This is a genomic window from Nocardioides sp. Root140 (assembly GCF_001426745.1).
Lineage (GTDB): Bacteria > Actinomycetota > Actinomycetes > Propionibacteriales > Nocardioidaceae > Nocardioides.
Window position 1 is genome coordinate 509746 of sequence record NZ_LMFI01000001.1, and the last position, 56177, is coordinate 565922.

General features: G+C 69.2%; 59 protein-coding genes and 1 riboswitch (2 of these 60 only partly in view). Of the genes, 37 read left to right on the forward strand and 22 right to left on the reverse strand.

Annotated features, from left to right (window positions below; genetic code table 11):
• Positions 1-1246, forward strand: the 3' portion of a protein-coding gene (locus ASD30_RS02490; RefSeq protein ID WP_056676468.1) for an MMPL family transporter. The gene continues 914 nt to the left of window position 1, outside the view; the window shows 1246 of its 2160 coding nt (coding positions 915-2160); its start codon lies beyond the left edge, outside the window; the stop codon is at positions 1244-1246.
• A gap of 155 nt (positions 1247-1401) precedes the next feature.
• Positions 1402-3522 carry an MMPL family transporter gene (locus ASD30_RS02495; RefSeq protein ID WP_056679145.1) on the forward strand — a complete coding sequence of 707 codons (2121 nt, stop codon included), beginning with the start codon at positions 1402-1404 and terminating at the stop codon, positions 3520-3522.
• Here the strand turns inward: ASD30_RS02495 and ASD30_RS02500 are convergent.
• Complete coding sequence (locus ASD30_RS02500) at positions 3517-5628, reverse strand: molybdopterin-dependent oxidoreductase (RefSeq protein ID WP_056676469.1); 2112 nt, start codon at positions 5626-5628, stop codon at positions 3517-3519. The two genes, ASD30_RS02495 and ASD30_RS02500, sit on opposite strands and share 6 nt — an antisense overlap.
• Positions 5629-5698: 70 nt before the next feature.
• Here ASD30_RS02500 and ASD30_RS02505 point away from each other — a divergent pair, with 70 nt between their 5' ends.
• The 5 genes from ASD30_RS02505 to ASD30_RS02525 all read left to right on the forward strand — a co-directional run bounded on the left by ASD30_RS02505 (position 5699) and on the right by ASD30_RS02525 (position 11612).
• Entirely contained in the window at positions 5699-5953 is a 255-nt protein-coding gene (locus ASD30_RS02505) for a hypothetical protein (protein ID WP_056676472.1), read from the forward strand.
• 32 nt (positions 5954-5985) lie between these two features.
• Positions 5986-7185 (forward strand): sulfite oxidase, encoded by a 1200-nt coding sequence (locus tag ASD30_RS02510; RefSeq protein ID WP_056676475.1) that lies wholly within the window; start codon positions 5986-5988, stop codon positions 7183-7185.
• 157 nt (positions 7186-7342) lie between these two features.
• Positions 7343-7618 (forward strand): 30S ribosomal protein S15, encoded by a 276-nt coding sequence (rpsO, locus tag ASD30_RS02515; RefSeq protein WP_056676478.1) that lies wholly within the window; start codon positions 7343-7345, stop codon positions 7616-7618.
• A 344-nt stretch (positions 7619-7962) separates the two neighbouring features.
• On the forward strand, positions 7963-10218 hold the full coding sequence (locus ASD30_RS02520; RefSeq protein ID WP_056679148.1) for a polyribonucleotide nucleotidyltransferase: 2256 nt from the start codon (positions 7963-7965) through the stop codon (positions 10216-10218).
• Between the two features lie 2 nt (positions 10219-10220).
• Positions 10221-11612, forward strand: a complete 1392-nt coding sequence (locus ASD30_RS02525; RefSeq protein WP_056676481.1) for a M16 family metallopeptidase — start codon at positions 10221-10223, stop codon at positions 11610-11612.
• Here the strand turns inward: ASD30_RS02525 and ASD30_RS02530 are convergent.
• From ASD30_RS02530 to ASD30_RS02540, 3 genes are all read right to left on the reverse strand, one after another.
• Positions 11602-12135 carry a hypothetical protein gene (locus ASD30_RS02530; RefSeq protein WP_056676484.1) on the reverse strand — a complete coding sequence of 178 codons (534 nt, stop codon included), beginning with the start codon at positions 12133-12135 and terminating at the stop codon, positions 11602-11604. The two genes, ASD30_RS02525 and ASD30_RS02530, sit on opposite strands and share 11 nt — an antisense overlap.
• Complete coding sequence (locus tag ASD30_RS02535) at positions 12135-12719, reverse strand: hypothetical protein (protein WP_056676486.1); 585 nt, start codon at positions 12717-12719, stop codon at positions 12135-12137. Before ASD30_RS02535 ends, ASD30_RS02530 begins: the two co-directional genes overlap by 1 nt.
• A gap of 84 nt (positions 12720-12803) precedes the next feature.
• Positions 12804-13319, reverse strand: a complete 516-nt coding sequence (locus ASD30_RS02540) for a class I SAM-dependent methyltransferase (protein ID WP_056676488.1) — start codon at positions 13317-13319, stop codon at positions 12804-12806.
• Positions 13320-13414: 95 nt separating this feature from the next.
• Between ASD30_RS02540 and dapB the strand changes: the two genes are divergently transcribed.
• Both dapB and ASD30_RS02550 read left to right on the forward strand, forming a co-directional pair.
• Positions 13415-14158, forward strand: coding sequence for a 4-hydroxy-tetrahydrodipicolinate reductase (gene dapB, locus ASD30_RS02545; RefSeq protein ID WP_200950054.1), 744 nt, complete (start codon positions 13415-13417; stop codon positions 14156-14158).
• A gap of 199 nt (positions 14159-14357) precedes the next feature.
• Positions 14358-15950, forward strand: a complete 1593-nt coding sequence (locus ASD30_RS02550) for a M4 family metallopeptidase (RefSeq protein WP_235532481.1) — start codon at positions 14358-14360, stop codon at positions 15948-15950.
• Positions 15951-16054: 104 nt separating this feature from the next.
• Here ASD30_RS02550 and ASD30_RS02555 read toward each other — a convergent pair whose 3' ends face one another.
• Positions 16055-16600, reverse strand: a complete 546-nt coding sequence (locus ASD30_RS02555; protein ID WP_056676496.1) for a GNAT family N-acetyltransferase — start codon at positions 16598-16600, stop codon at positions 16055-16057.
• Positions 16601-16706: 106 nt separating this feature from the next.
• Here ASD30_RS02555 and paaA point away from each other — a divergent pair, with 106 nt between their 5' ends.
• Genes paaA through paaE form a run of 5 tightly spaced genes read left to right on the forward strand, consistent with a single transcriptional unit; the run spans position 16707 to position 20299 of the window.
• A complete protein-coding gene (paaA, locus tag ASD30_RS02560) occupies positions 16707-17708 on the forward strand; it encodes a 1,2-phenylacetyl-CoA epoxidase subunit PaaA (RefSeq protein ID WP_235530023.1) in 1002 nt (333 codons plus the stop codon).
• Positions 17705-17986: a 1,2-phenylacetyl-CoA epoxidase subunit PaaB gene (gene paaB / locus ASD30_RS02565; RefSeq protein WP_056676499.1), complete on the forward strand. Its 282-nt coding sequence runs from the start codon at positions 17705-17707 to the stop codon at positions 17984-17986. Before paaA ends, paaB begins: the two co-directional genes overlap by 4 nt.
• Complete coding sequence (paaC, locus tag ASD30_RS02570) at positions 17983-18726, forward strand: 1,2-phenylacetyl-CoA epoxidase subunit PaaC (RefSeq protein WP_056676502.1); 744 nt, start codon at positions 17983-17985, stop codon at positions 18724-18726. The genes paaB and paaC overlap by 4 nt, the downstream gene beginning before the upstream one ends.
• Complete coding sequence (gene paaD, locus ASD30_RS02575) at positions 18723-19241, forward strand: 1,2-phenylacetyl-CoA epoxidase subunit PaaD (RefSeq protein ID WP_235530024.1); 519 nt, start codon at positions 18723-18725, stop codon at positions 19239-19241. The genes paaC and paaD overlap by 4 nt, the downstream gene beginning before the upstream one ends.
• The gene (gene paaE, locus ASD30_RS02580) at positions 19241-20299 is read left to right on the forward strand and encodes a 1,2-phenylacetyl-CoA epoxidase subunit PaaE (RefSeq protein ID WP_056676504.1); all 1059 of its coding nucleotides are present in this window, start codon (positions 19241-19243) and stop codon (positions 20297-20299) included. The genes paaD and paaE overlap by 1 nt, the downstream gene beginning before the upstream one ends.
• Here the strand turns inward: paaE and ASD30_RS02585 are convergent.
• Both ASD30_RS02585 and ASD30_RS02590 read right to left on the reverse strand, forming a co-directional pair.
• Complete coding sequence (locus ASD30_RS02585; RefSeq protein ID WP_056676507.1) at positions 20287-21129, reverse strand: hypothetical protein; 843 nt, start codon at positions 21127-21129, stop codon at positions 20287-20289. The two genes, paaE and ASD30_RS02585, sit on opposite strands and share 13 nt — an antisense overlap.
• 7 nt (positions 21130-21136) lie before the next feature.
• The gene (locus ASD30_RS02590; RefSeq protein WP_056676510.1) at positions 21137-21727 is read right to left on the reverse strand and encodes a DUF3043 domain-containing protein; all 591 of its coding nucleotides are present in this window, start codon (positions 21725-21727) and stop codon (positions 21137-21139) included.
• Between the two features lie 162 nt (positions 21728-21889).
• Between ASD30_RS02590 and ASD30_RS02595 the strand changes: the two genes are divergently transcribed.
• The 6 genes from ASD30_RS02595 (at position 21890) to ASD30_RS02620 (ending at position 26714) form a co-directional block, all read left to right on the forward strand.
• The gene (locus ASD30_RS02595) at positions 21890-22675 is read left to right on the forward strand and encodes a PspA/IM30 family protein (protein ID WP_056676513.1); all 786 of its coding nucleotides are present in this window, start codon (positions 21890-21892) and stop codon (positions 22673-22675) included.
• Positions 22672-22950 carry a PspA-associated protein PspAA gene (gene pspAA / locus ASD30_RS02600; RefSeq protein ID WP_056676517.1) on the forward strand — a complete coding sequence of 93 codons (279 nt, stop codon included), beginning with the start codon at positions 22672-22674 and terminating at the stop codon, positions 22948-22950. The genes ASD30_RS02595 and pspAA overlap by 4 nt, the downstream gene beginning before the upstream one ends.
• Before the next feature lie 10 nt (positions 22951-22960).
• Positions 22961-23896, forward strand: a complete 936-nt coding sequence (gene htpX / locus ASD30_RS02605) for a zinc metalloprotease HtpX (protein WP_082563511.1) — start codon at positions 22961-22963, stop codon at positions 23894-23896.
• Between the two features lies 1 nt (position 23897).
• Positions 23898-24494 carry a PspA-associated protein PspAB gene (gene pspAB, locus ASD30_RS02610; RefSeq protein WP_056676519.1) on the forward strand — a complete coding sequence of 199 codons (597 nt, stop codon included), beginning with the start codon at positions 23898-23900 and terminating at the stop codon, positions 24492-24494.
• Between the two features lie 164 nt (positions 24495-24658).
• Positions 24659-25147 carry an NfeD family protein gene (locus ASD30_RS02615; protein ID WP_057294609.1) on the forward strand — a complete coding sequence of 163 codons (489 nt, stop codon included), beginning with the start codon at positions 24659-24661 and terminating at the stop codon, positions 25145-25147.
• A gap of 34 nt (positions 25148-25181) precedes the next feature.
• A complete protein-coding gene (locus ASD30_RS02620; RefSeq protein ID WP_056676525.1) occupies positions 25182-26714 on the forward strand; it encodes a flotillin family protein in 1533 nt (510 codons plus the stop codon).
• A gap of 75 nt (positions 26715-26789) precedes the next feature.
• Here ASD30_RS02620 and ASD30_RS02625 read toward each other — a convergent pair whose 3' ends face one another.
• The 3 genes from ASD30_RS02625 to ASD30_RS02635 are packed head-to-tail and all read right to left on the reverse strand — an operon-like array spanning position 26790 to position 29266.
• Entirely contained in the window at positions 26790-27137 is a 348-nt protein-coding gene (locus tag ASD30_RS02625) for a zinc ribbon domain-containing protein YjdM (RefSeq protein WP_056676530.1), read from the reverse strand.
• A gap of 7 nt (positions 27138-27144) precedes the next feature.
• Complete coding sequence (gene nadA, locus ASD30_RS02630) at positions 27145-28317, reverse strand: quinolinate synthase NadA (protein WP_056676532.1); 1173 nt, start codon at positions 28315-28317, stop codon at positions 27145-27147.
• A 49-nt stretch (positions 28318-28366) separates the two neighbouring features.
• The gene (locus ASD30_RS02635; RefSeq protein WP_056676535.1) at positions 28367-29266 is read right to left on the reverse strand and encodes a GNAT family N-acetyltransferase; all 900 of its coding nucleotides are present in this window, start codon (positions 29264-29266) and stop codon (positions 28367-28369) included.
• Positions 29267-29365: 99 nt separating this feature from the next.
• Between ASD30_RS02635 and ASD30_RS02640 the strand changes: the two genes are divergently transcribed.
• Positions 29366-30451, forward strand: coding sequence for a glycerate kinase family protein (locus ASD30_RS02640; RefSeq protein WP_056676538.1), 1086 nt, complete (start codon positions 29366-29368; stop codon positions 30449-30451).
• A 24-nt stretch (positions 30452-30475) separates the two neighbouring features.
• Here the strand turns inward: ASD30_RS02640 and ASD30_RS02645 are convergent, their stop codons facing one another.
• A complete protein-coding gene (locus ASD30_RS02645) occupies positions 30476-31270 on the reverse strand; it encodes a hypothetical protein (protein WP_056676541.1) in 795 nt (264 codons plus the stop codon).
• 158 nt (positions 31271-31428) lie between these two features.
• Between ASD30_RS02645 and ASD30_RS02650 the strand changes: the two genes are divergently transcribed.
• Positions 31429-31791, forward strand: a complete 363-nt coding sequence (locus tag ASD30_RS02650) for a HesB/IscA family protein (RefSeq protein ID WP_056676544.1) — start codon at positions 31429-31431, stop codon at positions 31789-31791.
• Between the two features lie 182 nt (positions 31792-31973).
• On the opposite strand, the gene ASD30_RS26355 is transcribed toward ASD30_RS02650, so the two are convergent.
• Positions 31974-32192 (reverse strand): hypothetical protein, encoded by a 219-nt coding sequence (locus ASD30_RS26355; protein WP_156393493.1) that lies wholly within the window; start codon positions 32190-32192, stop codon positions 31974-31976.
• Between the two features lie 64 nt (positions 32193-32256).
• Between ASD30_RS26355 and ASD30_RS02655 the strand changes: the two genes are divergently transcribed.
• Positions 32257-33243: a carbohydrate kinase family protein gene (locus tag ASD30_RS02655; protein WP_056679159.1), complete on the forward strand. Its 987-nt coding sequence runs from the start codon at positions 32257-32259 to the stop codon at positions 33241-33243.
• A gap of 40 nt (positions 33244-33283) precedes the next feature.
• Here the strand turns inward: ASD30_RS02655 and ASD30_RS02660 are convergent, their stop codons facing one another.
• Together ASD30_RS02660 and ASD30_RS02665 are read right to left on the reverse strand one after the other, a co-directional pair.
• Positions 33284-33532: a sulfurtransferase TusA family protein gene (locus ASD30_RS02660; RefSeq protein ID WP_082563512.1), complete on the reverse strand. Its 249-nt coding sequence runs from the start codon at positions 33530-33532 to the stop codon at positions 33284-33286.
• Positions 33529-34647 carry a cysteine desulfurase family protein gene (locus tag ASD30_RS02665; protein ID WP_056676547.1) on the reverse strand — a complete coding sequence of 373 codons (1119 nt, stop codon included), beginning with the start codon at positions 34645-34647 and terminating at the stop codon, positions 33529-33531. Before ASD30_RS02665 ends, ASD30_RS02660 begins: the two co-directional genes overlap by 4 nt.
• Before the next feature lie 122 nt (positions 34648-34769).
• Here ASD30_RS02665 and ctaC point away from each other — a divergent pair, with 122 nt between their 5' ends.
• The 5 genes from ctaC (at position 34770) to ASD30_RS02690 (ending at position 40255) form a co-directional block, all read left to right on the forward strand.
• Entirely contained in the window at positions 34770-35657 is an 888-nt protein-coding gene (gene ctaC, locus ASD30_RS02670) for an aa3-type cytochrome oxidase subunit II (protein ID WP_235532482.1), read from the forward strand.
• Positions 35654-37402 (forward strand): aa3-type cytochrome oxidase subunit I, encoded by a 1749-nt coding sequence (gene ctaD, locus ASD30_RS02675; RefSeq protein ID WP_056676552.1) that lies wholly within the window; start codon positions 35654-35656, stop codon positions 37400-37402. The genes ctaC and ctaD overlap by 4 nt, the downstream gene beginning before the upstream one ends.
• Positions 37402-37800, forward strand: coding sequence for a cytochrome c oxidase subunit 4 (locus ASD30_RS02680; RefSeq protein WP_056676555.1), 399 nt, complete (start codon positions 37402-37404; stop codon positions 37798-37800). The genes ctaD and ASD30_RS02680 overlap by 1 nt, the downstream gene beginning before the upstream one ends.
• 118 nt (positions 37801-37918) lie before the next feature.
• On the forward strand, positions 37919-39151 hold the full coding sequence (locus ASD30_RS02685; RefSeq protein WP_056676558.1) for a L,D-transpeptidase: 1233 nt from the start codon (positions 37919-37921) through the stop codon (positions 39149-39151).
• A 165-nt stretch (positions 39152-39316) separates the two neighbouring features.
• On the forward strand, positions 39317-40255 hold the full coding sequence (locus tag ASD30_RS02690; RefSeq protein WP_056676561.1) for a hypothetical protein: 939 nt from the start codon (positions 39317-39319) through the stop codon (positions 40253-40255).
• A 42-nt stretch (positions 40256-40297) separates the two neighbouring features.
• On the opposite strand, the gene ASD30_RS02695 is transcribed toward ASD30_RS02690, so the two are convergent.
• From ASD30_RS02695 to ctaE, 5 genes are all read right to left on the reverse strand, one after another.
• Complete coding sequence (locus ASD30_RS02695; protein WP_056676565.1) at positions 40298-41323, reverse strand: LLM class flavin-dependent oxidoreductase; 1026 nt, start codon at positions 41321-41323, stop codon at positions 40298-40300.
• A gap of 188 nt (positions 41324-41511) precedes the next feature.
• Positions 41512-43275, reverse strand: a complete 1764-nt coding sequence (gene qcrB, locus ASD30_RS02700; protein WP_056676567.1) for a cytochrome bc1 complex cytochrome b subunit — start codon at positions 43273-43275, stop codon at positions 41512-41514.
• Complete coding sequence (gene qcrA, locus ASD30_RS02705; RefSeq protein ID WP_056676570.1) at positions 43272-44354, reverse strand: cytochrome bc1 complex Rieske iron-sulfur subunit; 1083 nt, start codon at positions 44352-44354, stop codon at positions 43272-43274. Before qcrA ends, qcrB begins: the two co-directional genes overlap by 4 nt.
• Positions 44351-45244 (reverse strand): cytochrome bc1 complex diheme cytochrome c subunit, encoded by an 894-nt coding sequence (qcrC, locus tag ASD30_RS02710; protein WP_442938208.1) that lies wholly within the window; start codon positions 45242-45244, stop codon positions 44351-44353. Before qcrC ends, qcrA begins: the two co-directional genes overlap by 4 nt.
• Positions 45245-45275: 31 nt before the next feature.
• On the reverse strand, positions 45276-45923 hold the full coding sequence (gene ctaE, locus ASD30_RS02715) for an aa3-type cytochrome oxidase subunit III (protein ID WP_056676573.1): 648 nt from the start codon (positions 45921-45923) through the stop codon (positions 45276-45278).
• Between the two features lie 65 nt (positions 45924-45988).
• Here ctaE and ASD30_RS02720 point away from each other — a divergent pair, with 65 nt between their 5' ends.
• From ASD30_RS02720 to ASD30_RS02735, 4 genes are read left to right on the forward strand one after another with little or no spacing between them, the layout of a single operon-like run.
• Positions 45989-46966, forward strand: a complete 978-nt coding sequence (locus ASD30_RS02720; protein ID WP_235530027.1) for a cytochrome c oxidase assembly protein — start codon at positions 45989-45991, stop codon at positions 46964-46966.
• Positions 46967-46976: 10 nt separating this feature from the next.
• Complete coding sequence (locus ASD30_RS02725; protein WP_056676578.1) at positions 46977-47387, forward strand: Rv3143 family two-component system response regulator; 411 nt, start codon at positions 46977-46979, stop codon at positions 47385-47387.
• A complete protein-coding gene (trpD, locus tag ASD30_RS02730) occupies positions 47384-48418 on the forward strand; it encodes an anthranilate phosphoribosyltransferase (RefSeq protein WP_056676581.1) in 1035 nt (344 codons plus the stop codon). Before ASD30_RS02725 ends, trpD begins: the two co-directional genes overlap by 4 nt.
• 48 nt (positions 48419-48466) lie before the next feature.
• Positions 48467-48976 carry an OsmC family protein gene (locus tag ASD30_RS02735; protein ID WP_056676583.1) on the forward strand — a complete coding sequence of 170 codons (510 nt, stop codon included), beginning with the start codon at positions 48467-48469 and terminating at the stop codon, positions 48974-48976.
• 4 nt (positions 48977-48980) lie between these two features.
• Here ASD30_RS02735 and ASD30_RS02740 read toward each other — a convergent pair whose 3' ends face one another.
• The 3 genes from ASD30_RS02740 to ASD30_RS02750 form a co-directional block, all read right to left on the reverse strand.
• Positions 48981-49601: a YgjV family protein gene (locus ASD30_RS02740; protein WP_056676588.1), complete on the reverse strand. Its 621-nt coding sequence runs from the start codon at positions 49599-49601 to the stop codon at positions 48981-48983.
• A 64-nt stretch (positions 49602-49665) separates the two neighbouring features.
• A complete protein-coding gene (locus tag ASD30_RS02745; protein WP_056676591.1) occupies positions 49666-49944 on the reverse strand; it encodes an Lrp/AsnC family transcriptional regulator in 279 nt (92 codons plus the stop codon).
• Positions 49945-50003: 59 nt separating this feature from the next.
• Positions 50004-51785 (reverse strand): DEDD exonuclease domain-containing protein, encoded by a 1782-nt coding sequence (locus ASD30_RS02750; protein WP_056676595.1) that lies wholly within the window; start codon positions 51783-51785, stop codon positions 50004-50006.
• Between the two features lie 91 nt (positions 51786-51876).
• Here ASD30_RS02750 and ASD30_RS02755 point away from each other — a divergent pair, with 91 nt between their 5' ends.
• The 5 genes from ASD30_RS02755 to ASD30_RS02775 form a co-directional block, all read left to right on the forward strand.
• The gene (locus tag ASD30_RS02755; RefSeq protein WP_056676597.1) at positions 51877-52137 is read left to right on the forward strand and encodes a hypothetical protein; all 261 of its coding nucleotides are present in this window, start codon (positions 51877-51879) and stop codon (positions 52135-52137) included.
• Positions 52138-52140: 3 nt separating this feature from the next.
• Positions 52141-53445 carry an NYN domain-containing protein gene (locus ASD30_RS02760; protein WP_056676600.1) on the forward strand — a complete coding sequence of 435 codons (1305 nt, stop codon included), beginning with the start codon at positions 52141-52143 and terminating at the stop codon, positions 53443-53445.
• A gap of 145 nt (positions 53446-53590) precedes the next feature.
• Positions 53591-53797, forward strand: a complete 207-nt coding sequence (locus ASD30_RS02765) for a hypothetical protein (RefSeq protein ID WP_056676602.1) — start codon at positions 53591-53593, stop codon at positions 53795-53797.
• 206 nt (positions 53798-54003) lie between these two features.
• Positions 54004-54180: riboswitch (cyclic di-AMP (ydaO/yuaA leader) on the forward strand.
• Positions 54181-54191: 11 nt separating this feature from the next.
• On the forward strand, positions 54192-55187 hold the full coding sequence (locus ASD30_RS02770; protein ID WP_056676604.1) for a C40 family peptidase: 996 nt from the start codon (positions 54192-54194) through the stop codon (positions 55185-55187).
• A gap of 56 nt (positions 55188-55243) precedes the next feature.
• Positions 55244-56177, forward strand: partial view of a hypothetical protein gene (locus ASD30_RS02775; RefSeq protein WP_156393494.1) — the 5' portion only. It continues 254 nt past the right edge of the window; only the first 934 of its 1188 coding nucleotides appear in the window; it begins with the start codon at positions 55244-55246; the stop codon falls past the right edge of the window.

Here is a 56177-nt window from a genome sequence, read left to right on the forward strand (position 1 = left end):
CGCGGGATCGATCCTGGTCGTCGCGATCGCCGTGCTCGGCTCCATCACGGTGCTCCCCGCCCTGCTGGTCAAGCTGGGCCGTTGGGTGGACCGCCCCCGCGTGCCGTTGCTGTGGCGGATGAACCGCCGCATCGGCGCCGGTGGCATCAGCAGCCGCGTCCTGGCACCGGTCGTACGCCGACCCGCGGCCGCGCTGGTCGTCTCTGTCCTGGCAGTCGGAGCGCTGGCCGTCCCCGCGCTCGGCATGAAGCTCCACTCAGGCAGTCTCGAGACCCTGCCCACCAAGATCGAGGAGGTCCAGACGCTGCGCGCCGTGGCCGACAAGTTCCCCAGTGAAGGGCCGGCAGCCGAGGTGGTCGTCCGGGGCGGAGGTGATGACGCCCGGGCGGCGCTCGACCAGGTGCAGGAGGCAGCCCTCGAGACCGGCCGCTTCGTCTCTGCTGGAGCCGACCCGATCCGGACCTCGAAGGACGGCGAGACCTCGGTGCTGACCCTGGCCATGCCGTACGACGAGGCCGACGACCGGGTCGACCGGGCACTGGAGACCCTGCGCGACGACGTGCTGCCGCCGGTGCTCGACGACACGGGCGCGACCTACGCCGTCGGTGGTGGGGCCGCGTCGTCGTACGACATGGTCGACCACCTCAACAGCTATCTGCCGCTGGTGATCGGGTTCATCCTGCTGCTCACCATGGTGATGATGGGCTTCGCGTTCCGCAGCGTGCCGATCGCGTTGGTCTCGACCGGGCTGAACCTGCTCTCGGTGGGAGTCGCGTTCGGCCTGATCACGCTGGTCTTCCAGCACGGCTGGGGCGCCGACCTGCTCGACTTCTCCAGCCCCGGCTTCGTGATCGACTGGATCCCGATGTTCGTGCTGGTGGTTCTGGTCGGGCTCTCGATGGACTACCACGTGTTCGTGCTCGGGCGGGTTCGTGAGTACGTCGAGGCCGGAATGCCGACGCGCCTGGCGGTGCGCAAGGGCGTCGCCGACACCGCCGGTGTCGTGACCAGTGCCGCGGCGGTGATGGTCTCCGTGTTCGCGATCTTCGCGACGCTGAGCATGATGGAGATGAAGATGATGGGCGTCGGCCTCTCGGCCGCGATCCTCATCGACGCGACCGTCATCCGGCTGGTGATGCTGCCGGCGATCCTCGTGCTGCTCGGTGACCGGGCCTGGCCCGGTCGGCCGAAGGACGCGCGCGGTGAGCAGGTGGCGGAGAACGACCCGGGCTACGCCCTGGTCTGAAGCCCCGGGAAGCGATGAATTCAGGGCGCGGCGGGGGTCAGAACCTCCGTCACGCCCTTGCTCACAGCTCCTGAGGTACCCCCGATTGGGGATAAGGGAACACCTAGGGGCTTTTCCTGATGCGCACCACCACCCACCGCTGGGAGTCTCGAGACATGCACCGTCAGATTGCCGGAAAGCTCACCGGCCGAGTCACCAAATGGATCGTCGTCGTCTTCTGGCTCGGCCTGATGGTCGTGGCCGCCGGGTTCGCCCAGAAGCTGACCGACGTGCAGAACAACGAAGCGGCCTCCTGGTTGCCCGGGGACGCCGAGTCCACACTCGCCCTGGAGAAGCTGGACAAGTTCCAGAACCCCGACGAGATCCCGACCATCGTGGTCTACCAACGAGACGGCGGCCTGACGTCGGCCGACAAGGCCGCCATCGCCGAGCAGGCCGTCGAGCTGGGCAAGCTGAAGGGCGTCACCAAGCCGGTGGCCGACCCCTTCACCCTGCCCACCGGGGTGTCGAAGGACGGTGAGGTGGCGCAGACGCTGGTCACCTTCGACTTCGGCAAGAACGGGTGGAACGAGATGCCCGGCGCGGTCGACAAGATCCGCGACATCGCACCCGAGGGCGACGGACTCCAGGTCCACGTCGCGGGTGGGGGTGGGCAGGCCGCCGACTCCGCCGAGGCGTTCGAGGGGCTCGACTCCAACCTGCTCTTCGCGGCTGGTGGAGTGGTCATCATCATCCTGCTGCTCACCTACCGCAGCCCGGTTCTCTGGCTGCTGCCGGTCCTCTCCGCGGTCGTGGCGCTGTTCGTCGCGCAGGCGGTGATCTACTTCGCCGCCGAGTACGGCGACCTCACCGTCAACGGGCAGAGCCAGGGCATCCTGACCGTGCTCGTCTTCGGCGCCGGCACCGACTACGCGTTGTTGCTGGTCGCGAGATACCGGGAAGAGCTCCGTCGACACGAGGACCGGCACGAGGCGATGGCCTTCGCCCTGCACCGTGCCGCACCGGCGATCGTGGCCAGCGCCGCGACCGTGATCCTGGGCATGCTGTGCCTGCTCTTCGCCGACATGAACTCCACCGCCGGACTCGGCCCGGTGGCCGCGATCGGCATCGGCGTCGCCCTGCTCGTGATGATCACCCTGCTGCCGGCACTGCTGGTGGTCACCGGCCGGTGGATCTTCTGGCCCAAGCGCCCGGTCTTCGACACTGCCGAGCCGACCTCGACGGGCTTCTGGGCCCGCCTGGGCACCCGGATCTCGGTGTCGCCGCGCAAGGTCTGGATCGGTACGTCGGTCCTGCTGGCGATCGCCTGCCTCGGTCTGTTCAAGCTCGACGCCAACGGGCTGACCAACGAGGAGCAGTACACCAAGGAGTTCGACTCGATCGTCGGGCAGAAGGTGCTCAACGCCCACGACATGGCCGACACCTCGTCGCCGTTGATGGTCGCCACGAACACTGCGGAGGCACCGGCCGTGGAGGAGGCGCTCAAGGGTGTCGACGGTCTCGGACCGACATTCGTCTCGCCCGACGCCGACGGCACGACACTGGTGAGCGCGCCGCTGACCACCGACGCGACGTCCCAGGACTCCTTCGCGACGGTCGAGAGAGCGCGTGACGCGGTGGGCACGGTCGACGGCGCCGACGCCCTCGTGGGCGGCACCAGCGCGATCCTTCTCGACATGGACCACGCCAACAACCACGACAACCAGGTGATCATCCCGCTCGTGCTGCTCGTGGTGATGGTGATCCTGATGGTCCTGCTGAGGGCGTTGCTGGCACCGCTGCTGCTGATGCTGACCGTGGTCCTGTCATTCGGGGCCGCACTGGGCCTGAGCGCGCTGCTGTTCCACTACGTGTTCGGGTTCGCCGGGGCCGACGCCTCCCTGCCACTGTTCGTCTTCGTCTTCCTGGTGGCCCTGGGCATCGACTACAACATCTTCCTGATGACCCGGGTCCGCGAGGAGACCGCGACGTTGGGCACCCGCAAGGGAGCACTGGTGGCCCTGGCCGCGACGGGTGGCGTCATCACCTCGGCGGGGCTGGTGCTGGCCGCGACCTTCCTCGTCCTCGGCACCATGCCGCTGGTCGCGTTCGCCGAGATCGGTGTGGCGGTCGCGTTGGGCGTCATGCTCGACACGATGGTCGTGCGCTCGGTGCTGGTCACCGCGCTCAACCTCGACCTCGGCAACAAGATCTGGTGGCCGAGCCGGCTGGATCGCGACCCAGCCGGTGCGTCGGCCTCGCCCGACGAGCCGGAGCTGGTCAGCGCGAAGTCATGATCGTGACGCCGAGACGGTCACGGGGACGCCGCTCAGTGCGGCGTTTCCGCTGACGTCGAGGCGCTCGGGGTCCGTGAGGTCGTTGATGGAGACACCGACGACCTCACGGGCCCGTTCCATCAAGACGCCTTCACGCTGGTGGCCGTAGCCGTGGGGGAGTGAGACCACGCCGGGCATCACGTCGTCGGTGGCACTCACCTCCACCTGCACCTCGCCGACCCGCGAACGCACCGTGACCGTCGCACCGTCGGCGATGCCGCGCTCGGCCAGGTCGGCGCCGTTCATCAGCAGCTGGTGGCGGGGCCGGCCCTTGGTGAGCCGCTCGGAGTTGTGCATCCATGAGTTGCAGTCCTGCTTGTGGCGACGGCCGATCAGCAGGAGCTCGCCGGTCGCGGGGAGCGGCTCCTCCAGCAACCGGGGCAGCTCATCGAGGACCAGCGGCACCGCGGCATCGATGCGACCGTCGTCGGTCTGCAGGCGGTCGGGCAGCTGGTCTGGTTGCAGCGGCCCGAGGTCGACGCCGGACGGGTTCTTGCGCAGGTCGGTGATCGTGACGCCGGACCTGCTGGTGCGCAGCAGCATGCCGATCAGGAACGTCGGACTCATGGTCAGGCGGGCGCGTTCCTTGAGCCGCCTGGCCAGGGGCTTGCGCTGGTGCAGCCGTGACGCCGTACGCAGCGCGATCTCGCGGTAGATCTCCCAGTCGTGGCGCTGGTCGCGGGCCTTGTCGAAGACAGCCGGGGTGAAGCGGGCCGTGTTGCGTACGGCGAGCAGGTGGAAGACGAGGTCGTAGTGGTCGCGCTCGAGAGCGGTGGTCGGCGGCAGGATCACGTCGGCGTGCCGGGTGGTCTCGTTGACGTAGATGTCGACCGCGGCCACGAAGTCCAGGCCGGTGACGGCCCGCTCGAGTCGGGCACCGTCGGGCGTGGAGAGCACCGGGTTGCCCGCCAGGGTGAGCAGCGCGCGGACCTGTCCGTCGCCCGGTGTCTCGATCTCCTCGGCCAGCACGGAGACCGGCAGCTCGCCGCCGAACTCCGGTAGGTCCCGCACCCGCGAGCGCCACACGTCGTGGTGGCCGCGGCCGATCAACCCCGTGCCCACGGCGTCGATGGCCGGGTTGGTGAGCATCACGCCGCCGACCCGGTCGAGGTTGCCAGTGACCAGGTTGAGCAGCTGCACCGCCCACTGGCACACGCTGCCGAACCTGGTCGTGGAGACCCCGATCCGGCCGTACGCCGCAGCACCGTCGGCGGCCGCGAAGTCGCGGGCCAGTCGCCGGATCTCGTCGGCGGGCAGTCCGCTGGCCCGTTCGGCGAGCTCGGGGGTGAACGCGGTGATCGCCGAGGTCACCTCCGGCAGCCCGTCGACGTACGCCGGGGGAGTGGCGAGCCCCTCGGCGAGCACGGTGCGCAGCATCGCCAGCAGGATCCAGGCGTCGGTGCCGGGGCGCACGAAGTGGTGCTCGTCGGCGACCCGGGCGGTCTCGGTGCGCCGGGGGTCGAGCACGACCATGCGCCCGCCGCGGTCGTGCAGGGCGCGCAACCGGGCGGGGAAGTCCGGCACGGTCATCAAGGAACCGTTCGAGGCCATCGGGTTGGCGCCGAAGACCAGGAAGTACGACGTCCGGTCTATGTCGGGGATCGGCAGCAGCAGCTGGTGGCCGTAGAGCAGGTGGGCCAGCAGCTGGTGGGGGAGCTGGTCGACGGAGGTGGCGCTGAACTTGTTGCGGGTGCGGAACGTCTTCACCATCGCGGTGCCGTGGGTCATCGAGCCGAGGCTGTGCACGTTGGGATTGCCCAGGTAGATGCCGAGCGCGTCGCGACCGTGGTCGTTGATCGCCTTCGCCAGTCCGTCGGCGACCAGGTCGAAGGCCTCGTCCCAGCCGATCTCCTCCCAGGTGTCGCCGACCCGACGTACCGGTCGTCGGAGGCGGTCGTGGTCGGCGTGGATGTCGCCGATGGCCACCCCTTTGGGGCAGATGTGGCCGCGGGACAGGGGATCGTCCTTGTTCCCGCGCACGGCGGTGACCCGGTCGCCCTCCACCGTCAGCTCGAGCCCGCAGATCGCCTCACAGAGGTTGCACACGCCGATGCGCTTCTCGCTCATCCTGCGATCGTGCCACGTTCGTGCCGAGGGGAGGAGCGCCAGCGAGGGTGCTGGAGGTTTCCGTGCGCGGTTGAAGGACGACGACGGCGCGGTCGTCTTCACCCATGCGTTGGTGCGTGGGTCGCTGATCCACGGCTACTACTGGGGCGTGTTCTTCGGTTTCTTCGTCGGCCTTGCGGTGCTCCTCATCTGGGTCACCGGCAGGCCGCGGGCGACGCCGTACGGCGCTCCCGGCCAGGCGACGCCCTACGCCCCGGCCGCGCACGCGACGCCGAGCGGCCAGCCGGTCGTCCAGCCGTCGACCCATGACTCCGGAACAGCATAACTACAGTAAGTCAATAGTGTTAATGTCTGAGCATGGATGCCCGGACCTCACGTCGTACCTTTCTGAGCAGTGCCGCAGCGGTGGGTGCGGTGATGGCTGCTCCCGGCCTGGCGGTGCGCGCGGTGGCCGGAGTGGTCGCGACCGGCCCGATCCTCAAGCCCCTGCCGGCCGACCAGTTCATCGACTTCGGCACGAACGCCGAGATGAGGTGGAGCTCGGTCGGTGCGCACGAGTACCTCACCCCCCAGTCGCGCCTGTTCGTGCGCAACCACACGAGGACTCCGTTGATCGACGCGGACGCGTGGCGACTGAGGGTCTTCGGCGACGGACTGGCCTCGCCGAAGGGTGAGGGCGACGCCCTTGCCCTGTCGTACGCCGAGCTGCGCCGGCTCCCGCACACGCGGGTCACCACCACGCACGAGTGCACGGGCAACGGACGCTCGTTCTTCGCGACCCAGCAGGGCCAGGCTCCGTCCGGCACCGCGTGGACCCTGGGCGCCGTGGGGACGGTCCGCTGGGAGGGCGTGCGGCTCGCGCACGTGCTGCGCCGTCTCGGCATCAGGCCCGACGCAGTCTCGATCCAGGCGACCGGCCTTGACGACAACTATGTCTCCGGGGGAGTTGACTACGGCCGGGTACGACGACCGTTCCCGGTCGACAAGGCGCTCGACGACGCGATCCTGGCCTGGGGGATGAACGGACTGGACCTGCTGCCCGACCACGGCTTCCCGGTCCGCCTCGTGCTCCCGGGCTGGGTCGGCATCGCCAGCATCAAGTGGCTCGGCTCCCTCGAGATCTCCACGCGCGAGCTCACCTCGCCGTGGAACACGAATTGGTACCGCATGACCGGCGGCGACCATCCGGCGGACACGAAGCCGCTCACGGTCAACCCGGTGCGCTCTGCGTGGGAACTGGCCCGGGGCCAGGTCATCGAGCGACGTCGACAGGTGACGCTCCACGGCCGTTCCTGGAGCGGGGCGGGTGCCATCGCACGCGTCGAGGTGAGCACGGACGACGGTGCGTCGTGGCGCGACGCGCGCCTGCTGCGTCCCGAGCGTCCCGGCGGCTGGACGCAGTGGCGGTTCGACTGGGAGCGCCCCGCCCGGGGAGGCCACGTCCTGATGGCCCGGGCCACCGACTCCGCAGGTCGCACCCAGCCCGAGTCCACGCCGTACAACGACGGCGGGTACTTCTTCGACGCGGTGGTCAGGCACCCCGTCCGGGTCGCCTGATCTCGATTCGGAGAAGCCTTCGGCCCGCTGTTAGTCTTGACCGGTTGCCCGTAGGGCGACATCGCCGTCAGAACGGCCGCGGAACCATAGTGCCCGGGTGAACAGGCCCCGGCGCGCCGCGCAACGAATGCCCGTCAGGGCCGGAAGGAGTCCTCGAATGTCGATTGGTACCGACGCGGAGACCAAGAAGAAGATCATCGCCGAGTACGGCAAGTCCGAGGGCGACACCGGTTCGCCGGAGGTTCAGATCGCGCTGCTCAGCCACCGCATCTCGCACCTGACCGAGCACCTCAAGACGCACAAGCACGACCACCACAGCCGTCGTGGCCTGCTTCTGCTGGTCGGCCAGCGCCGCCGCCTTCTCAACTACCTGCAGAAGACGGAGATCGACCGTTACCGGTCGATCGTCGAGCGCCTCGGCCTCCGCCGCTGATCCCGCGAGCGGTCACCCCACCCGGGGTGGCCGCTCGTAGGCGTATTTGCCCGCATCGACCGTTGGGGTCATGCTGGTTCCAGCACAACTCAATACGTTGAACCACATCACCAGGAGCGACCCGCACCACGTCCGGCCCGGTCCTCGGTAGTGGCCTTCAGGATCTCGACCCGCTCGATCACCGAGCGAGAGATCTGCGGGCCTCGATCGAAGACCGGCCCCGTCTCACTCGAGACAGGCGGGAAGCACTTCGATGCCCCGCCAACGCGAGTGCCCCCGGGCTCAGCAGAGGCGGACGCGCGGATCGCTCCGCGAACAGAATAGGGATTGAACCCTTGTCAGAAATCAACGCGGACGGACCCGTCATCTCCGCAGTCGAAACCGTTATCGACAACGGCAAGTTCGGCACCCGCACCGTCAAGTTCGAGACCGGGCTGCTGGCCCGTCAGGCCGCCGGTTCGGTGACCGCCTACCTCGACGACGACACGATGCTGCTCTCGGCCACCACGGCCGGCAAGCACCCCAAGGACCACTTCGACTTCTTCCCCTTGACGATCGACGTCGAGGAGCGGATGTACGCCGCGGGCCAGATCCCCGGCTCGTTCTTCCGTAGCGAAGGCCGCCCGGGCGAGGACGCGATCCTCACCTGCCGCCTGATCGACCGGCCGCTGCGCCCGACCTTCAAGAAGGGCCTGCGCAACGAGGTCCAGGTCGTCATCACCGTGATGGCCCTGAACCCCGACGCTCCCTACGACGTGCTGGCGATCAACGCCGCGTCGCTCTCCACCCAGCTCTCCGGCCTGCCGTTCTCCGGCCCGGTCGGTGGCGTCCGCGTGGCCCTCATCGAGGGTCAGTGGGTTGCCTTCCCGTCGCACAGCCAGCTCGAGACCGCGGTCTTCGACATGGTCGTCGCCGGTCGGGTCACCGACTCCGGTGACGTCGCGATCATGATGGTCGAGGCCGAGGCCACCGAGGGCGCATGGGTGCTCATCCAGGGCGGCGTCCAGGCGCCGACCGAAGAGGTCGTGGCTCAGGGCCTCGACGCGGCGAAGCCGTTCATCAAGCAGCTCTGCGCCGCCCAGGCCGAGCTCGCCAAGGAAGCCGCCAAGCCGGTCCAGGAGTTCCCGATCTTCCTCGACTACGAGGACGACGCCTACGCGGCCGTCGAGGCCGCTGTGCGCGCCGAGACCGCTGAGGCGCTGACCATCGCGGGCAAGCAGGAGCGCGAGGAGAAGCTCGACGGGATCAAGGCGTCGCTGCTCGAGAAGCTCGCCGAGAGCTTCGAGGGCCGTGAGAAGGAGATCGGCGCAGCGTTCCGCTCGCTGAACAAGCAGCTCGTCCGTGAGCGCGTCCTGCGCGACAAGGTGCGCATCGACGGTCGCGGCCTGGCCGACATCCGTCCGCTGCACGCCGAGGTCGGCGTGATCCCGCGGGTCCACGGTTCGGCGCTGTTCGAGCGCGGCGAGACCCAGATCCTGGGTGTCTCCACACTCAACATGCTGACCCTCGAGCAGAAGCTCGACACGCTCTCCCCGGAGAAGTCGCGTCGCTACATGCACAAGTACGTCTTCCCGCCGTTCTCCACCGGTGAGACGGGCCGCGTCGGTTCGCCGAAGCGTCGCGAGGTCGGTCACGGTGCGCTCGCGCGCCGCGCCATCCTCCCCGTGCTGCCGACCCGCGAGGAGTTCCCCTACGCGATCCGCCAGCTCTCCGAGGCCATGGGCTCCAACGGCTCCACCTCGATGGGCTCGGTCTGCGCCTCGACGCTGTCGCTGCTGCAGGCAGGTGTCCCGCTCCGGGCCGCCGTCGCCGGTATCGCCATGGGCCTCATCTCCGACGAGGTCGACGGCGAGACGCGCTACGTCGCGCTGACCGACATCCTCGGTGCCGAGGACGCCTTCGGCGACATGGACTTCAAGGTCGCCGGCACCAAGGAGTTCGTGACCGCACTCCAGCTCGACACCAAGCTCGACGGCATCCCCGCCGAGGTCCTGGCCGGTGCGCTGACCCAGGCCCGTGAAGCCCGCCTCGCGATCCTCGAGGTGATGGCCGAGGCCATCGACGCCCCCGACGAGATGTCGGTGCACGCGCCGCGCATCATCAGCGTGCGCGTCCCCGTCGACAAGATCGGCGAGGTCATCGGCCCGAAGGGCAAGGTCATCAACCAGATCCAGGACGACACGGGCGCGAACCTGTCGATCGAGGACGACGGCACGGTCTACATCGGTGCGACCAACGGTGAAGCGGCCGAGGCCGCCCGCGCCATGGTCAACGCGATCGCCAACCCGACCATGCCCGAGGTCGGCGAGCGCTACCTCGGCACCGTCGTCAAGACGACCAACTTCGGCGCGTTCGTCTCGCTGCTCCCGGGCAAGGACGGCCTGCTGCACATCAGCAAGCTCCGTTCGCTGGCCGGTGGCAAGCGCGTCGACGCCGTCGAGGACGTCGTCTCCGTGGGCCAGAAGGTCCAGGTCCAGATCGCCGAGATCGACGACCGCGGCAAGCTCTCGCTGATCCCCGTCGTCGAGGAGGGCGCCTCCGACGAGGCCACCTCGTCCGACGAGGATGCCGCTCCGGCCGAGGACGGCAGCGAAGGCTGAGTGTGACCAGCAGCAACAACCGGGCGACCGGCCAGCAGGGTTCTGCTGGCCGGTCGTCCGTTCCCCAGAAGGTGGGCTCCACCCGCACCCTGCTGACCGTCAAGGACGACGACGGCCAGGTGGTCTCCCGCGTGCGCCGAACCGTCCTGCCCGGCGGCCTGCGCGTGGTGACCGAGCAGATGGCCGGTGTCCGCTCGGCCTGCATCGGCGTCTGGGTCGGCGTCGGCTCGCGCGACGAGACGCCCACCCTCCACGGCGCCTCGCACTTCCTCGAGCACCTGCTCTTCAAGGGCACCCGCGAGCGTTCCGCGATGGACATCTCCGTGGCGCTCGACGCGGTCGGCGGCGAGTTCAACGCGTTCACCGCCAAGGAGTACACCTGCTTCCACGCCCGGGTGCTCGACCACGACCTGCCCCTGGCAGTCGACGTGATCGGCGACATGATCACCAACTCCACGCTGACCTCCGACGACGTCGAGGCCGAGCGCGACGTGATCCTCGACGAGATCGCGATGCACGACGACGACCCCGATGACGTCGTCCACAACCTCTTCGCGGCCCAGGCGTACGGCGACACCCGACTCGGCCGGCCCATTGCCGGCACCGAGGCGTCGATCGACGCGTTGACCCGCACCCAGATCAGCCGCTTCTACAAGAACCACTACCGCGCCGGCAACATGGTGGTGGCGGTCGCGGGCAACCTCGACCACGCCACGGTCGTGCGCCAGGTGCGCACCGCCTTCGGCCGCAACGGCTTCCTGGCCGGCAACGACGTGCCGCGGGCTCCGCTGATCAGCCCCTCGGCCCGCAAGCTGCGTGCCGGCACGATCAGCGCCCACCGGCCCATCGAGCAGGTCAACGTCGTGCTCGGGGTCAACGGCCTCACCCGCAGCGACGAGCGCCGGTTCGCGCTCGGTGTGCTCAACACCGCCCTCGGCGGCGGCACCTCGTCACGGCTCTTCCAGGAGGTGCGCGAACGACGCGGGCTGGCCTACTCGGTCTTCTCGTTCGCCAGCCACCACGCCGACGCGGGCATGGTCGGTGTCTCGGTCGGGTGCCTGCCCGACAAGCTCGACCAGGTGCTCGACGTGGTGCGTGACGAGCTGCGCAAGGTGGCCGCCCACGGCATCACCGCCGAAGAGCTCGACCGCGGCAAGGGACAGCTCCGTGGCGGGCTGGTGCTCGGCCTCGAGGACTCCGGTTCGCGGATGTCGCGCATCGGCAAGGCCGAGCTCGTGCACGACGAGCTGCTCAGCATCGACGAGGTGCTGGCCCGCATCGACGCCGTCACTCTCGACGACGTGCGCATCCTGGCGGCCGAGCTCTTCGCCCAGCCCGAGGTGCTGGCCATCGTCGGGCCGGAGACGGCCGAGGAGCCCGCCCCTACGTCATGAGGTGGGCGGTTCCGGCGCAGGCGACTGCCCAGAGCACGCTGGTGAAGGTGTCGATGATGAAGCGCTCCGCGGCCCCGGGTGTTTCGGTGCGCAGCTCGGGGTAGCGGCCGAGCCCCTTGAGGGCGAGCGTGATCGCGATGCCCTCGAGCCAGCCCGCGACGATCGTGGCGAACACCGCCCCACGCTCGAGGCCGCCGATCCAGGCACCGCCGCGGAGCACCTCGCCGGCCCGCCGCATGGACCCCGACTCCCCGGAGTCGCGGCCGTCGATCAGCGCGAAGACGCTCGAGGTCACCACGCTGCCACCGGCGATCGCGAGAAGTCCGGCCAGCACGACACCTGCCGCGAGGGGTGCGTCGGGCTCGAGCACGGTCGTGTCGCGCACGGCCAGCACCACCGCGGTGAATCCCAGCCCGGCACAGAGTGCGGCGGTGACGAGGTGCAGGCCCGCGGCGCGCAGTCGCCAGCCGGCGACGGCCAGGCCGGTGCCGACGGCCAGGACGGCAAGGAGGACGGCGCTCATCAGTCCTCCTTCATCTCCTCGAGCAGTTGTCGGACCAGCTGGCGGGCACGGTCTCCCTCGGGCAGCCCGGCCGCCCGCGCCCGCTGGGTCACCGCCGACTGGCTGATGCCGAGCCGCTCACCCACGGCCTGGTGGGTGAGCCCCTCGGCGACCAGGTCGGCGACGGCCCAGCCCCGCTCGCTGCGCCGGCCCAGCAGGGCCGCCCACAGCCAGAGGACGCCTTCCAGCTGACCGGCACGGTAGTCGTCGGCACCGACAGCGCAGATCCGTCCGGGGGAGTTCTTGGCCCGGGTCACCGCGGTGCGGGCATGGAGGTACGCAGGCCCGCGCCCGGCCCGGGCAGTCTCGGGGAGGGGCTGTTCGATGGTGCCGATGCCCACACCGATGTTCCAGTGCCCCACGCGCAGCAGCTGTTCGACGACGGTGGCGACCGCGGCGGGGTCGTCGTACACCGCCTGCATCTCGTCCCCGGCGGTGCGTTCGAAGGGGAGCAGGCCGCCGGAGTGGGCCACGACGGCGTCCGGCACCAGGTCGTCATGGGTGCGGCTGTCGCGCTGGTCGACGGTGAGCACGAAGACGGTCATCAGCCCTCCTGGAGGTCCTGTCCTGATCACAGGCTACTTCAGGAAAAAACCTTATGCAAAGACATATCAGGATGCTGACTTATGTCAGCGACGTCCGAGCAGGCCGACCACGGCCGGGTTCTTGCTCTCGACGACACCGACCCGGAAGCCCGCCTGGACCAGGGCCGCAGAAGCCTTCTCCAGGGCGGTGGGCAGCTGTTCCGGGCGGGCTGCGTCGTAGAAGAGGGCGAGGGTGCCGCCGGTGGAGAGCCGCTCGTGGAGCAACGCCAGTTCGTCCTGGCAGTCGCGCACCCAGAAGAGGTTGACGTTGAACGCGAAGACCTTGTCCAGGCGCTTCACCGGCACCCGGAGGGTGGCCAGGTCGATGTGTCGTACGGCGAGTCGTCCGGAGGTGATGTAGTTCGCGCAGCGTCGCTTGGTGCGGTCGACGCCAGACTCGGAACGGTCTATCGCAAGCAGCTTCCCGGTCTCGAGTCGGCTGCAGATCAGCTCGGCCGCCTGGCCTTGTCCGCACCCGACTTCGAGGACCTGGTCGCCCGGTTGGACATCTATCACGTCCACCGCCCACCGAATTCGCGCGGGGATCGTCTGCAGCACCATGGGGTCAAGCCTGCCACTACCCGTGCCCATTCGTCGCCACCCTCCCCCTGTCGGACATCGCGTCGCGTAGGTTTGCCCCCGTGACAGCGACGAAATTGAGGGTGGGCGTGCTCGGCGCGCGAGGCAAGGTGGGGGCAGAGATCTGCCGGGCGGTCGAGGCTGCCGACGACACCGAACTGGTGGCCGGCATCGACGCCGGTGACGACATCGCGGCCCTGGTCGAGGCCGGGGCGCAGGCCGTCGTCGACTTCACCCACCCCGACGTCGTCATGGACAACCTCGAGTTCTGCATCGACCACGGCATCCATGCCGTCGTCGGCACCACGGGCTTCGACGACCAGCGCCTTGCCCAGCTGGAGACCTGGCTGGCCGCTTCGCCCGGCACCGGCGTCCTCATCGCGCCGAACTTCTCGATCGGCGCGATCCTGATGATGCGGTTCGCCGCGGCTGCCGCGCCGTTCTACGAGTCCGTCGAGGTCGTCGAGCTGCACCACCCCGACAAGGCCGACGCGCCCTCGGGCACGGCACGCCGTACGGCGGAACTCATTGCGGCCGCGCGGCGCGAGGCCGGTTCGGCGCCGATGCCCGACGCCACCTCCACCTCGCTCGACGGGGCGCGCGGCGCAGACGTCGACGGTGTCCGCGTGCACGGCCTGCGCATCCGTGGCATGGTCGCCCACCAGGAAGTGATCCTCGGCGGTCCGGGGGAGACCCTGACCATCCGGCACGACTCCATGGACCGGGCCTCGTTCAGTCCCGGCGTGCTGACCGGCCTGCGCGCGATCGCCGGGCGACCCGGACTGACCGTCGGGCTCGAGCACTTCCTCGACCTCGACTGAGCCCTGGATCGGGCCCCGGGTCGGCGTCCGAAGGCTGCCGCGACGAGGCGGCCCGATCTGCGATGGGCCGTCTGCACCTTTCTGTCCGGCGCAAAGTTGCAACAAATTGCAGTCCGTGAGCCCTTTCGGGTTACCTCTCGGTAATGAAAGGGTCTGCGTTGGGGAGGGAGACCCCGAGATGCACGAAAGGTTCACCCACATGCGAATCACCCCAGCATGGGCAGCGCTCGGTCTGGCCACCCTCGCCACCAGTGTTGCTTTCTCAGCCCCGGCCGGCGCCGAGGCGCCCCAGCCCAAGAAGGACGAAGCCGTCGCGGCGCTCAACGCCCACCCCGGCGCTGCCCGCGCGGCCGACGGCCAGGCCTTCCAGGTCGGCCGCACCGTCGTCGACGCCGACGGCACGACCCACGTCCGCATGCAGCGGACGTACCACGGGCTGCCCGTGGTCGGTGGCGACCTCGTCGTCCACCAGGCCGCCTCCGGTGACCTGGTCGGCGTGAGCCAGACCCTCCGCACGTCACTCGGGCTCGATGTCACTCCTGTCGTGCCGGCCGCACGCGCCGAAGCACTGTCGTTGACCAGCAAGGCGAGCCGCACGATCAGCAAGGTCAAGCAGCAGGGGAACGCGACCCTGCTCGTCGACGCGACCCTGGCCAACCCGCGCCTGGCCTGGCGGGTGATGAGCTCTGGTCTGCAGGCCGACGGCACGCCCAGCCGCCTCGCGACGTACGTCGACGCGAAGACCGGCAAGGTGCTCCGCACCGAGCAGGAGATCGTCAACGTCGACGGCCACGGCGACACGCTCTACAGCGGCGACGTGACGATCCCGGTGACCCTGTCGGGGTCGACGTACACCCTCACCGACCCGGTGCACGGCAACTCCAAGACCACCGACATGGGCAACAAGGAGGACTCCGTCCTCTGCACCCTGCTCGGCATCGGCTGCACCAACGGCACCGCCATCAACAGTCCCGACAACACGTTCGGCAACGGCACCAACTCAGACCGGCAGAGCGCCGCCGCCGACGCGGTCTACGGCGCCGCGAAGACCTGGGACTACTTCAAGAACGTCCACGGCCGCAACGGCATCTTCGGCAACGGCACGGGTGCCCCGAGCCGGGTCCACTACGGCAACGGCTACGTGAACGCCTTCTGGGACGGCGAGAAGATGACGTACGGCGACGGCGACGGTGTCGAGTTCGGCCCGCTGGTCGCGCTCGACGTGGCCGGTCACGAGATGTCGCACGGCGTCACCGAGCACACCGCCGGCCTGACCTACTCCGGGGAGTCCGGTGGCCTCAACGAGGCGACGTCCGACATCTTCGGCACGATGGTGGAGTTCTACGCCGCCAACTCGGCCGACCCGGGTGACTACTTCATCGGTGAGCAGTTCGACCTGAAGAACCACGCCGGCTTCCGCCGGATGGACAAGCCGAGCAGTGACGGCGCCTCGCAGGACTGCTGGACCACGGGCACGAAGAACCTCGACGTGCACTACTCCTCGGGCGTGGGCAACCACTTCTTCTACCTGCTCGCCGAGGGTTCGGGCGCGAAGACGATCGGCGGCAAGGCGCACAACTCGCCGACCTGCAACGGGTCCACGATCACCGGCATCGGTCGCGACGCGGCCGCCAAGATCTGGTTCCGTGCGCTCGACGTCTACATGACGTCCGGCACGACGTACGCCCAGGCCCGCACGGCCACCCTGAACGCCGCCAAGGACCTCTACGGCCAGGGCAGCGCGCAGTACAACACCGTGGCCGCAGCCTGGAGCGCCGTCTCGGTCGGCTGAGCACACGCCCGGGCTCACTCCCCGGGCAGAACATGTACTCCCCACGGCGAATCTGACGTGGGGAGTACATGTTTCCCCGGTGCACCGGGGAAACGTGCAAGGCCCTAGAGAGCGGTGTGCAGTCGGACCTGCTTGACCGTGACGCTGCCGTCGCCGTGCAGGTCGAGCTCGCGGTGCGCAGTGTCCGGCGCCCAACCGGCACTCTCGAAGAATGCGCGGTGCGCGTCGTCGGTGGCGTTGACCCAGCTGACCGCACGTTGGAACCGGTCGGCCCGCAGGGTGTCGGCGCAGGCCTGGATCAGGCGCGAGCCGTGGCCCTTGCCCAGCTCGTCGGGGTCGACCACGAACTCCGCGACCTCGCCGTCGGCGATCGGGTCGCAGTCCGGGTCCCCGGCAGGGGAGACGACCGCGAATCCGGTGATCCGGTTGCGTTCGAGCGCGACGAGCACACGGTTGCGGGCATCCTTCGGGCGGCCGAGTGACTCGCGCCAGGCGGCGGCCACCTCGTCGGGCGTGAACGCGTCGAGCACGTCAGCGGGCAGCACCCCGTCGTACGCCGTCCGCCAGCCGCGGACCTGCACCCCGGCGATGCCGGGGGCGTCGTCGGCCCAGGCGACACGGACGGACACGTCTGCGGTGGGGGAGCTCATGGGGTCATCGTGTCAGGAGGGCTCGACCATGCCCCGGCTGGACCCCTGTTACACGCGAACACCAGAAATGCGTGCATTTGTAACACGCGCTGTTACCGTGGGCGACGTGTACGGCAACGACTTCACCACCCCCGAGCAGCAGCCGACCCCGGTCATCGCGGACCGTCCTGACGAGCCGGCCTCCTTCCGCGCGCTCCTCGAGACCGACGGCCGGGTGGAGCCCCGCGACGAGATGCCCGAGGGCTACCGCAAGACTCTGGTCCGCCAGATCGCCCAGCACGCGCACTCCGAGATCATCGGCATGCAGCCCGAGGGCAACTGGATCAGCCGGGCACCCAGCCTGCGCCGCAAGGCGATCCTGATGGCGAAGGTGCAGGACGAAGCCGGACACGGGCTCTACCTCTACGCCGCCGCCGAGACGTTGGGCGTCGACCGGGCCGACCTGCTCGACCAGTTGCACAGTGGGCGGCAGAAGTACTCCTCGATCTTCAACTATCCGACCCTGACCTGGGCAGACGTCGGCGCGATCGGCTGGCTGGTCGACGGGGCGGCCATCGTCAACCAGGTGCCGCTGTGCCGCTGCTCCTACGGCCCCTACGCGCGCGCCATGGTGCGGGTCTGCAAGGAGGAGTCCTTCCACCAGCGCCAGGGCTTCGAGATCCTGCACACCCTCTCCCACGGCAGCGAGGCCCAGAAGGCGATGGCCCAGGACGCCGTCAACCGCACCTGGTGGCCCAGCCTGATGATGTTCGGGCCTCCCGACGACGATTCCCCCAACTCGGCGCAGTCGATGGCGTGGGGCATCAAGCGCTTCTCGAACGACGACCTGCGCCAGCGGTTCATCGACATGACCGTGCCGCAGGCCGAGGCGCTCGGGCTGACCCTTCCCGACGACGCGATCCGCTGGAACGAGGAGCGCGGCCACTACGACTTCACGCCGGTCGACTTCACCGAGCTCTTCGAGGTCATCCGAGGCAACGGCCCGTGCAACGAGCAACGCCTGTCCCACCGGGTCAAGGCCCACGAGGACGGCGCCTGGGTGCGTGAGGCTGCTGCGGCGTACGCCGACAAGCAGGCCGCGCGCCACGCACAGGAGGGGGCGGCATGAGCCAGGAACCCCTCTGGGAGGTCTTCATCAGGTCCCGCCGCGGCATGTCCCACGTGCACGCCGGGTCCCTGCACGCCGCCGATGCCGAGATGGCCCTGCGCAACGCCCGTGACGTCTACACCCGACGTCAGGAAGGCGTGTCAATCTGGGTGGTCCCGGCCTCGGCGATCGAGGCCAGCAGCCCCGACGAGAAGGACGCGTTCTTCGACCCGGCCGGCGACAAGGTCTACCGCCACCCCACGTTCTACGACGTCCCAGAGGGTGTGCAGCACCTATGAGCACCCCAACGGCCTACGTGCTGGCCCTCGCCGACGACGCGCTCATCTCCTCCCAGCGCCTCGGGTGGTGGATCAGCCGTGCGCCGCAGCTCGAGGAGGACGTGGCGATGGCCAACATCGGGCTCGACCAGCTCGGCCAGGCACGTGCGCTGCTGTCCCTCGCCGGTGCCGCGACCGGCCGCAGCGAGGACGACCTGGCCTACCTCCGCAACGAGCGCGACTTCCGCAACGTGTGCCTCGTCGAGCGCGAGCAGGCCGACTTCGGGGTGGCGATGGCACGGATGCTGGTCTTCAGCACCTGGCAGCACGAGCTCTACTCCGCACTCTCCGGCAGCTCCGACGCGATGCTGGCCGCCATCTCGGCCAAGGCCGTCAAGGAGACCGCCTACCACGTCGACCACGCCACCCACTGGGTGCTGCGGCTCGGCGACGGCACCGACGAGTCGCATGCGCGGATGCAGGCCGCCGTCGACGCCGAGTGGCCGTGGCGCGCCGAGCTGTTCGAGACGGAGTTCCTCGACGACTCACTGGTGGCCGACGGCGTGGCCGTCGATCCCTCCGGGCTGCAAGGACCGGTCGAACAACGCCTGGAGGCAGTGCTCCACCAGGCCACATTGAACGTGCCGGACACGACGTCGGCATACAGCAAGGGGCGGCTCGGGCGCCACACCGAGGCCATGGGATATCTCCTGGCCGAGATGCAACACCTCCACCGCTCGCACCCGGGAGTCAACTGGTGATCACCGCACACACGCAGCACACCGCACACGGAGCTCTTCTCGACCGCCCGCACGGCCGTGCCTGGGCGATCGCCGCCGCCGTCCCCGATCCAGAGCTCCCGGTCGTGACGATCGCCGACCTCGGCATCCTCCGCGACGTGACCGAGCACGACCAGGGGTCGGTGCACGTCCGCATCACCCCGACGTACTCCGGCTGTCCGGCCATGGAGACGATCCGCGAGGACATCGTCGCCGCTCTGACAGGAGCCGGGTTCCTGCACGTCGACGTCGAGTTCGTCCTCGCGCCCGCCTGGACCACCGACTGGATGACCGCCGACGGCCGCCGCAAGCTCGCCGACCACGGCATCGCCCCGCCCGGCCCGCGTGACGTGGTGGGCCTGACCCTGTCCGTGCGCTGCCCGCAGTGCGGCAGCCCGCGGACCCGCGAGAGCAGCCGCTTCGGCTCGACCTCCTGCAAGTCCCTGTGGGTCTGCTCCGAGTGCCGCGAGCCGTTCGACCACTTCAAGGCGATCTGATGCCGGCGCACGCCTCGTTCCATCCCCTGAAGGTGGCGGCCCTCGAGCCGCTGACCGACGATTCGGTCTCGCTCACCTTCGAGGTGCCGGACGAGCTGCGTGACGCCTACACCTGGCTTCCCGGGCAGCACCTCACGATCAACTGCGAGGACGGCGTACGCCGCAGCTACTCGATCTGTACGTCGCCCTCCACCGGCACGTTGAAGGTCGGCATCAAGCGGCTCGCCGACGGTGCCTTCTCGGGCGCCGTGCTCGACCGGCTGCAGGTGGGCGACACCCTCGAGGTGATGACCCCGGCCGGCCGGTTCACCCCGGCGGGCAGCGACGAGCCACGCACCTACGCGGCGATCGCGGCCGGCTCGGGCATCACCCCGGTGCTCTCGATCGTGACAGCCCTGCTGGAGTCTGAGCCGGGCGCCGCGGTCACGCTGGTCTACGCCAACCGCGACCACCGCTCGGTGATGTTCCTCGACGAGATCCACGACCTCAAGGACCGTTTCCTGACCCGCTTCCGCGTGGTGCACGTGCTCTCCCGCGAGGAGCAGGAGGTCGAGCTGCTCTCCGGCCGGCTCGACGCCGATCGCCTGCACCGGCTGCTCGACCGGGTCGTGCCCGCCAAGGAGGTCGACGAGTGGTTCCTCTGCGGGCCGCACGCGATGGTCACCGAGCTGCGCGACGAGCTCGCGAGAGCAGGCGCCGAGACGGTGCACACCGAGCTCTTCCATGCCGACCCCGTGCCGCGCTCGCGTGCCGCGGAGGAGTCCTCCGGCACCGGTGAGACGTCGCGGGTGACGGTGCGCCTCGACGGTCGCAGCTCGACGTTCGACCTCGCCGGGGGCGGAGTGCCCGTGCTGGAGGCGGCGTTGAAGGTGCGCTCCGATGCGCCGTTCGCGTGCCGCGGGGGAGTCTGCGGCACCTGCCGCGCCAAGGTCGTCACCGGCACGGTGACCATGGACACCAACTGGGCGCTGGAGCAGGACGAGGTCGACCGGGGCTACGTGCTGACCTGCCAGTCGCACCCCACCTCGCCCGAGTTGGTCCTCGACTACGACGCCTGAGCCGCCTGGCCGACCATCGGCACCCGGCCCGGATGGGCCAGCGCGACCGCACCGCCGATCGCGAGCGCGAACCCGGCGGCGACCGCCGGCCACCAGCCGGGTCGTACGCCGTCACCGAGCAACGCCACGCCGACCAGGGCCGGCACCAGTGTCTCGGACACGATCAGGGCCGCCGTCGACGTCGTCACGGCCACGCCTTCGAGCGAGACCGAGTAGAGCCAGAACGCGACCGCGCCCAGGGTGGGCACCGCCAGGGCGACCGTGATCACCTCGGGCGAGATCGACCCGGTGACGCCGCGGACGGCGATCGCCGAGCCGGCGTACCCGCAACCGGCAACGAGGCCGAGCAGCACCATGCGCGTGTGTCCGCCGCGGCGCAGGAGCCACAGCCCGACAGCCGTGCAAGCCACGACCATGGCCCAGGAGACTCCGGGAAGGAGCCAGCCGCTGGTCGTCTCGCCCGGTGCGCCGGCGCCCGCGGCCACCACTCCGATGCCGACGGTCACCGCCGCGACCGCGCCCCAGCCGAACGCTCCGAGCGGCTCGTGCAGCCGGTGCGCGGAGATGATCGCGGTGACCGGCATCGACAGCGAGATCGTGGCCTGCGCCAGGTAGAGGGGAAGCGTCCAGATGGCCACGGCGTGCAGCACGAAACCGGCCAGATAGGCCCCGATCACCAGCAACAGCAGGGGAGTGGTCAGGGCCATGCCCACGAATGCGACGGCCGACCGGGTCTCGGCCTCGTGGTCGCGCACGGCCATCGCCTGCCAGACCGCGGCCACGCCGAAGAGCGCAGCCGAGACCAGGGCGGCAGTGAGGCCGATCGCCACCTCGAGCTCAGCTGTAGTGCTCGGGGAGGGCCTGCCCGATCTTCACCTGCGGCTTGGGGAGCCGAAGGAAGCGCATGTTGACCGACCGCATCACGGCGTACCAGGTGACGCCCTTGAGCGACTCGTCGGGGAACCGCTCGACCACCTGCTTGCGGACCCGGTGGCGCATCCAGAGGATGTCGAGGACGACCAGCACCAGCGTGGTGAACCACAGCGAGTTGGCCAGGGCCATGCCCCCGGAGCCGAAGAGGCCGTAGCCCATGATCATGATGATGATCAGCATCGGCGCCAGCAGCTCGGAGAACCCGATGCGGGAGTCGACGAAGTCGCGGATGAACCGCTTCACCGGTCCGCGGTCGCGCGGGGGCAGGTTCTTCTCGTCGCCGGACCTCAGCGCTGCGCGCACATTGCGGCTGGACTCGACGCGGAGCTCGCGCTGGCGACGGGCCTGGGCCTTGCGGTCCTTGGGGAGCTTGGCCCGCGCCCGGGCGGCCGCCTCTGCCTCCTTGCGCGTGGGAGTGGGACGGCCCTTGGAGCCGGGACGGGACTCGGGCGACTCGGGGGAGTCGGGCGAGTCCTTGGAGCTACGACGGAACAACGGGGCTGCCTTCGGCGAGTGGTTTGCGGTGACCTGCCCAGACTACCGGCACCCCGTCCCTCGCCCACGCTTGTGTTTGGGCCTAGGGTTGAGCGGAAAGCACTCGACCATCACCGTCAGGTCGCCCCAGGCGACGAGCAGACCCAGAGGGGGCCGCATCCGATGAGCCTTTGGAAGCGTTTCACGTTGATCTTCCGATCCAAGGCCAACAGCGCACTCGACCGCGCCGAGGACCCGCGCCAGACGCTGGACTACAGCTACCAGCGCCAGCTCGAGCTCCTCTCGAAGGTGCGCCGAGGTGTCGCCGACGTGGCCACCAGCCGCAAGCGTGTCGAGCTGCAGGTCAACCAACTCGAGCAGCAGCAGGCCAAGCTCCAGACCCAGGCGCAGAAGTCCCTCGACATGGGTCGCGAGGACCTCGCCCGCGAGGCGCTGACCCGCAAGTCGGCCCTCAACGGCCAGATCACCGACCTCAAGACGCAGCACGCCAACCTCCAGGGCGAGGAGGAGAAGCTGACGCTCGCGCAGCAGCGGCTCCAGGCCAAGATCGAGTCCTTCCGCACCCGCAAGGAGACGATCAAGGCCAACTACACCGCTGCCGAGGCCCAGACCAAGATCAACGAGGCACTCTCCGGCATCGGTGAGGAGATGGGCGACGTCGGCATGGCGATCCAGCGTGCCGAGGACAAGACGGCCAACATGCAGGCCCGCGCCGGCGCGATCGACGAGCTCATCGCCAGCGGTGCCCTCGACGACGTGTCCAACCCGGGCGGCAACGACGACATCGCCCGCGAGCTCGACGCGATGAGCTCGCAGGCCGACGTCGAGTCCGAGCTCGCCGCGCTCAAGGGTGGCGGTGCTCCACAGGCCATCGACGCTCCCGACCAGGGTGCGATCCTCGAGCCCGAGACGCAGAAGGTCGAAGGCACCAACGAGGCCCAGTCATGATCGTCCGCATCCTGGGCGAGGGCCAGTACGACGTCTCAGACAACGCCGTCGACCGCCTCAACGCGCTCGACGCCCAGGTCGAGGCCGCGGTCGAGGCCGACGACACCGACGCGTTCACCGCTGCCCTCGCCGAGCTGTTGGGCGTCGTACGCACGGTCGGCGTTCCTCACGACGCGGAGGCGATCGACGTCTCCGACGTGGTGCTCCCGCCGGCCGACGCCACCCTCGAGGAAGTGCGCGAGCAGCTCTCCGACGACGGCTTGATCCCCGGCTGAGAAGACTCCCGTGGCGCACTCTCGTTTCATCAAGGACCGTGGTCTCACCGCACGGATGACCCTGACCATGTTCCTGCTCGGTGCCCTGTTCGTGGCGTTCATGGTCACGCTGATGGCGGTGGCCGGAGGGTCGGGCAACTCCGGCCTGATCCCGATCATCGGCATCGTGGGCCTCGGCATCGCGTTCTACCAGTGGTGGAGCTCGGACAAGGTGGCGATGCGGGCGATGCGGGCCCGTGAGGTCTCTCCCGAGGAGGCCCCGGAGCTGCACGGCATGATCGACCGGCTCTGTGCCATGGCCGACATGCCCAAGCCCCGGGTCGGGATCGCCGACATGGACATCCCCAACGCCTTCGCGACCGGACGCTCACCCAACCGGTCGGTCGTGTGCGTCACCACGGGCATCCTGCGCACGCTCAACGCCGAAGAGCTCGAGGGTGTCCTCGCCCACGAGCTCTCCCACGTGGCCCACCGCGACGTCCTGGTGATGACCGTGGCCTCGTCCGCGGGCATCGTGGCCGGCATGCTCACCCAGTCCGCTCAGTACGGCGGGCTGTCGCTCCTCGGCGGCCGGGGTCGCAACAACAACAACGGCGCGCTGCCGGCGTACCTCATCGCGCTGGTGGTCAGCCTGGTCGTCTACGCAGTCAGCTTCGTGCTGACCCGCATGCTCTCCCGCTATCGCGAGCTGTGTGCGGACCGTGCCGGCGCCTACCTGACCATGAAGCCGGCCGCGCTGGCCTCGGCGCTGCAGAAGATCACCGGCGAGATGTCCGCCATCCCGCAGAAGGACCTGCGTTCCTCGAGCGCGATGAACGCGTTCTTCATCGCCCCGGCGATCAGCGGTGTGTCGCTCAAGACCCTGACCTCGACCCACCCGCCGCTCGAGCAGCGCCTCCAGCAGCTCGCCAAGATCCAGGCCGAGCTCGGCCGCCCGATGGGCTGACATGGGGCTCTGGAACTCGATCCTCGGTCGTTCGAAGACGACCAAGGCGCAGCTCGACGCGCTGTTCATGGTGCCCTCGGCGGCGATCACCTTGCAGACCGCGGCCGGGCTCACTCCGACCGGCAGTGGCTCGGTCTGCTTCCGCGGGGCCACCGGTGCCGCGTTCGCGCAGACCCAGGCCGACATCGTCGCGCTGCTCAACGACAATCCCGATGCCCCCGACGTCGAGGTCACCCAGGACTCCTTCGGGTTCACCTGGCTGGTCGCCCAGCGCGACCCCCAGGACACCGCGGGCCTGTGCACCGACCTGCACGCGGTGAACACCATCCTCGAGGAGCAGGGCTTCGGCAGCGGGCTGCTGTGCTCGCTGATCGCGTTCGCCGACGCCTCGGGCCGCAGGGCCGGCCTGGTCTACCTCTACAAGCAGGGCACGTTCTACCCGTTCGCTCCCGAGCCGGGCTCTGGTGGCGACGGCTCGGGCCAGCAGCGGCGCGACAACCTGCTCGAGATCCAGATCCGCGACCAGCTCGCCGCCGAGCTGCCGATGGAGCAGGACCTCCAGCGCTGGCTCGCCGTCTGGGGCGCCCCCGGCCTCTAGCCGCACAACCGCATCAACAACCCACGGTTCGCGGACCTTGATGCGCGAACCGTGGGTTCTTGCGCTTCGAACCGTGGATCGTTGCGCCGTTCTGACCGATGTCGTCCGCGAACTGACCCGGCCCACTAGGGTTACGCCCACATCAACGGGGAAAGGTGGACCGCGTGATCGCGTTCCTTCTCATCGGTGCCGTCGGCATCGCGCTCTTGCTGTTCTCGCTGATCGTCGGCGACCTCCTCGACGGGCTGCTCGACTTCGGGGGCGACCTGTTCTCGGGTGCCGCGATGGCGGGGTTCCTGGGTGCCTTCGGGTTCGGGGGAGCCATCTCCTACGCGCAGAGCGACAACATGGGCCTCTCCATCGGCGTCGGCCTGGTGGCCGGTCTCGTCGTCGGAGCCGGCGCCGGTTGGGCGTCGTACCAGCTGAAGCAGGGCGGCGACGAGGCGAACGTCCGCACGGGTGACCTCACCGGCCAGCCGGCCACGGTCATCAGTGCGATCCCCGAGAACGGGTACGGCGAGGTGAGCATCGTGGCGTCGGGCCACATCACCAAGCTCAACGCCCGCTCGGAGGCCCCACTGGCAGCAGGTACGCCGGTCACGATCACGGCAGTCCTCTCCGCCACCTCGGTGCTCGTCGAGCGCCGGGGCTGAACACCACCACTCCACCCGAGCCAGGAGCTCCTGTATGTCCCCGATCCTGCTTGCCGTCGTCGGCATCATCGTCCTCGTCGTCCTTCTGGGCGCCCTGATCACCACCCGCTACAAGGTGGCCGGCCCCAACGAGGCCTTCATCGTCACCGGCCGCAAGGGCAAGGCGGTGAAGAACCCCGAGACCGGCCAGGTCTCCACCGACCTGTCCGGCCAGAAGGTCGTGATGGGTGGCGGTGTCTTCGTGATCCCGTTCGTGCAGAAGGCACACACCCTCGACCTCTCGTCGCGTCGCCTTTTCGTGCAGATCAAGGGCGCCATCTCGGGGCAGGGCGTCAAGCTCAACCTCGAGGGCGTCGCGATCGTCAAGGTCGGTGGCAACGAGGACTCCATCCGTGCCGCGGCCCAGCGCTTCCTCACCCAGCAGCAGGAGATCGAGACCTTCACGCAGGAGACCCTCGCCGGTTCGCTGCGCTCCATCGTCGGGTCCCTGTCGGTCGAGCAGATCATCCGCGACCGGGCCGCGTTCGCGCAGCGCGTCGCCGACGAGTCCGAGACCTCGCTGACCGGCCAGGGCCTGGTGCTCGACACGTTCCAGATCCAGGACATCACCGACGACGGCTCCTACCTTGCCGACCTCGGTCGGCCCGAGGCCGCCAAGCTGAACCAGGTCGCCTCCATCGCCGAGGCCGAGGCCCGCCAGGCTGCCGAGCAGGCCAGGCTGGCCGCCGAGCAGGAGATCGCCATCGCCCAGCGCCAGCTGGCCCTCCAGACCGCCGAGATCAAGGCCGAGACCGACGCCGCCAGTGCCCAGGCCGCGGCCGCAGGCCCGTTGGCCCAGGCCGATCGCGACCAGGCGATCCTCGCCGAGCAGGAGAAGGTTGCCGTCCGCCAGGCAGCCCTCAAGGAGCGCCAGCTCGACACCGAGGTCCGCAAGCCCGCCGACGCCGAGCGCTACCGCGTGGAGACCGAGGCCGAGGGGCGTCGCAACTCCCAGGTCTTCGACGCCGACGCCGCCAAGGTCGCCGCGATCGCCAAGGCCGAGGCAGAGGCCGAGCGCGACCGCCTGACCGGTGTCGGTGAGAAGTCACGTCGTGAGGCACTGGCCGAGGCCGAGGCCATCGAGGGTGCCAAGCGCGGTGAGGCCGAGAAGGCCCGCCGTATCGCCGAGGCCGACGCACTCCGCGCCGAAGGTGACGCCCAGGCCGCATCGACCCTCGCGATCGGCAACGCCGAGGCCGAGGCGATGAACAAGAAGGCGGAGGCGTTCGCGCAGTACAACGACGCGGCCGTCCTGCAGATGCTGATGGAGATCCTGCCCAAGGTCGCGCACGAGGTCGCCGCGCCGATGGCCGCGATCGACAAGCTGACCGTGATCTCCACCGACGGCGCCGGCGAGCTGCCCAAGCAGGTCACCAACAACATCTTCCAGACCATGGAGCTGTTGAAGAACACCACCGGGGTCGACCTGCAGAACATGCTCGAAGGGTTCGCCGATCGCGGTGCCGGCCTCCGCGCCGAGCGGAACGGTGGGCCCGGCCAGGCCGTCGTACCCGCCGACGAGGCCTGATCCCGAAGCACTGACGCCCTGCGTCCGGTTGCCACTGGCGACCGGGACGCAGGGCGTCGTACGTCAGGGAGCGGGTCAGCCCTTCTTGACCACGCTGGACTTCAACTGCATCGGCCCGAAGCCGTCGACCTTGCAGTCGATGTCGTGGTCGCCGACCCCTTGCACGAGGCGGATGTTCTTGACCTTGGTCCCGACCTTGATCGAGGTGGAGGAGCCCTTGACCTTGAGGTCACGGATGACGGTGACGGTGTCGCCGTCGGCCAGGGGTGTGCCGTTGGCGTCCTTGATCACTGCGGCCTCGGCCTCGGCGGCTGCCTCCTCGGGCGACCACTCGTGGGCGCACTCAGGGCACACCATGAGGCTGCCGAGCTCGTAGGTGTACTCCGAGGCGCACTTCGGGCAGGGAGGAAGGGAGCCGCTCATCTCGCCCTCAGTCGCGGTGTGACTTGCCGGGCAGGTCGAGCATGCGCTGTAGCGCGATGTCGGCCAGTCGTGCCGTCTCGGCCTCGACCTCGATGACGTTGACCTCGTTGCCGGCGACCAGCGACTCGAGCGCCCACACCAGGTGGGGGAGATCGATGCGGTTCATCGTCGAGCAGAAGCACACGGTCTTCTCGAGGAACGCGATCTTCTTGTCGGGGTGGGCGTCGGCCAGGCGCTTGACCAGGTTCAGCTCGGTGCCGATCGCCCAGCTCGAACCGGCAGGCGCCGCCTCGATGGTCTTGATGATGAACTCGGTGGACCCGACGAGGTCAGCCTTGGTGACCACTTCGTACTTGCACTCGGGGTGCACCAGGATCTTGACGTCCGGGTCCTTGGCGCGCAGCTCGTCGACGACCTCGGGGCTGAACCGGCCGTGGACCGAGCAGTGGCCCTTCCAGAGGATCATCTTCGCGTTCTGGAGCTCTTCGGCGGTCAGGCCGCCGTTGGGCTTGAAGGGGTTCCACACGACGCACTGCTCGAGCGGGATGCCGAGCTTGAGGACGGCGGTGTTGCGGCCGAGGTGCTGGTCGGGGAAGAACAGCACCTTCGCGTCGGGCTTCTGCTCGAAGGCCCAGTCGAGTGCCACATCGGCGTTGCTCGACGTACAGACGGCGCCGCCGAACTTGCCGCAGAACGCCTTGATGTCGGCGCTGGAGTTCATGTAGGTGATCGGCACGACCTGGTCCTGGACACCGGCGTCGGCCAGCGCGTCCCAGGCGTCCTCGACCTGGCCGAGGCGCGCCATGTCGGCCATGGAGCAGCCGGCGGCGAGGTCGGGCAGGATCACCTTCTGGTTCGGCGCGGTGAGGATGTCGGCGGACTCGGCCATGAAGTGCACGCCGCAGAAGACGATGTGCTCGGCCTCCGGCCGCGCGGCCGCGTCGCGGGCCAGCTTGAACGAGTCGCCGGTGACGTCGGCGAACTCGATGACCTCGTCGCGCTGGTAGTGGTGGCCCAGGATGAAGACCTTGTTCCCGAGCGCTTCCTTGGCGGCACGGGCGCGTGCGACCAGATCGGGGTCGGAGGCCGCCGGCAGGTCGCCCGGGCATTCGACGCCCCGCTCGGAGGAGAGGTCCTTGCCCATGCCCAGCGGCAGGAGGGGCAACTCGACTGTGCTCATGCGGCAATCCTATGCCCCGGCCCTGAGCTCGGACGCACCGATCTCAGCCTCACAGCAGGGAGCCGTGGTGCAGGTACGGCGAGGGTGGCTTCATGCCCCGCACCATCAGATAGCCGCGGTGATGGATCGACAGGCGCGCGGCGAGCCCGACGTCGAGTGCCCAGTGGTTCGCCGAGGTGATGTGCCCGATCTCGAGCGTGGCGCCGGGCGGTGACGAGGCGAGCGCCTCCCACATCAGGTCCGAGGCGGTACGGCGATTGGTCGCGGCGAGCAGGACCGGCGCACCGTTCGGGTCGACGTAGGCGTAGCCCGAGCCGGTGGTTCGCTCGGTCACGACGAGGCGGAAGTCGTCGGTGAGGTACTCGTGGTCGGGGCCGTGCGCGGCACCGCGGGTCTGCCGGTCGATGGAGTCGAGCAGGTCCCGGTCGCCGATCGAGCCCTCGCGCACCCGCTCGATCACCGGCAGGACCGAACGGTCGACCTCGCCGTGCAACAACATCTGGGAGTGCATCTCGAACCCGGCCACGCGGTAGCGCCTCAGCGCCTTCGGGTCGTCGGAGGCCGCGAGCATGCCGCGCAGGCAACCGTTGCCGTGCTGCAGCGCCGCGGCCAGGAGTTGCGCTCCGATGCCCCGTCCCTGCAACCCCGGCCGGACGACGTACGACGACAGGATCCACATCAGCTCGCGGGTGAACGAGGTGGCGAACCCGACGACGTCGTCTCCGTGGGTGGCCACCCAACAGCCGGCCGGGTCGGTCTCGAGCAGGTGCCGGGTGCGTTGCACCCAGCGCGACCCGCGGTCCGGGGCACGCAGTTGCGGGTCCGGCCAGCCGCGCGGGTAGGTCTCGAGGTCGAGCGCGTGGAAGCCCTCGGCCGACAGGCGCTCGACGACGGGGACGTCGTCGTACCGGAGCGGCCTGATCAGGACGTCCTGCGAACTGGCTGGCATGGGGACCACTCTGCAGGACATCGGGCCGGACGTCCTGCGTCGGGGTTGCCGGGGCAGCCGGGGTGCAGGACGTTGCGGGGGACCGGCAGGATGAGGTGCATGCGCGTGCTCATCGCCCCCGACAAGTTCGCCGGCACCCTCTCCGCCGTGGAGGCAGCCCAGGCGATCGCAGACGGCTGGCGTCGCCACGCACCCGACGACGAGCTCGACCTGTGCCCGATGGCCGACGGCGGCCCGGGCTTCGTCGACGTACTGCACGCGTCGCTGAGTGGCGAGCTGCTCGCCGCGACCGTACGCGGCCCCTTCGGGGAACCCACGCCGGCCACGCTCCTCGAGGTCGGCGGCACGGTGTACGTCGAGAGTGCCCACGCGTGCGGCCTCCACCTCATCGGTGACGGCGACGTCGAGAAGGCCAGCACGTACGGCGTCGGGGAGCTGCTGGCACGTGCCGTGGACGCGGGAGCCACCACGATCGTGGTCGGACTCGGCGGGAGCGGCACGAACGACGGCGGCGCCGGCCTGCTCGCGGCACTGGGCGCGGCGGCCGACGAGCCCCTCGACCAGGGCGTGCACGGCCTGGTCGGACTGACCCGGCTGGACCTGACCGGTGCGAAGGACCGCCTCGTCGGGGTCACCCTGGTCGCCGCTTCCGACGTCGACAGCCCGTTGACGGGTCTGTTCGGCGCGACCAAGACGTTCGGCCCCCAGAAGGGCCTCGCCGAGGACCGGCTGCCGGCGGTGGACGGGATCCTCGAGGAGTTCGCCGCCGTCGCCGACCGGCGCCTGGCCCTGGAGAAGGGCGCCGGCGCTGCCGGAGGGCTGGGCTACGCGCTGATGCTCCTCGGGGCGTCCCGCACGGCCGGGATCGGGCTCGTCGGGGACGCCGTCGACCTGGCAGACCGCGCGGCCGCCGCCGACCTGGTGATCACCGGCGAGGGCGCCTTCGACTTCTCCAGCCGCTCGGGCAAGGTGCCGTACGGCGTCGCCGAGGTGGCCGCCCACGCCCTGAGGCCCTGCATCGCCCTCGCGGGACAGGTGCTGGTCGGCTCCCGCGAGATGCGCGCTCTGGGCGTGGAGTCGGCGTACTCGATGGTGGACCTGGTGGGGGAGGACAGGTCGTTCGCGGACCCCGCCGGGTCACTGGCCACGCTGGCCGAACGCACCGCCCGCACCTGGTCGCGGTGACGCCCTCCCGCCCGACGACAGGGGTCAGGTCGAGCTGTTCGGGCGAACGGACACCAGCCGGACGCTCTCCCGTCCGCCCCGGACGGTCTCCTCGTGCACCACACCCACCCCGCGTGCGTAGTACTTGCGCTCCACCAGCTTCGGCTCCAGGGGCGTGGTGTCGCGGGTGACCACCAGTGCGCCGTACGTCGCCGGGACCTGGGGGTGTCGGCCGTCCACACGGAGCACCTGACCGCGGTCCTCGGCCTCACCGGCGTAGAATTCCTGGGCGTACTCGTCGCCGGGTTGCGGGTCCGCCGGCATCACGATGCCCGCTTGCGCCCCGTCGACCCCCGTCTCCCACGACCCCTCCTTGCTGGAGGTGCCGTCCTCGTACGCGGTGGTGTCCTCGCCGAAGTACCAGACGTTGCCGTCGACGTCCTGTGCGTACCAGTCCCACGTGTCCTCGAGGACCTCGCCGTCCAGGGTGCTCTCGACGTCGTGGACCACCACACAGCGCACCCCCTGCACGACTCGGGAGCGGTCCGTCACCGTCGTGACGATTCGTGTCTCCTCGTCGGGACTGCTGCTCCGGAACGTCCACACCGTGCCGGGTTCCAGCGGCAGGAAGGGATTGTCGACGCCCGTCACGAACGCCGTCGGGTCGACTCGGGTCAGTGGCGTGGCCGGGAGTCCCCGCCGTTCGCCGGGTGTGGCCGACGACGTGCCCGGGGCGGGTCGGGTGGTGTTGTCGTCCGAGCTCACCGGGTCGGAATGCGTGCCGCAGGCAGCGGCGACCAGGAGTACGGCGCTGCCGGCGAGGATTGCCGGAATCTTCATGTCCCCATCCTGCGCCCTCGTTGCTGAAGCCAGGCTGAACGCGCGCCTTTCTGCTGCGGATCGTGTGACTTCCTTCACGGTCGGCCGGAGTTCTGGGGAATAACCGCGGATGTGCGACCATTGCATGAGTAACACGCCACGAACTTTTGGGAGCTGAGATGACCGAGCAGGTCGAAACCGCCACCGAGCACCGCACCGACCAGATCAACCTGAGCCCGGTCGCCGCGTCCAAGGTCGAGTCCCTCCTCGCCCAGGAGGGTCGCGACGACCTCGCGCTGCGCATCTCCGTGCAGCCCGGCGGTTGCTCCGGACTGCGCTACCAGCTCTTCTTCGACGAGCGCACCCTCGACGGTGACGTCGTGACCGACTTCGACGGCGTCTCCGTCGTCGTCGACCGGATGAGCGTCCCCTACCTCAACGGTGCCGTGATCGACTTCGTCGACACCATCGAGAAGCAGGGCTTCACGATCGACAACCCCAACGCCACCGGCTCCTGCGCCTGCGGCGACTCGTTCCACTGAGCGAACGCCCGGTCGTCGGCTGACAGGTCGGCGACAGGCACCACTGAAGACATACGACGAAGCCCCTGCCGGAACCGGCAGGGGCTTCGTTGTGCCCAAGGGGCTTGACGAGCGCGCAAGAGGGAGGGACGCGCTCGTCGGAACGGACGCACAAGAGGGAGGGAGTGCGCCCGTTGGCTCGGTCAGCTCAGGTGCAGGTGCAGTGAACCTGCCAGGGCGGCGGCCTTGTCGGAGACCTGCCACGTGGTGGGCTTGTGCTCGGCGACGTGGCGGCCGGGCACATGCGAGGTGCGGGTCGCCGGGAGGCGCAACTGGTCGCCGACGAGCTGGCAGTCGGCGTACATCTCGTGAGGGGTCGACGGGTCAGCGTAAGGGAGTCGAAGGCTCGCGAACTGGCTCATGCAAACGACGATATTCGTTACCACGGGGTACACCCAGCTGTACCGACAGGTAGTGTTCGGCAGCATGTCGCTGCTCATCGCCGGATCCATCGCCACCGACCATCTGATGTCGTTCCCGGGGAGGTTCTCGGACTCCCTGGTTGTCGACCAGCTCGACAAGCTGAGCGTCTCGTTCCTCGTCGAGGACCTCGAGGTTCGCCGGGGAGGCTGCGCGGCAAACATCTGCTTCGGACTCGGCAACCTCGGCCTCAGCCCGGTGCTCGTGGGCGCGGTCGGTGAGGACTTCGCCGACTACCGCGCCTGGCTCGAGCGGCACCAGGTCGACTGCGACTCGGTGCACGTCTCCGAGACCCGCCACACCGCACGTTTCGTCTGCACCAACGACTCCTCGCACGCCCAGATCGCGTCCTTCTACGCCGGAGCGATGAGCGAGTCCCGCGAGATCGAGCTCAAGCCGATCGTCGACCGGGTCGGCGACCCCGACTACGTGCTGGTCGGTCCCGACGACCCGGAGGGCATGCTCCGCCACACCGACGAGTGCCGCACCCGCGGCTACCGGTTCGTGGCTGACCCGTCCCAGCAACTCGCCTTCGGTGAGGGCCCGCTGATCCGCCAGCTGATCGACGGCGCGCACATCCTCTTCTCCAACGAGTACGAAGCCACCCTGATCACGCAGAAGACCGGTTGGTCGCGTGACGAGGTGCTCGAGCGGGTGGGCACCTGGGTGGTCACCCTCGGCGCCGAGGGCGTGCGCATCGACCAGCAGGGCGCCGAGTCGATCGTGGTCGCGGCCGTTCCCGAGATCGAGAAGGTGGAGCCCACCGGCGTCGGCGACGCGTTCCGCGCGGGCTTCCTGGCCGCCCTGACCTGGGGGCTGAGCACCGAGCGGGCCGCGCAGTTGGGCTGCCTGCTGGCTGTCTATGTGGTCGAGCAGGTCGGCACGCAGGAGTACACCCTCTCCCGCGCTGACTTCCTCAAGCGCTGCGAGGACACCTATGGCGCGGAGGCGGTCAAGGACATCGACCCGCACCTGCAGACCCTGCACGCGTAGCGAAGACGCGTCAGCGGATTCGGTGAGGGAGGCACCTGCCTCAACTCACCCGTCGCACCACGTAGACCGGCGTGCCGTCGTCGGCGACCGACTCGCCGACGTACTCCTGCTGGCGCATGCGGCACCAGGCCGGTACGTCGACCCGGGCAGCGACGTCCGTGGCGATGACGGCCACGAGCTCGCCGACCTCGACCTCGGTGTGGTGTCGGGCGAGCTCGATGATCGGGGCCGGGCAGCGCATGCCGCGGCAGTCGAGCTCGAGGGCCCAGTCGTCCACCGACGAGGTCACAGGCCGGCCTCCGCCCTGATCGCGGCGACCACCTCGGGCAGCACGTCGAGGAAGGCGTCGACCTGCGTGCGGTCGACGTCCCGGGTCAGTGACACCCGGACGTTGCCGTGGGTGAGCACGCCCATCGCCGCCAGCACGTGACTGGGCTCGAGCGTCGAGGCGGTGCAGGCGGACCCGGAGGCCACACCGAAGCCACGTCGGTCCAGCTCGGCGACCAGGGCCTCGCCGTCGACGTACAGGCACGAGAACGTGACCAGGTGGGGGAGCCGGTGATCGGCGGAACCGACCACCTCGACGTCCGGCACGGTGACTGCGACCCGGGTGCGGATCTCGTCGACCAGCGCGTGCTGGCGGGCGGCCAGGTCGTCGCGCTCGGCGGTCATCGCCTGCAGCGCGGCCGCGGCGGCCAGGGCGCCGGGCACGTTCTCGAAGCCGGTCGTGCGCTCGTCGATGCGGTCGTCGCCGGGGAACGGCTGGCGCCAGCGAGCGCCCTTGCGCACCACGAGGGCCCCGACCCCGGCCGGGCCTCCCCACTTGTGTGCCGAGACCGCCGCGGCCGCCCAGCCGTCGGGCAACGCGACCCGGCCCGCGGCGGCACAGGCGTCCATGAACAGCGGGGTCTCGCCGGCTGCCTCGGCGACCTGCTCGACGGGCTGGATCGTGCCCACCTCGTGGTTGGCGGCCTGCAGGGCGACCAGGCCGAGCGGGCCGTCGGGGAGCTCGGTGGAGGACCGTCCTTCGCGGTCGACGGGGAGCTCGACGACCTCGCCCCCGCGGGCCGCGTGCCACTGCGCTGCGTGCACCACACTCGAGTGCTCGACGGCGCTGTGGGCGAGCACGGGGGACACCCGCGCCCGACCGGCGAGGAGGCCCAGCACTCCGAGGTGTACGGCGTGGGTGCCGCTCGGGGTGAACGTCACCTCGTCGGGTCGTACGCCGAGGCAGGTGGCGACCACCTCGCGGGCGTTGTCGAGCATGAGCCGCGCGTTGCGGGCCGGGCCGTGGAGGCGCCGCGGATCGGCGTACCCGTGTTCCAGGGCAGCCATCAGGGTGTCCCGGGCGGCGGGGTGCAGTGGTTCCGAGGACGCGGCATCGAGGTACGCGGAGCCGGTCACGGCTGGCTCGGGGCAGAGGCATATCTCACACCGGGAACTTACCTGCCGACCTGTCGCGCTAACGCCGTCAGGGTTCCGATAGTGTGCCAACTAACCGTTACGACTTAGAGAGAGGCTCGTTCGTGGGTCTGCAACTCCCCAAGCGCGCCCGGCAGTTGGCGCTGGGCGCGATGCTGGGCATCAGCTTCCTCATGTTGGGCGCATGTTCTGCCGAGAGCAAGGCACAGGCAAGCCGTTGGGCCATGCCTGCCGACTCGCCTGCCACTGAGCAGGGCCAGTACATCGCCGATCTGTGGAAGTGGTCCTGGGTGGCCGCGCTCGTCACCGGCATCATTGTCTGGGGCCTGATCTTCTACGTGGCCTGGCGCTACCGTCGCCGCAGCGACGACGAGATCCCGGTCCAGACGCGCTACAACCTGCCGCTCGAGATCTTCTACACGATCGCGCCGATCATGATGGTGATCGTGTTCTTCTTCCACACCGTCGACGTGCAGAACAAGGTGCTCGACGAGGTCGACAACCCTGACCAGGTCATCCAGGTCGTCGGACAGCAGTGGTCGTGGACCTTCAACCACACCGACGACCCCACCGACGTCGACGGTTCGGTCCACTACGTGGCCGGCACCGCGCGCGACATCCCCACGCTGGTGCTGCCGGTCGACCAGACCATCGAGTTCAAGCTGTCGTCGCCCGACGTCATCCACGGCTTCTGGGTCCCCGCGTTCCTGATGAAGATGGACGTGTTCCCGGGGCAGGAGGGCGAGGAGCGCAACTCCTTCCAGGTCCACACGACCAAGGAGGGCACGTTCATGGGCAAGTGCACTGAGCTGTGCGGTGTCTCGCACTCGCGCATGCTCTTCAACGTCAAGGTCGTCAGCCAGGCCGATTACGAGCAGTACCTCACCACGATCCCCCAGGCTGACCACCCGCTCCTCGGCGGCTCGGATGCCGTCACCCAGGTCGGCCTCGACGAGGCCCAAGAGCACGAGTCCAACGGAGGCGACGAGTGACCGCCACGGCAGCACATCCCACCGAAGAGCTGGCGGGCGGCCGCAAGCCGCTGGGCCAGCAGGTGGTCCGCATCCTCACCACCACCGATCACAAGCTGATCGGCAAGATGTACCTCATCACGTCGTTCGCGTGGTTCATGGTCGGCGGCCTGATGGCCATGCTGATCCGTTCCGAGCTGGCCTACCCGGGCAACCAGGTGGTCACCGACGAGGTCTACAACCAGCTGTTCACCATGCACGGCACGATCATGCTGCTGCTCTTCGCGACGCCGCTGTTCTTCGGTTTCGCCAACGTGATCATGCCGCTGCAGATCGGCTCGCCCGACGTCGCGTTCCCGCGCCTCAACATGTTCAGCTACTGGCTGTTCCTCTGGGGCGGCCTCATCGCGGCGTCCGGCTTCCTCACCCCGCAGGGTGCGGCTGACTTCGGCTGGTTCGCCTATGCGCCGCTCTCCAACGAAGTGCGCTCGCCCGGCATCGGCGGCGACCTGTGGATCATGGGCCTCTGGATGGCCGGTATCGGCACGATCCTCGGTGCGGTCAACTTCATCACCACGATCATCTGCATGCGCGCGCCCGGCATGACCATGTTCCGCATGCCGATCTTCGTGTGGAACGTCCTGATCACCAGCCTGCTGGTGCTCCTTGCCTTCCCGATCCTCGGTGGCGCGCTGCTCTCGCTCGAGGCCGACCGACTGCTCGGGGCCCACGTCTTCGACGCCGAACACGGCGGCGCCCTGCTGTGGCAGCACCTGTTCTGGTTCTTCGGGCACCCCGAGGTCTACATCATCGCCCTGCCGTTCTTCGGCATCGTGACCGAGATCCTTCCGGTGTTCAGCCGCAAGCCGATCTTCGGGTACGTCGGCCTGGTCGGCGCCACGCTCGGCATCGCGATCCTCTCGGTCGCCGTGTGGGCCCACCACATGTTCGTGACCGGAGAGGTGAACCTGCCCTTCTTCTCGGGCATGACCTTCCTGATCGCGGTGCCCACAGGAGTGAAGTTCTTCAACTGGATAGGCACGATGTGGGGCGGCTCCCTGTCGTTCGACACCCCGATGCTGTGGACGATCGGCTTCCTCACCACCTTCCTTTTCGGTGGCCTGACCGGTGTCATCCTGGCCAGCCCGCCGCTCGACTTCCACGTCTCCGACTCCTACTTCGTGGTGGCGCACTTCCACTACGTGGTGTTCGGCACGGTGGTGTTCGCGATGTTCGCCGGCTTCTACTTCTGGTGGCCGAAGATGACCGGGCGCATGCTCAACGAGCGCCTCGGCAAGCTCCACTTCTGGCTGCTGTTCGTCGGCTTCCACACCACCTTCCTGGTCCAGCACTGGCTGGGTGTCGAGGGCATGCCTCGCCGGTACGCCGACTACCAGCCCGACGACGGCTTCACGGTCCTGAACCAGGTGTCCACCATCGGTGCGTTCCTGCTCGGTGCCTCGACGCTGCCGTTCCTCTACAACGTCTGGATCAGCCGCAAGTCGCGCCTGGTCGAGGTCGACGACCCGTGGGGCTGGGGCCGTTCGCTGGAGTGGGCCACGAGCTGCCCGCCCCCGCGGCACAACTTCGTCTCGATCCCGCGGATCCGTTCGGAGTCGCCGGCCTTCGACCTGCACCACCCGGAGATCGCCGCCCTCGAGCTCGAGGAGAACGACTTCGACGGAATCTCTGACACCCCTGAGGTGCAGGGGCGCAAGGAAATGCTCAATGACCGCACCGATGGAACCCCGGAGGAGAACGCCTGATGAAGGCTGAGACCTGGATCTTCGTCATCACGACGATCTTCTTTGCCCTGGTCGCACCGGCGTACTGGTTCATCGCCGGTGACTGGACGGGCACCACGGCGCTCGTCATGTCCGCCCTGCTGGTCGCGATGGTGTCGCTCTACCTCGGTTTCCACGCCTCGCGCATGGAGCCGCGGCCCGAGGACCGCAAGGACGCCGAGATCGCTGACGGCGCCGGTGAGCTGGGCTTCTTCCCGCCCTACTCGTGGTGGCCGCTGTGGTGCAGTCTCACGATGGCCCTGTGCACCTTCGCGATCGCGCTTGCCGCGTGGTGGCTGCTGATCATCGGCGGCGTCTTCGGAACCCTGGCCCTGTGCGGCTGGATCTTCGAGTACTACCGCGGGGAACACGCCCACTGATCCCTGCCATGCAGCCCCGCCGTAGGTGACCACGTTCACGTCACGGCGGGGCTTCGTGTTGCGCTGGTCGGGGTAGCCTGTTCTCGGACCGACTGAGCTTTCCACGGGGGAGACCGACATGACTGCACTGCCCACGCGCCGTCGCGGCACGCGCGCCGCCGTCGCGCTCGCCGGCATCGCCCTGCTCACTGCGGGACTCTCCGCGTGCAGCAACGCGACCGGTGACTCCTCCTCCGACGACTCGGACAACTCCTCCGACTCGCAGGGCAGGCCGGGCTCGGTTGACGGCGTCGACGACGTCGTCCTGAGCAGCAATGTCGGCCCCCGCAAGGCCGTCCCGGTGAACCACGTGGTCCGCGTCAAGGCCAGCAACGGCACCATCACCAAGGTGCTGGTCAAGGCTGCTGGAGCCGAGCCGATCAAGGGCACCCTGGCCAGCGACGGCAGCACCTGGCACGCCACGCAGCTGCTCGAACCCGGCACGACGTACGTCGTGAGGACCACCACGGAGAACGCCGATGGCGACGTCGACAACTCGTCGCGTCGGTTCACCACGGTCGACCTGACGCTCGACCAGCAGACCTACGCCGCGGTCGCGCCCCTCGAGGGTGAGACGGTCGGGGTCGGCATGCCGATCATCGTGAACTTCGACCTGCCGGTGACCGACAAGAAGGCCTTCGAGAAGCACATGTTGGTCACCTCCACGCCCGCCCAGAAGGGCACGTGGCACTGGATGAGCGACACCCTGGTGCACTACCGCCCCGCGGCGTACTGGAAGGCCGGCAGCGACGTCACCGTCGACCTCGACATCAACGCGCTCCCCGCCGGACAGGGCATCTACGGCCAGGACTCCCGCACCGTCTCGTTCCACGTCGGTGACGCGGTGATCAGCAAGGTCAACGCCCAGACCCACCAGATGAAGACGTTCGTGAACGGCAAGCTGGTCCGCACCACGCCGATCACCACCGGCAAGGCCGGTTTCACCACCCGCAGCGGGGTGAAGGTGATCATGGAGAAGTACCGCACCAAGCGGATGAACTCCGAGACCGTGGGCATCCCGGCCGGCAGCTCCGACGCCTACGACATCGACGACGTCGAGTACGCCATGCGGGTCACCTCGAGCGGTGAGTTCCTGCACGCGGCGCCGTGGTCGGTCGGCTCCCAGGGCTACGCGAACGTGTCGCACGGCTGCACCGGCATGTCCACCGAGAACGCCGCCTGGATCTACAACATCTCCAAGCGGGGCGACGTGGTCGAGTACACCGGCACCGACCGTCCGATGACCCTCGACAACGGGTACGGCGACTGGAACGAGTCGTTCGCGACCTACAAGCAGGGCTCCGCGCTCTGACCTGTCGCCAGTTCGTGACGACCTGTCGCCAGTTCCGGTTGACCTGTCGTGAGTTCACGCCGATCCGTCGCCAGTTTTCGCCCCCATGCAGCTTTTTGCCGCAGTTGTCCACAGGTTGCTCGCTGACCGGAGCGGATGACTCCTGGATTGCCGATCCTTGCGGGCATGGACATGTTGGCAACTTACGTCGGTCCTGGTCGGCTCGTGCTTCCCGGCCGACCGTTCACCCGTCGGGAAGCCCTGGGGTGGGGGCTCCGCGATGCTGATCTGGCCGCCGGCGTTGCATCCGGGACCCTGCAGCATCCGATGCGGGGCGTCTACTACGGCGCGCACCTCGAAGAGGACCTGGCATTGCGCATCGCATGCCTGAAGTGCGTAGTCCCGGAGGATGCGGTCGTCACCGACCGTACGGCGGCATGGCTCCTCGGCGCACCTCGCGTCCTGGCACCCGGCGATCACCTGGTCGTGCCGAAGGTCTCGGTGTTTCGGCGACCAGGCTATCGACTCCGCAATGGCCTGACCCGCAGTGGGGAGCGTTCCTTTGGTCCGGACGACGTCATGTCGATCGATGGAATAGAGGTGACCACACCGTTGCGTACTGCCCTCGACGTCGGGCGCCTGCTCCACAGGGACCAGGCGTTGGGCGTCATGGACGCTTTGCAGCGGCAACACGGCTTCACCAACGACGAGTTGATTCTGGGGGCTGATCGGTTCAAGCGGGCACGCGGCGTCGTACAACTTCGGGACCTGGCTCCGCATGTCGACGGGCGCAGCGGCTCACCGGCGGAGAGCGCCACCCGCTCCAAGTGGCTCCGGATACCCTCCGTGCCGAAACCGGACCTTCAGATCGAGGTCGCCTCGCCCTTCGGGTCCTACTTCCTGGACCTGGGTGTCCCGCACTTGAAGTACGCCGTCGAGTACGACGGCGAGGACTTTCACGGCGAGGAGGACGAGCCGCATGACCGGCAGCGACGGGCATGGATCCGACGGCGGCATGGCTGGATCATCGACGTCGTGCGCAAGGGGAATCTCTTCGGAGTCCATGGAGATGTCGAGGGCATCATCATCTCTGGCATCGAAGCCGCACGGCGCCGTCTGCGGTGATCGGACCTGAACACGCGACAGGTCGACTGAACTGGCGACGGGTCAGTTGAGCAGCTCACGGACGCGGGGAATGACCTCGGTGCCGTAGCGACCGATCGAGTCCATCAGCTGCTCGTGCGGCATGGTGCCGTTGCTGTACTTCAGGTCGAAGCGGCTCAGGCCCAGCGTCTCGACCGTGGTGGCGATCTTGCGGGCCACCGTCTCGGAAGAGCCGACGAACAGCGCGCCGTGGTCGGCCTCGGCCTCGAACTGCTCCCGGGTGGCCGGACCCCAGCCCCTCTCGCGTCCGATGCGATCGCGGTTGGCCTTGAAGTGCGGGAACAGCTGCTCGCGCGCCTCGGCATCGGTGGTCGCGACGAAGCCGGGGGAGTGCACCCCGATCGGCAGCTCGGGGCTGTCGAACTCGGCGAGCGCACGACGGTAGAGGTCGGCGTACGGTGCGAAGCGGGCCGGTTCTCCGCCGATGATGGCCAGCATCATCGGGATGCCGTGCCGAGCTGCGCGTACGACGGACTCGGGTGAGCCACCGACGCCGATCCAGGTGCTCAACGTGCCGCGCTCGGTCTTGGGGAAGACGTGGGTGGGCTCCAGCGGGGGACGGGTGGTGCCCTTCCACGAGACGGCGTCCTCCCGCCGCAGGGCGGCGAAGAGATCGAGCTTCTCCTCGAACAGCACCTCGTAGTCGGCCAGGTCGAGGCCGAAGAGCGGGAAGGACTCGGTGAAGGAACCCCGCCCCAGGGTCACCTCGGCCCGGCCGTTCGAGAGTGCATCGAGAGTGGCGAAGCGCTCGTAGACCCGAATGGGGTCGTCGGAGGAGAGCACGGTGACGGCCGTACCGAGGATGATCCGCTCGGTGCGTGAGGCGGCAGCAGCCAGGACCACGTCGGGGGCCGAGACCGCGAAGTCGTCGCGGTGGTGCTCGCCGACGCCGAACGCGTCAACGCCGACCTGGTCGGCCAGCACGATCTCGTCGACGACGTTGCGTAGCACCTCGGCATGGCTCAACTTCGTGCCGTCGGGGTCGACGGTCACGTCGCCGAAGGTGTCGAGTCCGAGCTTGACGTTCATGGGATCTCCTCCACAGCAAGTGTTGAAGATTCAACCAAAGGTGGGGCGCGGACATTCCCGGACGCGCCCAACGGCCGGACTGGCGACAGGTCGACCGGAACTGGCGACAGGTCGATCAATGACGAACCCCGCACCACCTCCGAGGAGGTGGTGCGGGGTTCGGGTGGTGCTGTGGGCTGACCCGGGGATCAGTGATCGCCGCGCAGGGCCTCACCGTCGACCGGGTGACGGCCGTCGAACTGGTGGCCGTCCGCCGAGTGGTCGAGACCGGCCTCGATCTCGTGGGCGTGCTCGTCGTCGGCGTGGTGGTGCGCCTCCTCGAGCTCCTGGGCGGTCGGCTTCTGCATGTTGTCGGCGAACAGGGCCGTGGACAACTTGCCGCGGACGCCGTCGAGCTTGCCGTCCTTGGAGGCCACGCCGTTGGCGTCGACACCCGAGCCCGGGACGAACACCTGGTCACGGTCACGCGCGGTGAGCGTGTAGGCGCTGTCCGCGCTGATCGGCAGGTGACGCTCGGTGTAGCCGCCCTCCGCGGACCGCATGATGATGCCGGTCTCGTAGCCGTGCAGCAGCTTCTCGTTGTCGTGACGCTGCAGCGAGATGCACCACCGCTTGGTGAAGATGAACACGATCACCGGGATGACGAACACTGCACCACGCATGAAGTAGGTGATGTGGTTCAGGTTCAGGTGGAACAGCACGGCGAGCACGTCGTTGCCGCCGGCGGCCCAGAGCAGCCCGTAGAGGGTGATCATCGCGGACAGGAAGGCGGTGCGCCCGGGGGCGTTGCGCGGACGCTGGAGCAGGTGGTGCTCCCGCTTGTCGCCGGTCACCCAGGCCTCCAGGAACGGCCAGGCCAGCACCGTCACGAGCAGGGCCACGGGCAGGATCTGGCCGGGCAGGAAGATGTTCCACGAGAGAGTGTGGCCCCAGAGGTGCGTCTCCCAGCCGGGCATGATGCGCAGCAGGCCCTCGGCGATACCCATGTACCAGTCGGGTTGCGAGCCTGCGGTCACCTTCGACGGGTCGTAGGGCCCGTACTTCCACACCGGGTTGATCGTCAGCAGGCCACCCATCAGGGCGCACATGCCGAACACGATGAAGAAGAAGCCACCGGCCTTGGCCATGTAGACCGGGAGCATCGGGAAGCCGACGACGTTCTCCTCGGTGCGTCCGGGGCCAGGCCACTGCGTGTGCTTGTGGTAGACGAGCAGCAGCATGTGGGCCGCGATCAGGGCCAGGATCAGGCCCGGGATCAGCAGGATGTGCGCCATGTAGAGGCGCGGGATGATGTCGTCGCCGGGGAACTCGCCACCGAACATGAAGAACGACATGTAGGTGCCGACCACCGGGGTGGCCTTGACCAGTCCGTCGGCGATTCTCATGCCGGTGCCGGAGAGCAGGTCGTCGGGGAGCGAGTAGCCCGCGAATCCTTCGACGATGCCCAGCAGGATCAGCACACCGCCGATGATCCAGTTGACCTCACGCGGCTTGCGGAACGCGCCGGTCAGGAAGACGCGCATCATGTGCACGAGCATCGCGGCGATGAAGAGCATGGCCGCCCAGTGGTGCATCTGGCGCACCATCAGGCCACCGCGGACGTCGAACGATATGTCCAGCGTCGAGGCGAAGGCCTCGGACATGTGCATGCCGTTGAGCTCGGCGTACGAGCCGAAGTACTGGACCTCGACCATCGACGGCTTGAACCAGAAGGTCAGGAAGACGCCGGTGATGAGGAGTACGACGAAGCTCCACAGCGCGATCTCGCCGAGCATGAAGGACCAGTGGTCCGGGAAGACCTTGCGCAGGTTCTTCTTGGCGGCAGTGGCCAGGCCGAGCCGCTCGTCGGCCCAGCCGACGACCTTGGCACCGCGGCCGGTCTTCTTGGCCGAGGCGGGGCTCTTGCCGTTGGTGGAGGCCACGGAGCCGCCCACGTTCGCGGATGTGCTCATTTGGAGTCACGCTCCCAGTAGCTAGGTCCGACTGGTTCCCTGAAGTCGCTCTGTGCCACGAGGTAGCCATTCTCCACCCTCAGCGGGAGCTGGGGGAGGGGGCGGGCAGCCGGACCGAACACGACGCGCCCGCCATCGGCGAGGTCGAAGGTCGACTGGTGGCACGGGCAGAGCAGGTGGTGGCTCTGCTGCTCGTTCAGGGAGATCGGGCAACCGACGTGTGTGCAGATCTTGGAGTAGGCCACGATGCCGTCGACCTGCCAGTTCTGCGGGCTGCGCTCGGAGAACGTGAGGTCCTTGGGCTCCATGCGGAGCAGGATCACGGCAGCCTTGGACTTGGCGACCTGGAGGTCGACACCCTCGAGGTACTCGACGCCGCGGGCCTCACCCTCGGCGACGTCCTCCTCGTGGTGCAGGGTGACCAGACCCTCGGGCTGGGCGTTCATCAGGTCGCCCACCTCGAGCTGGCTCGGCTTGACCGGGGTGCCGGTCACGTCGCGCACGATGCGGGTGCCCTTGGCCCAGACGGTGCTCTCGAGCTTCTTGCCGGGCAGGGTGCCGAGGTCCCGCAGGCCCACGATCAGCGGCAGGCCGAGCATGCCCATGGCACCGAGCATGGTGTTGCGGATCAGCGGACGACGGGCGATGCCCGACTCCTCGAGACCGGCGGAAAGCTGCGCCAGCGTCTCCTCGCGGTCCTCGGGGGAGGACGCCGCGGGGTGGCGCATCTCGAAGATCTCGACGTCGCCCATGAGCTTGCGGGCCCAGTGGATGACGCCGATGCCGATGAACATCAGGGCCAGGCCCAGCGTCGCACCGAGGGCGACGTTGGAGGCGCCGAGGCCGATGAACGTGTCGGTCTCGTCCTTGATGTCGAGGGTGAAGTAGGCGACGCAGAACAGCACGGCGCAGATCATCGACAGGACGAAGAAGGCGGCGACCTGTCGCTCGGCACGGCGCTCGGCCTTGACGTCGACGTCGGTCGGGCGCGGCTTGTGGGCCGGGAGGCCCGGGTTCGCGATCGGCTCCTCGACGGAGGCCGGAAGGTGGTTCGACTCGGTGTCGTGGTGGTCGCTCACGCGGGCGTCTCCTCGCTGTGCTCGGTCTTCTCGGAGCGCGCGGAGTGCGCCGCGATCCAGTAGGCGAAGCCGATCAGGCCGCCGATGCCCAGGAGCCAGGCGAACATGCCCTCGCTCACGGGGCCGATGCCGCCGAGGCTGAAGCCGCCGTACCCGGGGTTCTCCTCGATGGAGTTGAGGTAGGCGATGATCGCGGCCTTGTCCTCGGGGGCGATGTTGCCGTTGGAGAAGACGTCCATCTGCTGCGGGCCGGTCAGCATGGCCTCGTAGAGGTGCTTGTCCGAGGTCTTGCGCAGGCTGGGGGCCTTCTTGCCCTCGGGCATGGCTCCGCCCGAGCCCTCGAAGTTGTGACAGGCCGAGCAGTTGGCCAGGAACAGCTGGCCGCCCTTGACGATGGCCTCGCGCTGCTCGTCCTTGCTCAGGTGGTCGATCGAGTAGTCGTCCTCGGTGGGGATCGACGGGCCGGGGCCGAGCGAGGCGACGTACGCCGAGAGGGCCTTGACCTCGTCGTCGGTGTAGACCTTGTCCTTGACCGCGGCCTGCTGGCCGGGCTGGACCATCGGCATACGGCCGGTGCCGACCTGGAAGTCGACGGCGGCAGCGCCGACACCGACCAGCGACGGGCCGAGCTGGCCGGTCTGGCTGGTGATGCCTTCACCGTTCTGGCCGTGGCAGAAGGCGCAGCCCACGAGGAACAGCTCGCGGCCCTGCGCGATCTCGGCATCATCGGTGCCGTTCTGCTTGTCGGCAGACGCCGGCGCGAACGCGGCGTAGAGGGCACCGGTGAAGAACAGCCCGAGAAGCATCACGAGCAGCCCGGCGAGGGGACGCCTGCGGTGCCGCGAGAGCCGGCCGGCCACACGGTTGAGTGGGCGATTGAGAAGACGCACGTTCAGTCCCTAGGTCCTAGATCTTTCGGGCTTACTTGATCAGATAGATGGTCGCGAACAGCGCGATCCAGACGACGTCGACGAAGTGCCAGTAGTAGGACACGACGATCGCGCTCACCGCCTGCTCGTGGGTGAACTTGCGCGCGAGGTAGGTCCGTCCGAGGACGAACAGGAAGGCGATGAGGCCGCCGGTCACGTGGATGCCGTGGAAGCCGGTGGTCAGGTAGAAGACCGTGCCGTAGGCGTTGGCCGGGATGGTGAGGCCCTCGTGGATGAGCTCGGCGTACTCGGTGGCCTGACCACCGATGAAGACGGCGCCCATGATGAACGTGAGGATGAACCACTCCCGCAGGCCCCAGCCCTTCACGTTGAAGACAGAGCCCGTGCGTCCGACCTGGCCGCGCTCGGCGGCGAAGACGCCCAGCTGGCAGGTCACCGACGAGAGCACCAGGATCGTGGTGTTCGCCGAGGAGAACGGGATGTTCAGGAGCTCCGTCTCGCTCGCCCACAGGGCAGAGCTCTGGGCCCTGATCGTGAAGTAGCACGCGAACAGCGCAGCAAAGAACATCAGCTCACTGGAGAGCCAGATGATCGTGCCTACGCTGACCATGCTGGGACGGTCATGATGCCCGTGAAGACGGGACGCCGGAATCGCAGTTGCAGTCGCCACGGGCCTCATTATGTCTGTACCGCGGCCGGAGGGCACCCCGACCCCCTGATCTTGGGCGTCATAAAGTTCACACCGTGGACTTTCCCCGTGTGATCGCGCCTTTCACGGCCGGTGTCGACCTCCCCGAATTCACTTTCGGGCGTGTCTTCACCGCCTGGACCCTGGACCCGTTGCTCTTCATCGGAGCAGTCTGGGTGACCGGGCTCTACCTGACCGGCGTCGTGGTGCTGAGGCGCCGTGGCGACCACTGGCCGATCGGGCGGACGCTGGCCTTCGTGGTGGCCGGCATGGGCGGATTCCTCTTCGTGACCGCCTCGGGGGTGTCGACGTACGACACGACGCTGCTGAGCGTGCACATGGTGCAGCACATGATCCTGTCGATGTGGGTGCCGTTGTTCCTGGCGCTGGGCGCTCCGGTGACGCTCGCCCTGCGCACCCTGCCCGGCACGTCGAGCAGGGGTCCCCGCGGGTGGCTGCTGATCGCCCTGCACTCGCGGGTGGCGGCGGTGCTCGCCTTCCCGCCGCTGGCCTTCGCGCTCTACGTGCTCTCGCCGTGGGCGCTCTACTTCTCCGGTTGGTACGACGCCTCGCTGAGCTCGACGTACGTCCACGAGATCATGCACGTGCACCTGGTGACGGTGGGTGCCCTGTTCTTCTGGCCGCTGCTCGGCATCGATCCGGTCCCGGGACGCGTGGGCTACCCGTTCCGCCTGCTGCTGATCGTCCTGACGCTGCCGTTCCACGCCTTCCTCGGGATCACGATCATGGACCAGCAGTCGATGATCGGCGGCGACCACTACCGGGAGCTCCGCGAGGGCCCGATGGGCTCCTGGCTCCCGTCCATCGCCTCCGACCAGCACCTGGCCGGCGGCATCCTCTGGGCCTCGGGTGACCTGATCGGGTTGATCTTCTTCGGGGTGCTGTTCACCCAGTGGGTGCGCGCGTCGATCGCCGAGGCGAGGCGCGAGGACCGCCGGCTGGACCGCGAGGAGGCCCGGGCCGAGAACGCGTCGAAACCACCTCGCGAGACCACCGGCACCGACGCCGGATAGCATCGACACCGTGACCGACACCACTGCGCCCCCGCTCCAGATCCTGGTCTACAGCGACGACGTCAACATCAGGCAGCAGGTGATCCTCGCCCTCGGCCGCCGTCCGCACCCCGACCTGCCCGAGTTCGAGTACGTCGAGGTCGCCACCGAGCCCGTCGTGATCCAGCACATGGACGCCGGCAACGTCGACCTCGCGATCCTCGACGGCGAGGCGGTCCCGGCGGGCGGCATGGGCATCGCCAAGCAGCTCAAGGACGAGATCTACGAGTGCCCGCCCGTGCTGGTGCTGACCGGTCGGCCGCAGGACGCCTGGCTGGCCACGTGGTCGCGGGCAGAGGCCGCCGTGTCGCACCCGATCGACCCGATCCAGCTCGCCGAATCCGTGATCGGGCTGCTCCGCTCACGGGTGCCGGCCACGTGAGCGCCCTGACCTGGCCCGACGTACTCACCACGGCGATCGGTCGCACGGACCTGTCCGCCGAGCAGACCCGCTGGGCCATGGGCGAGATCCTCTCCGGGTCGGCCACGCCGTCGCAGATCGCCGCCTTCGCGGTCGCGCTGCGCACCAAGGGCGAGACCGTCGAGGAGGTCACCGGACTGGTCGACGCGATGTTCGAGAAGGCCACGCCACTGAAGATCCCCGGTCGCAGCGTCGACATCGTGGGCACCGGTGGTGACCGTTCCTTCTCGGTGAACATCTCGTCGATGTCGGCGATCGTCGCGGCCGGCGCAGGTGCCCTGGTGGTCAAGCACGGCAACCGGTCGGCCTCGTCGAAGTCGGGTTCCGCCGACGTGCTCGAAGCAATGGGGGTCCGACTCGACCTCGCACCGGACGCCGTCGCCGAGGTCGCGGCCAAGGCCGGGATCACCTTCTGCTTCGCGCCGATCTTCCACTCGGCCCTGCGCCACGCCGGCGTGCCGCGCAAGGAGCTCGGCATCGCCACGTTCTTCAACATCCTCGGTCCGTTGTCCAACCCGGCCCAGCCGGCGGCCGCGGCCATCGGCTGCGCCTTTCCCGACATGCCACCGGTGCTGGCCGGTGTCTTCGCCCACCGTGGCGTCGACGCCCTGGTCTTCCGAGGCGACGACGGGCTCGACGAGCTGACCACGACGACGACGTCCTCCGTCTGGGCCGTCCGCAACGGGTCGATCGAGCAGTCCAGCATCGATCCCCGAGAGCTGGGCATTCCGCTGGCCACCGCCGAGGACCTCCGGGGCGGCGACACCGCGCACAACGCCGACGTCATTCGCCGGGTCCTCGACGGAGAGCCCGGACCGGTCCGGGACGCCGTCGTGCTCAACGCGGGTGCGGCCCTCGCGGTGCACGCGGGCGAGACCGACGACGTCGCCGAGGGCGTGGCGGCCGGCATGGAGCGGGCCCGTGCGGCGATCGACAGCGGTGCCGCCAAGGCTGCCCTGGCCCGCTGGGTCAGCGCCTGCGCCGAGGCCTGAGCCCGACACTTCGCCCCTCCGGGGCCATTTCCGTGCTCCCATGGACGCATGGATGCCGAGGAACTGCGAGCCGCGCAGGCGCCGCTCAAGGCGCGCTACCGCACGAACCCGTCCGACGCCGTCACCCCAGTGTCGGCCGTCGCTGACTACCGGGACGACGGGGTCACCTGCACCGTCGAGGGATTCGCCGGACCGGTCCGGGCCGGCCTGCACCCGGCCACCGGTGGCACCGGCGACGACGCCTGCAGTGGCGACCTGTTGCTCCAGGCCCTTCTTGCGTGTGCCGGGGTGACGCTCCGTGCCGTCGCGACGGCGTACGGCGTGGAGATTGCCGGCGCCCACCTGCGGGTGGACGGCACCTTCGACGCCCGGGGCACCCTCGGCCTCGACCGCGACGCACCCGTCGGGGTCTGCGACGTCGTGGTGGTCGCCGAGCTGGAGACCAGCGCCGACGACGCGCTCCTCGCGAAGCTGGCCGCGGCCACCGAGCGCTACTGCGTCGTGGGTCGCAGCCTGACCACCCCGCCGACGTTCGTCGTACGTCGGGCCGGGGAGTGACCGGCTACACGTCGAGCGCGTACGACGAGCCGTCGTGGGTGAAGCCGAGCCTGTCGTAGTAGGGGCCGACCATGGTGGGAGAGGTGACCACGCGCCGGATGCCGTGGTCGCGGAGCAGGCTGCTGCTGCGCCACACGAACCGGCCGGGCGAGAAGTCGCGGAATCGCGGCGTCACGTAGTCGAGTCGCACGTGGGCGGTGCCGGCGTCGACGGCCAGCACCACGACTCCGACGGTCTCCTGGCCCTTCTGGACGAGGAAGACGGTGTCGTCTGTCGCAGGAGCGTCGAAGTCCGGCTGGAACCTCACGATGTCGGCCCGGTTGCCGCGCAGCACGTGGGCGACGTACGCGTCGTCGGGCCGGACCTCGAGCACCTCGAAGACTGTGGCGTCGTCACGCGCCGAGACCAGCCTCACGATGAACCAGAGGTTGATCACGCTGAGCACGATGTTCATGGCGAGCATCGGCCAGATCTCCAGGAGCCCGTTGAACACGGCCAGCACGAGACAGGCGACCAGGTTGAGCACCCGGAAGCGCAGCACGCGGGCCTGCATCAGGGAGAAGACCAGCAGTGTGCTGCCACCCCACCCGAGGATGTCGAGCCAGTGGTCGGAGAGCCAGTCCATGGGCGAAGGCTAGCGGCGTCCTCGGGTCGGCGTGGGGAGTTGCTGCTGGCCGCAGCCGCTGCGGTCAGTCCAGGCCGAGGGAGAACGCGGACTCGAGGTCGTGCTGGGAGTAGGCACGGAACGCGATGTGCGTCTCGGTGGCGGTGACCCCGTCGACCTTGTTGAGGCGATCGGCGACGACGTCGGCGACGTCGTCGTGGTTCTTCACGCGCACCAGGGCGATCAGGTCGATCTCCCCGGTGACCGAGTAGACCTCGCTGACCCCTTCGAGGGCGGCGATCGACTCGGCGACCTCGGGGATGCGGGAGACGTCGGCGTGGACGAAGACGATGGCGGTGATCACACGGTCAACGGTAGCGGGTGACCCGGACGGGCGTGGACCGACTCAGGGTGGATGCGGGGTCACCGGGCGGGCTGGTGGACGGTCGTGATGTCGCGGCGGTCGTCGAAGGGCACGAGGGACAACCGCGACTGGTTCACCGCGTCGTGCAGGGCGAGGTGGCGGCGCGCACCACGCAGCGGGCAGGTCCATTCGCCGTCGACGTCGACCAGGCGGATGCCGTCGGACTCGAGCCAGGTGAGCACCTTCTCGGACTCCTCGGCCGACGCGGCGGGCACTGGACCGGGTGCGTCGGCGACGGCCTCGGCGGAGGCCTTCAGGTCGGCGACGAACTGGTGGGCGTCCGTGCCGGCGGGGATCACGCCGGCGGCCGCCAGGCGCCCGTGGCGCACCACGTGCACCGACCAGCGACCGTTGTCCTCGCGGCGGGCCGCGACCACCTCGGTGCACCGGGACAGGGCGGAGAGCCGCTGGGTGCGGGCCGCGGCGCGGAGGAACGAGGCCAGCCGGTCGCGGTGCACCCCGGCCTCCTCGAAGCGCTCGTCGTCGGCGAGCTGGGCCATGCGTTGGTTGATCGTCTCGACGACCTCGTCGGGGTCGTGGAGCAGTGTGTCGCGCAGCCTGCTGACCACGGCGGCGTACGCCGACTCGTCGGTGCTGCCGTCGCAGGGCGCGAGGCAACGGTCCATCTCGGCCAGCACACAGGGGGAGCGGGTCGGGGTGGCGCCGAGCCGGTCGGTGCACTGGCGGATCGGGAAGGCCTCGTGCAGGGCGGCCAACGAGCGCTCGGCGGTCTGCCGCGACGAGAAGGGTCCGATGTAGTCGGCGTCGTCGTCGAGCACCTTGCGGACCAGGGACAGCCTCGGCCACGTTTCGCGAGTGAGCTTGAGGAAGTGCACCTTCTCGGGAAAGCGCGAGCGGCGGTTGTAGGTCGGCTTGTGCTCGGCGATCAGGCGCAGCTCGCGGACCTGGGCCTCGAGCACGGTGGCGCACTCGATGCCGGTGACCTTGGTGGCGAGCCGCACCATCTCACCCATGCGCGAGCGGGTCTCGGAGGCCGTGAAGTAGGAACGCACACGGGTGCGCAGGTCGCGGGACGTGCCGATGTAGAGGACCCGGTCGCTGGCGTCGCGGAAGAGGTAGACGCCCGGTGCATGGGGGAGCCGCTCGGCGAGGTGGCGCTTCTTGCGCTGCGCCGAGCTGACCCGGGAGGAGAAGGTCTGGAGCTCTTCGAGGGTGTGCACGCCGAGGGCGCCCAGGCGCTCCATCAGCCCGTGGAGCACGTCGACGGTCGCGCGGGCGTCGGAGAGCGCCCGGTGGTTGGGCGTGGTGTCGGCGTTGAACAGCACCGCCAGGGAGGAGAGCTTGCAGTTGGGGGCGTCGTCCCGGGTGATCACCCGGCGGGCCAGCTTGGCGGTGTCGAGCACCTCGAAGCGCGGCCACGGGCGTTGTTGCTGCTCGGCGAAGTGCTTGAGGAACCCGACGTCGAAGGGTGCGTTGTGGGCCACCAGCACGCAGCCGGCGGCGAACTCGAGGAACGCAGGCAGCGCGGACTCGATCGGGGGAGCGTCGGCGACCATCGAGTTGGTGATGCCGGTCAGCACGGCGATGAAGGGCGGGATGGTGTCGTGGGGGTTCACCAGGGTCTGGAACTCGCCGAGGATCTCGCCGCCGCGCACCTTGACCGCGCCGATCTCGGTGATCATCGAACCCGCCGCCGCCGAACCCCCGGTGGTCTCGAGGTCGACCACGCAGAACGTGATGTCGCGGAGGGGTCGGCCGAGCTCGTCGAAACTGCGTTGCACCTCCCATCGGGAAGGCGCACCCTGAACCGCATTGCTCATGTCCCCGACGCTAGATGTGGGCACCGACAATCCCGGCAGGGCGCGCCCCATAGGCTGGGGATGTTCGTCAAGCAACCCTGAAGGAGCCCCCGTGACCGCACAGATTCCCGACACGACCAACCGTTGGCGGTGTGGTGGGTGCGGCAACCTGACGCGCTTCGACGTGACCCGCACCCGCCGTACGGCGGAGTACTGGCACTTCGACCTGTCCGGGGAGCCGGTCGTCGAGAGCACCGAGGTGAAGGCCGAGACCGTCGAGTCGGTGTCCTGCCGCTGGTGCGGTCGCGACGACGCGATCGAGCTGATCGACCGCAACGAGGCGGCCGTGTCCGAGGACCCGGCCAAGGACTGACCCATGGCGACGGACGCAGCGGAGCGGACCGGCGGGCAGATGCCCGAGCCGGTGCGCGCCCGCGTGCTCTCCCTCGCCGCCGACGCCCTGCCGAAGGTGAGCGAGCTGCCGGCCTCCCTGCGCAAGGTCGCGTCCTTCGCCCCCAACCGCCGGGCCCGGCTCGGCGGCACCCAGATCGCGGCGGCCCTCGAGACCGACGACGACTTCCGCGGCCACCTCTCCACCCAGGTCGCGGCCACCCAGCCCGACCTCGCGGAGGCGATCGGCGACGGTGTCGCCCCCGAGGCGGCTGACCCGGTGGAGCTGGCGGCGTTCCTGTGGCTCCTGCGTCCGGAGGGGTGGGAGGCTTCGTACGCCGACGCGTGTGCGCGCACCGTCACCGGTGAGGCCACCGTCGACACTGCCCAGCTCGAGCGGCTCCAGACGAAGGTCGACCAGGCCGAGGGGCGCATCAAGCAGCTCAAGGCCGAGCACAAGGACCAGGTCGCCGAGCTCAAGACCGAGAACGCGTCCCTGCGTCGCAAGCTGGGGGAGGCCCGGGCCTCCGGACGCTCGACCAGCGCCGATGCCGAGAAGGCGATCGTGCTGGCCGAGGAGGTGCGACTCAAGGCGGAGGCCGGCCTGGCCAGTGCCGAGTCCGAGTCCCGACGCCTGCGCGCCCAGGTCGAAGAGCTCCAGGCCACGTTGTCGGCCGCCCGCCGCGAGGTGCGCACCGACAAGGACGCCGCCACCCTCCGTGCCCGGGTCCTGCTCGACACCTTGCTCGATGCCGGCCAGGGACTGCGCCGCGAGCTGGCCCTGCCGACCGTCACCGGCTCTCCGGCGGACGCCGTCGAGGCCGACCTCGCGCTCGCCGGCACGCGTACGCCGAGCGCGGCCGGCTCGCTGGGCCCGTCCAGCCCGGCGCTTCTCGAACAGTTCCTCGCCATGCCCCGGGCGCGGCTGATCATCGACGGCTACAACGTCAGCAAGACGGCCTGGCCCGACTCGACGCTCGAGGCCCAGCGGATCCGCCTCCTCAACGGGCTCGCGCCGTTGATCGCGCGCACCGGGGTCGACACCACCGTCGTGTTCGACGCGGCAGCGCAGTCCTCGCGCGGCCCGGTCAACGCGCCCCGCGGCGTCAAGGTGCTCTTCAGTCCCGAGGGCGTCATCGCCGACGACGTCATCCGCGACCTCGTCGCGGCCGAGCCCCAGGGACGGGTCGTGGTGGTCGTCTCCTCCGACCGGGAGATCGCCGGCGACGTACGCCGGTCCGGTGCCAAGCCGATGGCCTCGTCGGCGCTCGTGGCCCTCCTCGCCCGCTGAGCCCCGAGACCGCCCCGCGGTCGGGCCGACCGGCCCGCTGCCCGGTGTGTGGTCCGGCGGTCCCGGACCGTTGTCGGTGGTCCCTGCCAGAGTGCGTCACAGCCGGGAACTTCCCCTCCCGGACCGATGAGAGACGAGGACACCCATGACCTTGCGAATCGACTGTGACAGCTGCGAAGTCCGCGGCCTGGCCTGCCACGACTGTGTGGTGACCGTGCTGCTCGGGCCGCCGCCCGAGCTGGCGTTCGACGACGACGAGCAGCGGGCCCTCGACGTACTCGCCGACTCGGGCCTGGTGCCGCCGCTGCGCATGGTGACGCCGCTGGCCGGTCCTGAGGTCGAGTCCGCCTGAGCCCGCCTCCCGCCCGGCCTGCCCCGGCCGAGCCGACAGCTCCCACGCTGCCTCGCGTGGGGCTGGTGTGACGCATGACACGTCACGGCGCGCCGCCGTGGCATGAAACACCCCGCGACATCCGCTCCGAGGGTTTGCCGCGGAGTGCAACCACGTCTAATCTTGCTGCTTCAGGTGCCCGTACCAGTTGGTCAAACAGGACCGGCTCGGGTGCCACGCCGAATTCGATGCCGAGGACGGGGAAGTCCGAGGCGGAGAAACCGGGGACCCACGTATCCCTGGGGTGAATCACACGCAAGGCGGAGCGATCCGTGGAGCGTGTGTAGGGCTTCTTTGTGCCCGAACCCGTCAGCTCACCCGGTAGGCGTCGACAAAGAGGGAGTACGTCCGCTACATGCACCACGGACGGAAGCGCATTCTTGCTGGCCTGGCCAGCAGCGCCATTGCAGTCATCGGCATCACCGCCATCCCCGCAGCGCCGGGCAACGCCGAGCCTGACATCGACGATGTCAAGGCCCGCGTCGACAAGCTCTACCACCAGGCAGAGCAGGCCTCCGAGCGCTCCAACGACGCAAAGCTCAAGCTCGACGACCTCGAGGCCGACCTCGCCGCCCTGAAGGCCGACGAGAAGAAGCAGCAGGCCAAGGTCGACTCGATGACCAGCACGGTCAGCGACGCCGTGGCCGCGCAGTACGAAGGCCAGGACATCTCGACGACCGGCCAGTTGGTGCTCTCCAACAGCCCCGACGAGTTCCTCTCCGACCTCAACACGGTCTCGAGCTACAACGACGTGCAGGCCGACACGGTCGCGGACTACACCCGTGAGACCGACTCCCTGGAGATCCGCCGCGAGGCGACCCAGGAGCGCGCCGACGAGCTCGCCGACGCCCAGGCCGACCTCGAGGAGAACAAGGACGAGGCCGACGCCAAGCTCGCCGAGGCCAAGGAGCTGCTCGGCAAGCTCGAGGAGGAGGAGCGGGCCCGGCTCGACACCGAGGCCAGCCGCGGCACCACGCGTCTGCCCGCCAACGTGCCGGCCTCCGGCCGTGCCGCCGCTGCCGTGAACTACGCGATGGCCCAGGTCGGCGACGCCTACGTCTACGGCGCAGCCGGCCCGAGCGCGTTCGACTGCTCCGGCCTGACCATGATGGCGTGGGCGCAGGCCGGCGTCGGCCTGCCGCACTCCTCGAGCGCCCAGATGGGCTCCGGCACCAGCGTCTCCTCGGGCGACCTGCAGCCCGGCGACCTGGTGTTCTACTACAGCCCGGTCAGCCACGTCGGCATGTACATCGGCAACGGCATGATCGTGCACGCGGCCAACCCGGGCAGCGGCGTCACCACCGCCGGCGTCTTCTCCATGCCGTACTCCGGCGCAGTCCGCCCGGGCTGATCGGCACCACCCTGAACGACAGCTCAGCATCGAAGGCCGGTCGCCCACTCTGGTGGGTGGCCGGCCTTTCGCTTGCCCTCGTGGTGGGCGTGCTCGTCTTCTGGCTCCGCCAGGACGACGACGCCGAGACGCCGCGGGTCCTGGACTCACCGTCGGCCCGCCAGGACCTCGCCGCCGCGGCGCTGGCGGACCTGCAGACGGCGGTCGGCGCGCGTGACAGGGCGCGACTCCACCCTGACGCCGGCGAGCTGGCCGAGACCGCGGTCGACAACGCCGAGGAGCTCCGGGTCGCCGGCTTCACCGCCCGCTACGTCGACGAGGATGCCGCTCTCACCGCCACACTCCCGGACGGACAGTGGGCCGCCGCGGTGGACACCACCTGGCGGTTCGCCGGCTACGACCCGCGTGAGGCCCACGCCGAGGTCACGTTCGTCTTCGCGCGCGAGGGCGATCACGCGGTGCTTGTCGACGTCGGTGGCGGCGGTCGCCGTACGCCCCTGTGGCTTGCCACCGCGCTCAACGTCAGCCGCACTCCGCAGGCGCTCGTGATGGCAGCGGGGGACCAGCCCGTCAACCGGTTCGCGCGGCAGGCCCGGGTGGCGGTGCGGGCGGTCGGGAAGGTCCTCCCGCCGTGGCGACAGAAGCTCGTGATGGTGGTGCCGGAGTCCGACGAGCAACTCGACGAGGTGCTGGCCGCCGACCCGGGGGAGTACGCCGAGATCGCCGCGGTGACCACCACGGTGGACGGGTCGCTCTCTCCGTCGGCGCCGGTGCACGTCTTCGTGAACCCGGAGGTCTTCTCGGGGCTACGACGCAACGGCGCCCAGGTGGTCACCACCCACGAGCTCGTGCACGTGGCCACGGGCGCCGCGACCGCGTCGAACACGCCGCTGTGGCTGCTCGAGGGCTTCGCCGACTACGTGGCGCTGCGCGACGTCACCCTGCCCCTGTCAGTCACCGCGGGCCAGGTCCTGGCGCAGGTACGCCGGG

Coding starts and splice junctions, on each gene's coding strand:
- ASD30_RS02495 (WP_056679145.1), top strand. CDS start 1,402: ATGCACCGTCAGATTGCCGGAAAGCTCACCGGCCGAGTCACCAAATGG.
- ASD30_RS02500 (WP_056676469.1), bottom strand. CDS start 5,628: ATGAGCGAGAAGCGCATCGGCGTGTGCAACCTCTGTGAGGCGATCTGC.
- ASD30_RS02510 (WP_056676475.1), top strand. CDS start 5,986: ATGGATGCCCGGACCTCACGTCGTACCTTTCTGAGCAGTGCCGCAGCG.
- rpsO (WP_056676478.1), top strand. CDS start 7,343: ATGTCGATTGGTACCGACGCGGAGACCAAGAAGAAGATCATCGCCGAG.
- ASD30_RS02530 (WP_056676484.1), bottom strand. CDS start 12,135: ATGAGCGCCGTCCTCCTTGCCGTCCTGGCCGTCGGCACCGGCCTGGCC.
- ASD30_RS02535 (WP_056676486.1), bottom strand. CDS start 12,719: ATGACCGTCTTCGTGCTCACCGTCGACCAGCGCGACAGCCGCACCCAT.
- ASD30_RS02540 (WP_056676488.1), bottom strand. CDS start 13,319: ATGGTGCTGCAGACGATCCCCGCGCGAATTCGGTGGGCGGTGGACGTG.
- ASD30_RS02550 (WP_235532481.1), top strand. CDS start 14,358: ATGCGAATCACCCCAGCATGGGCAGCGCTCGGTCTGGCCACCCTCGCC.
- ASD30_RS02555 (WP_056676496.1), bottom strand. CDS start 16,600: ATGAGCTCCCCCACCGCAGACGTGTCCGTCCGTGTCGCCTGGGCCGAC.
- paaB (WP_056676499.1), top strand. CDS start 17,705: ATGAGCCAGGAACCCCTCTGGGAGGTCTTCATCAGGTCCCGCCGCGGC.
- paaC (WP_056676502.1), top strand. CDS start 17,983: ATGAGCACCCCAACGGCCTACGTGCTGGCCCTCGCCGACGACGCGCTC.
- paaE (WP_056676504.1), top strand. CDS start 19,241: ATGCCGGCGCACGCCTCGTTCCATCCCCTGAAGGTGGCGGCCCTCGAG.
- ASD30_RS02595 (WP_056676513.1), top strand. CDS start 21,890: ATGAGCCTTTGGAAGCGTTTCACGTTGATCTTCCGATCCAAGGCCAAC.
- pspAA (WP_056676517.1), top strand. CDS start 22,672: ATGATCGTCCGCATCCTGGGCGAGGGCCAGTACGACGTCTCAGACAAC.
- pspAB (WP_056676519.1), top strand. CDS start 23,898: ATGGGGCTCTGGAACTCGATCCTCGGTCGTTCGAAGACGACCAAGGCG.
- ASD30_RS02620 (WP_056676525.1), top strand. CDS start 25,182: ATGTCCCCGATCCTGCTTGCCGTCGTCGGCATCATCGTCCTCGTCGTC.
- ASD30_RS02625 (WP_056676530.1), bottom strand. CDS start 27,137: ATGAGCGGCTCCCTTCCTCCCTGCCCGAAGTGCGCCTCGGAGTACACC.
- nadA (WP_056676532.1), bottom strand. CDS start 28,317: ATGAGCACAGTCGAGTTGCCCCTCCTGCCGCTGGGCATGGGCAAGGAC.
- ASD30_RS02635 (WP_056676535.1), bottom strand. CDS start 29,266: ATGCCAGCCAGTTCGCAGGACGTCCTGATCAGGCCGCTCCGGTACGAC.
- ASD30_RS02640 (WP_056676538.1), top strand. CDS start 29,366: ATGCGCGTGCTCATCGCCCCCGACAAGTTCGCCGGCACCCTCTCCGCC.
- ASD30_RS02645 (WP_056676541.1), bottom strand. CDS start 31,270: ATGAAGATTCCGGCAATCCTCGCCGGCAGCGCCGTACTCCTGGTCGCC.
- ASD30_RS02650 (WP_056676544.1), top strand. CDS start 31,429: ATGACCGAGCAGGTCGAAACCGCCACCGAGCACCGCACCGACCAGATC.
- ASD30_RS26355 (WP_156393493.1), bottom strand. CDS start 32,192: ATGAGCCAGTTCGCGAGCCTTCGACTCCCTTACGCTGACCCGTCGACC.
- ASD30_RS02655 (WP_056679159.1), top strand. CDS start 32,257: ATGTCGCTGCTCATCGCCGGATCCATCGCCACCGACCATCTGATGTCG.
- ASD30_RS02680 (WP_056676555.1), top strand. CDS start 37,402: ATGAAGGCTGAGACCTGGATCTTCGTCATCACGACGATCTTCTTTGCC.
- ASD30_RS02685 (WP_056676558.1), top strand. CDS start 37,919: ATGACTGCACTGCCCACGCGCCGTCGCGGCACGCGCGCCGCCGTCGCG.
- ASD30_RS02690 (WP_056676561.1), top strand. CDS start 39,317: ATGGACATGTTGGCAACTTACGTCGGTCCTGGTCGGCTCGTGCTTCCC.
- ASD30_RS02695 (WP_056676565.1), bottom strand. CDS start 41,323: ATGAACGTCAAGCTCGGACTCGACACCTTCGGCGACGTGACCGTCGAC.
- qcrB (WP_056676567.1), bottom strand. CDS start 43,275: ATGAGCACATCCGCGAACGTGGGCGGCTCCGTGGCCTCCACCAACGGC.
- ctaE (WP_056676573.1), bottom strand. CDS start 45,923: ATGAGGCCCGTGGCGACTGCAACTGCGATTCCGGCGTCCCGTCTTCAC.
- ASD30_RS02735 (WP_056676583.1), top strand. CDS start 48,467: ATGGATGCCGAGGAACTGCGAGCCGCGCAGGCGCCGCTCAAGGCGCGC.
- ASD30_RS02740 (WP_056676588.1), bottom strand. CDS start 49,601: ATGGACTGGCTCTCCGACCACTGGCTCGACATCCTCGGGTGGGGTGGC.
- ASD30_RS02750 (WP_056676595.1), bottom strand. CDS start 51,785: ATGAGCAATGCGGTTCAGGGTGCGCCTTCCCGATGGGAGGTGCAACGC.
- ASD30_RS02760 (WP_056676600.1), top strand. CDS start 52,141: ATGGCGACGGACGCAGCGGAGCGGACCGGCGGGCAGATGCCCGAGCCG.
- ASD30_RS02765 (WP_056676602.1), top strand. CDS start 53,591: ATGACCTTGCGAATCGACTGTGACAGCTGCGAAGTCCGCGGCCTGGCC.
- ASD30_RS02770 (WP_056676604.1), top strand. CDS start 54,192: ATGCACCACGGACGGAAGCGCATTCTTGCTGGCCTGGCCAGCAGCGCC.